This is a genomic window from Thioclava sp. GXIMD2076 (assembly GCF_037949795.1).
Lineage (GTDB): Bacteria > Pseudomonadota > Alphaproteobacteria > Rhodobacterales > Rhodobacteraceae > Thioclava > Thioclava kandeliae.
Genome location: NZ_CP149932.1, coordinates 2,735,001 through 2,790,162, shown reverse-complemented (window position 1 = coordinate 2,790,162; position 55,162 = coordinate 2,735,001). Strand labels below are relative to the sequence as shown.

Annotated in this window: 56 protein-coding genes (1 of these 56 running past the window's edge); 34 read left to right on the top strand and 22 right to left on the bottom strand. The window is 62.0% G+C overall.

All coding sequences use genetic code 11. The features are described 5' to 3' along the window. Together WDB91_RS13800 and WDB91_RS13795 are read right to left on the bottom strand one after the other, a co-directional pair. Positions 1–440, bottom strand: the 5' portion of a protein-coding gene (locus WDB91_RS13800) for a quinone-dependent dihydroorotate dehydrogenase (protein WP_339113110.1). It extends 619 nt beyond the left edge of the window; only the first 440 of its 1,059 coding nucleotides appear in the window; the start codon lies at positions 438–440; its stop codon lies beyond the left edge, outside the window. Beyond that, complete coding sequence (locus WDB91_RS13795; RefSeq protein WP_339113109.1) at positions 441–776, bottom strand: DUF952 domain-containing protein; 336 nt, start codon at positions 774–776, stop codon at positions 441–443. It abuts the gene before it with no gap. Positions 777–923: 147 nt separating this feature from the next. Between WDB91_RS13795 and WDB91_RS13790 the strand changes: the two genes are divergently transcribed. From WDB91_RS13790 to WDB91_RS13780, 3 genes are all read left to right on the top strand, one after another. Further along, positions 924–2,516: a bifunctional metallophosphatase/5'-nucleotidase gene (locus WDB91_RS13790; RefSeq protein WP_339113108.1), complete on the top strand. Its 1,593-nt coding sequence runs from the start codon at positions 924–926 to the stop codon at positions 2,514–2,516. 67 nt (positions 2,517–2,583) lie between these two features. Further along, the gene (locus tag WDB91_RS13785) at positions 2,584–3,837 is read left to right on the top strand and encodes a glycerate kinase (protein WP_339114527.1); all 1,254 of its coding nucleotides are present in this window, start codon (positions 2,584–2,586) and stop codon (positions 3,835–3,837) included. Positions 3,838–3,908: 71 nt separating this feature from the next. Next, complete coding sequence (locus WDB91_RS13780; protein ID WP_339113107.1) at positions 3,909–4,331, top strand: OsmC family peroxiredoxin; 423 nt, start codon at positions 3,909–3,911, stop codon at positions 4,329–4,331. Between the two features lie 62 nt (positions 4,332–4,393). Here the strand turns inward: WDB91_RS13780 and WDB91_RS13775 are convergent, their stop codons facing one another. After that, positions 4,394–4,888: a DUF6869 domain-containing protein gene (locus tag WDB91_RS13775; protein WP_339113106.1), complete on the bottom strand. Its 495-nt coding sequence runs from the start codon at positions 4,886–4,888 to the stop codon at positions 4,394–4,396. 115 nt (positions 4,889–5,003) lie between these two features. Further along, positions 5,004–6,611: a peptide chain release factor 3 gene (locus WDB91_RS13770; RefSeq protein WP_339113105.1), complete on the bottom strand. Its 1,608-nt coding sequence runs from the start codon at positions 6,609–6,611 to the stop codon at positions 5,004–5,006. Positions 6,612–6,731: 120 nt separating this feature from the next. Here WDB91_RS13770 and WDB91_RS13765 point away from each other — a divergent pair, with 120 nt between their 5' ends. Then, positions 6,732–6,986: a Rho termination factor N-terminal domain-containing protein gene (locus tag WDB91_RS13765; protein WP_339113104.1), complete on the top strand. Its 255-nt coding sequence runs from the start codon at positions 6,732–6,734 to the stop codon at positions 6,984–6,986. Positions 6,987–6,998: 12 nt separating this feature from the next. Here the strand turns inward: WDB91_RS13765 and WDB91_RS13760 are convergent, their stop codons facing one another. Next, positions 6,999–7,994, bottom strand: a complete 996-nt coding sequence (locus WDB91_RS13760; RefSeq protein WP_339113103.1) for a Hint domain-containing protein — start codon at positions 7,992–7,994, stop codon at positions 6,999–7,001. Positions 7,995–8,140: 146 nt separating this feature from the next. On the opposite strand from WDB91_RS13760, the gene WDB91_RS13755 reads away from it, so the two are divergent. Continuing rightward, positions 8,141–8,920 carry an SDR family oxidoreductase gene (locus WDB91_RS13755; RefSeq protein WP_339113102.1) on the top strand — a complete coding sequence of 260 codons (780 nt, stop codon included), beginning with the start codon at positions 8,141–8,143 and terminating at the stop codon, positions 8,918–8,920. Between the two features lie 103 nt (positions 8,921–9,023). Continuing rightward, a complete protein-coding gene (locus WDB91_RS13750; protein WP_339113101.1) occupies positions 9,024–10,130 on the top strand; it encodes an ABC transporter ATP-binding protein in 1,107 nt (368 codons plus the stop codon). A 10-nt stretch (positions 10,131–10,140) separates the two neighbouring features. On the opposite strand, the gene WDB91_RS13745 is transcribed toward WDB91_RS13750, so the two are convergent. Genes WDB91_RS13745 through ccmI form a run of 3 tightly spaced genes read right to left on the bottom strand, consistent with a single transcriptional unit; the run spans position 10,141 to position 12,312 of the window. Next, entirely contained in the window at positions 10,141–10,320 is a 180-nt protein-coding gene (locus WDB91_RS13745; protein WP_339113100.1) for a DUF1289 domain-containing protein, read from the bottom strand. A gap of 1 nt (position 10,321) precedes the next feature. Next, positions 10,322–10,792: a Holliday junction resolvase RuvX gene (gene ruvX, locus WDB91_RS13740; protein ID WP_339113099.1), complete on the bottom strand. Its 471-nt coding sequence runs from the start codon at positions 10,790–10,792 to the stop codon at positions 10,322–10,324. After that, on the bottom strand, positions 10,789–12,312 hold the full coding sequence (gene ccmI / locus WDB91_RS13735; RefSeq protein WP_339113098.1) for a c-type cytochrome biogenesis protein CcmI: 1,524 nt from the start codon (positions 12,310–12,312) through the stop codon (positions 10,789–10,791). The genes ruvX and ccmI overlap by 4 nt, the downstream gene beginning before the upstream one ends. 300 nt (positions 12,313–12,612) lie before the next feature. Between ccmI and WDB91_RS13730 the strand changes: the two genes are divergently transcribed. The 6 genes from WDB91_RS13730 (at position 12,613) to WDB91_RS13705 (ending at position 18,658) form a co-directional block, all read left to right on the top strand. Then, a complete protein-coding gene (locus WDB91_RS13730; protein ID WP_339113097.1) occupies positions 12,613–13,860 on the top strand; it encodes a sarcosine oxidase subunit beta family protein in 1,248 nt (415 codons plus the stop codon). A gap of 124 nt (positions 13,861–13,984) precedes the next feature. Beyond that, positions 13,985–14,146 (top strand): DUF1071 domain-containing protein, encoded by a 162-nt coding sequence (locus WDB91_RS13725; protein WP_339106941.1) that lies wholly within the window; start codon positions 13,985–13,987, stop codon positions 14,144–14,146. Between the two features lie 45 nt (positions 14,147–14,191). Continuing rightward, positions 14,192–14,518 carry a sarcosine oxidase subunit delta gene (locus tag WDB91_RS13720; RefSeq protein ID WP_339113096.1) on the top strand — a complete coding sequence of 109 codons (327 nt, stop codon included), beginning with the start codon at positions 14,192–14,194 and terminating at the stop codon, positions 14,516–14,518. Continuing rightward, the gene (locus WDB91_RS13715) at positions 14,515–17,466 is read left to right on the top strand and encodes a sarcosine oxidase subunit alpha family protein (RefSeq protein ID WP_339113095.1); all 2,952 of its coding nucleotides are present in this window, start codon (positions 14,515–14,517) and stop codon (positions 17,464–17,466) included. The genes WDB91_RS13720 and WDB91_RS13715 overlap by 4 nt, the downstream gene beginning before the upstream one ends. Before the next feature lie 4 nt (positions 17,467–17,470). Then, positions 17,471–18,019, top strand: coding sequence for a sarcosine oxidase subunit gamma family protein (locus WDB91_RS13710; RefSeq protein WP_339113094.1), 549 nt, complete (start codon positions 17,471–17,473; stop codon positions 18,017–18,019). Between the two features lie 153 nt (positions 18,020–18,172). Then, complete coding sequence (locus WDB91_RS13705) at positions 18,173–18,658, top strand: cytochrome b/b6 domain-containing protein (RefSeq protein ID WP_339113093.1); 486 nt, start codon at positions 18,173–18,175, stop codon at positions 18,656–18,658. Positions 18,659–18,735: 77 nt separating this feature from the next. Here the strand turns inward: WDB91_RS13705 and WDB91_RS13700 are convergent, their stop codons facing one another. Next, positions 18,736–19,287 (bottom strand): NAD(P)H-dependent oxidoreductase, encoded by a 552-nt coding sequence (locus tag WDB91_RS13700; protein WP_339113092.1) that lies wholly within the window; start codon positions 19,285–19,287, stop codon positions 18,736–18,738. 269 nt (positions 19,288–19,556) lie between these two features. Here WDB91_RS13700 and WDB91_RS13695 point away from each other — a divergent pair, with 269 nt between their 5' ends. From WDB91_RS13695 to rarD, 3 genes are all read left to right on the top strand, one after another. Beyond that, positions 19,557–20,156, top strand: a complete 600-nt coding sequence (locus WDB91_RS13695) for a superoxide dismutase (RefSeq protein WP_339113091.1) — start codon at positions 19,557–19,559, stop codon at positions 20,154–20,156. Between the two features lie 151 nt (positions 20,157–20,307). After that, entirely contained in the window at positions 20,308–20,775 is a 468-nt protein-coding gene (locus tag WDB91_RS13690; RefSeq protein WP_339113090.1) for a host attachment family protein, read from the top strand. A 157-nt stretch (positions 20,776–20,932) separates the two neighbouring features. Then, complete coding sequence (gene rarD, locus WDB91_RS13685) at positions 20,933–21,838, top strand: EamA family transporter RarD (RefSeq protein ID WP_339113089.1); 906 nt, start codon at positions 20,933–20,935, stop codon at positions 21,836–21,838. A 9-nt stretch (positions 21,839–21,847) separates the two neighbouring features. Here the strand turns inward: rarD and WDB91_RS13680 are convergent, their stop codons facing one another. Then, positions 21,848–22,408: a TIGR00730 family Rossman fold protein gene (locus WDB91_RS13680; protein ID WP_339113088.1), complete on the bottom strand. Its 561-nt coding sequence runs from the start codon at positions 22,406–22,408 to the stop codon at positions 21,848–21,850. Positions 22,409–22,550: 142 nt separating this feature from the next. Here WDB91_RS13680 and WDB91_RS13675 point away from each other — a divergent pair, with 142 nt between their 5' ends. The 6 genes from WDB91_RS13675 (at position 22,551) to WDB91_RS13650 (ending at position 31,206) form a co-directional block, all read left to right on the top strand. Then, positions 22,551–23,693 carry a LysM peptidoglycan-binding domain-containing protein gene (locus tag WDB91_RS13675; RefSeq protein WP_339113087.1) on the top strand — a complete coding sequence of 381 codons (1,143 nt, stop codon included), beginning with the start codon at positions 22,551–22,553 and terminating at the stop codon, positions 23,691–23,693. Positions 23,694–23,804: 111 nt separating this feature from the next. Further along, positions 23,805–25,646 carry an ABC transporter ATP-binding protein/permease gene (locus tag WDB91_RS13670; protein WP_339113086.1) on the top strand — a complete coding sequence of 614 codons (1,842 nt, stop codon included), beginning with the start codon at positions 23,805–23,807 and terminating at the stop codon, positions 25,644–25,646. A gap of 128 nt (positions 25,647–25,774) precedes the next feature. Then, positions 25,775–26,419: a tetratricopeptide repeat protein gene (locus tag WDB91_RS13665; protein WP_339113085.1), complete on the top strand. Its 645-nt coding sequence runs from the start codon at positions 25,775–25,777 to the stop codon at positions 26,417–26,419. Positions 26,420–26,482: 63 nt separating this feature from the next. Continuing rightward, positions 26,483–27,793, top strand: coding sequence for a PQQ-binding-like beta-propeller repeat protein (locus WDB91_RS13660; RefSeq protein ID WP_339113084.1), 1,311 nt, complete (start codon positions 26,483–26,485; stop codon positions 27,791–27,793). A 149-nt stretch (positions 27,794–27,942) separates the two neighbouring features. Beyond that, a complete protein-coding gene (gene der / locus WDB91_RS13655; protein ID WP_339113083.1) occupies positions 27,943–29,457 on the top strand; it encodes a ribosome biogenesis GTPase Der in 1,515 nt (504 codons plus the stop codon). A 177-nt stretch (positions 29,458–29,634) separates the two neighbouring features. Next, positions 29,635–31,206 carry a VPLPA-CTERM sorting domain-containing protein gene (locus tag WDB91_RS13650; protein WP_339113082.1) on the top strand — a complete coding sequence of 524 codons (1,572 nt, stop codon included), beginning with the start codon at positions 29,635–29,637 and terminating at the stop codon, positions 31,204–31,206. 44 nt (positions 31,207–31,250) lie between these two features. On the opposite strand, the gene WDB91_RS13645 is transcribed toward WDB91_RS13650, so the two are convergent. From WDB91_RS13645 to WDB91_RS13620, 6 genes are all read right to left on the bottom strand, one after another. After that, a complete protein-coding gene (locus tag WDB91_RS13645) occupies positions 31,251–31,997 on the bottom strand; it encodes a hypothetical protein (RefSeq protein WP_339113081.1) in 747 nt (248 codons plus the stop codon). A 66-nt stretch (positions 31,998–32,063) separates the two neighbouring features. Continuing rightward, on the bottom strand, positions 32,064–32,258 hold the full coding sequence (locus WDB91_RS13640; RefSeq protein WP_339113080.1) for a hypothetical protein: 195 nt from the start codon (positions 32,256–32,258) through the stop codon (positions 32,064–32,066). A 119-nt stretch (positions 32,259–32,377) separates the two neighbouring features. Further along, positions 32,378–33,667 (bottom strand): serine--tRNA ligase, encoded by a 1,290-nt coding sequence (gene serS / locus WDB91_RS13635; protein ID WP_339113079.1) that lies wholly within the window; start codon positions 33,665–33,667, stop codon positions 32,378–32,380. Between the two features lie 111 nt (positions 33,668–33,778). Next, positions 33,779–34,117, bottom strand: a complete 339-nt coding sequence (locus tag WDB91_RS13630; RefSeq protein WP_339113078.1) for a metalloregulator ArsR/SmtB family transcription factor — start codon at positions 34,115–34,117, stop codon at positions 33,779–33,781. 134 nt (positions 34,118–34,251) lie between these two features. After that, positions 34,252–34,830, bottom strand: coding sequence for a TIGR02281 family clan AA aspartic protease (locus WDB91_RS13625; RefSeq protein WP_339113077.1), 579 nt, complete (start codon positions 34,828–34,830; stop codon positions 34,252–34,254). 35 nt (positions 34,831–34,865) lie between these two features. Then, a complete protein-coding gene (locus tag WDB91_RS13620; RefSeq protein ID WP_339113076.1) occupies positions 34,866–35,504 on the bottom strand; it encodes a MarC family protein in 639 nt (212 codons plus the stop codon). A 244-nt stretch (positions 35,505–35,748) separates the two neighbouring features. Here WDB91_RS13620 and tatA point away from each other — a divergent pair, with 244 nt between their 5' ends. The 4 genes from tatA (at position 35,749) to WDB91_RS13600 (ending at position 38,459) form a co-directional block, all read left to right on the top strand. Then, on the top strand, positions 35,749–35,976 hold the full coding sequence (gene tatA / locus WDB91_RS13615; RefSeq protein WP_339113075.1) for a twin-arginine translocase TatA/TatE family subunit: 228 nt from the start codon (positions 35,749–35,751) through the stop codon (positions 35,974–35,976). 28 nt (positions 35,977–36,004) lie between these two features. Then, positions 36,005–36,502 (top strand): Sec-independent protein translocase protein TatB, encoded by a 498-nt coding sequence (tatB, locus tag WDB91_RS13610; RefSeq protein ID WP_339113074.1) that lies wholly within the window; start codon positions 36,005–36,007, stop codon positions 36,500–36,502. Further along, entirely contained in the window at positions 36,499–37,362 is an 864-nt protein-coding gene (tatC, locus tag WDB91_RS13605) for a twin-arginine translocase subunit TatC (protein ID WP_339113073.1), read from the top strand. Before tatB ends, tatC begins: the two co-directional genes overlap by 4 nt. 299 nt (positions 37,363–37,661) lie before the next feature. After that, complete coding sequence (locus WDB91_RS13600) at positions 37,662–38,459, top strand: ATP-binding protein (protein WP_339114526.1); 798 nt, start codon at positions 37,662–37,664, stop codon at positions 38,457–38,459. A gap of 53 nt (positions 38,460–38,512) precedes the next feature. Here the strand turns inward: WDB91_RS13600 and WDB91_RS13595 are convergent, their stop codons facing one another. Together WDB91_RS13595 and WDB91_RS13590 are read right to left on the bottom strand one after the other, a co-directional pair. Next, positions 38,513–38,671: a hypothetical protein gene (locus WDB91_RS13595; RefSeq protein WP_339113072.1), complete on the bottom strand. Its 159-nt coding sequence runs from the start codon at positions 38,669–38,671 to the stop codon at positions 38,513–38,515. Positions 38,672–38,872: 201 nt separating this feature from the next. Further along, complete coding sequence (locus WDB91_RS13590; RefSeq protein ID WP_339113071.1) at positions 38,873–41,014, bottom strand: phosphatidylglycerol lysyltransferase domain-containing protein; 2,142 nt, start codon at positions 41,012–41,014, stop codon at positions 38,873–38,875. 283 nt (positions 41,015–41,297) lie between these two features. Here WDB91_RS13590 and purC point away from each other — a divergent pair, with 283 nt between their 5' ends. From purC to WDB91_RS13565, 5 genes are all read left to right on the top strand, one after another. Beyond that, positions 41,298–42,059 carry a phosphoribosylaminoimidazolesuccinocarboxamide synthase gene (gene purC / locus WDB91_RS13585; protein WP_339113070.1) on the top strand — a complete coding sequence of 254 codons (762 nt, stop codon included), beginning with the start codon at positions 41,298–41,300 and terminating at the stop codon, positions 42,057–42,059. 121 nt (positions 42,060–42,180) lie between these two features. After that, complete coding sequence (gene purS, locus WDB91_RS13580) at positions 42,181–42,420, top strand: phosphoribosylformylglycinamidine synthase subunit PurS (RefSeq protein ID WP_339113069.1); 240 nt, start codon at positions 42,181–42,183, stop codon at positions 42,418–42,420. 70 nt (positions 42,421–42,490) lie between these two features. Continuing rightward, complete coding sequence (gene purQ, locus WDB91_RS13575; protein ID WP_339113068.1) at positions 42,491–43,159, top strand: phosphoribosylformylglycinamidine synthase subunit PurQ; 669 nt, start codon at positions 42,491–42,493, stop codon at positions 43,157–43,159. 46 nt (positions 43,160–43,205) lie between these two features. Beyond that, a complete protein-coding gene (locus tag WDB91_RS13570; protein WP_339113067.1) occupies positions 43,206–44,987 on the top strand; it encodes an ATP-binding protein in 1,782 nt (593 codons plus the stop codon). Between the two features lie 24 nt (positions 44,988–45,011). Beyond that, positions 45,012–46,340: a sigma-54 dependent transcriptional regulator gene (locus WDB91_RS13565; RefSeq protein WP_339113066.1), complete on the top strand. Its 1,329-nt coding sequence runs from the start codon at positions 45,012–45,014 to the stop codon at positions 46,338–46,340. A 144-nt stretch (positions 46,341–46,484) separates the two neighbouring features. Here WDB91_RS13565 and WDB91_RS13560 read toward each other — a convergent pair whose 3' ends face one another. From WDB91_RS13560 to WDB91_RS13545, 4 genes are all read right to left on the bottom strand, one after another. Further along, on the bottom strand, positions 46,485–49,112 hold the full coding sequence (locus WDB91_RS13560) for a ribonuclease E/G (RefSeq protein WP_339113065.1): 2,628 nt from the start codon (positions 49,110–49,112) through the stop codon (positions 46,485–46,487). Positions 49,113–49,668: 556 nt separating this feature from the next. Next, positions 49,669–50,163, bottom strand: coding sequence for a 30S ribosomal protein S9 (gene rpsI, locus WDB91_RS13555; RefSeq protein ID WP_339113064.1), 495 nt, complete (start codon positions 50,161–50,163; stop codon positions 49,669–49,671). A 2-nt stretch (positions 50,164–50,165) separates the two neighbouring features. After that, entirely contained in the window at positions 50,166–50,627 is a 462-nt protein-coding gene (gene rplM / locus WDB91_RS13550) for a 50S ribosomal protein L13 (protein ID WP_339113063.1), read from the bottom strand. Positions 50,628–50,815: 188 nt separating this feature from the next. After that, positions 50,816–51,574, bottom strand: coding sequence for a cytochrome c biogenesis protein CcdA (locus WDB91_RS13545; RefSeq protein ID WP_339113062.1), 759 nt, complete (start codon positions 51,572–51,574; stop codon positions 50,816–50,818). Positions 51,575–51,695: 121 nt separating this feature from the next. Between WDB91_RS13545 and WDB91_RS13540 the strand changes: the two genes are divergently transcribed. The 4 genes from WDB91_RS13540 (at position 51,696) to pssA (ending at position 54,545) form a co-directional block, all read left to right on the top strand. Next, entirely contained in the window at positions 51,696–51,926 is a 231-nt protein-coding gene (locus WDB91_RS13540) for a sulfurtransferase TusA family protein (RefSeq protein WP_339113061.1), read from the top strand. Between the two features lie 132 nt (positions 51,927–52,058). Continuing rightward, positions 52,059–52,964 (top strand): methyltransferase domain-containing protein, encoded by a 906-nt coding sequence (locus WDB91_RS13535; RefSeq protein ID WP_339113060.1) that lies wholly within the window; start codon positions 52,059–52,061, stop codon positions 52,962–52,964. Positions 52,965–53,113: 149 nt separating this feature from the next. Next, positions 53,114–53,812: a phosphatidylserine decarboxylase gene (locus WDB91_RS13530; protein WP_339113059.1), complete on the top strand. Its 699-nt coding sequence runs from the start codon at positions 53,114–53,116 to the stop codon at positions 53,810–53,812. Positions 53,813–53,822: 10 nt separating this feature from the next. Beyond that, on the top strand, positions 53,823–54,545 hold the full coding sequence (gene pssA, locus WDB91_RS13525; protein ID WP_339113058.1) for a CDP-diacylglycerol--serine O-phosphatidyltransferase: 723 nt from the start codon (positions 53,823–53,825) through the stop codon (positions 54,543–54,545). The last annotated feature ends 617 nt before the right edge of the window (positions 54,546–55,162 follow it).

The following is a 55,162-nucleotide window of genomic DNA, read 5'->3' as shown; positions in this document are numbered from 1 at the left end:
TCCTCGCTATCCTTGTTGGCGCCCAGATTGAGGCCCACCGGAATGCCCGTGGGGCGGGCGGCAAGGCGGTGCGAGATGGGTTCCATGCCTTCGTTGTTGAAGCCGAAACGGTTGATGACCGCGCGGTCCTCGGTCAGGCGGAAGAGGCGGGGCTTGGGGTTTCCGGGCTGGGCGCGGGGCGTGGCAGCGCCCACCTCGATGAAGCCGAAGCCCGCCCGCATGAGGGGGGCCACGGCCTCGGCATTCTTGTCGAAACCTGCGGCAAGCCCCACCGGATTGGGAAGATCGAGACCCGCCACCTGCGTGGCAACGCGCGGACTGGTCCAGACGCCTTTCATCGGCACGAGGCCGGCGGCGAGGGCCTTGATCGAGAGGCCATGGGCGGTTTCGGGGTTCAACTGGTGCAGCGCGCGCAGGCCGAGGCTCTCGATCAAGGGCATTTACAGGGTCTCCGGAAAGATATGGCCCTCGGGGCCTTGGGGCAGGGGCATATGGGCGATCACATCCGCCATGGTCATATCGCGGTAAAGATGCGGGAAGAGCGCCCCGCCACGCGAGACCTCCCATCGGAGGGCGTGACCGAGAGTGTCGGCCTCAAGGCTGACCAGCACCAGATCACCGGCTTGGGCGAAATGCTTGGCAGCGGTCTCGCGTACCTGCTCGGCGGTCGAGATATGGATATAGCCATCGGCGAGATCGATGGGCGCGCCCGAGGTCGATCCCTGCGATTGGAGGGCCTGCCATTCGGCGGGGCGGAAGATCTTGTATATAAGCATGGGTTTCACATGCCCAATGGCGCGGAAATAATCAATCTCTTTCACGAAAGCGGCGAAAATCGGCTTCACCTCGGGGCAATGTCACACAGAGTTTTGACAGTCCGGTCAAATTTGCGAGACTGGCGATGACCTGAGTGGAGGATTTTGATGTCTACAGGATTTCTGAAAACGCGCGTGGCGGGAATTGCGCTGATGGCGGGGCTTACGGCCGCAGGTGCTGCCCATGCCGATTATACGCTGACCATTCTGCACACGAATGATTTCCATGCACGCTTCGAACCGATCAACAAATATGATTCGACCTGTTCCACCGAGGATAATGACGCGGGGGAGTGCTTTGGCGGCACCGCGCGTCAGGTGACGGCGATCAGGGAGGCGCGTGCCAAGGCCGAGAACTCGATCCTCGTGGATGCGGGCGACCAGTTCCAGGGCACGCTGTTCTATACCTATTACAAGGGCAAGGCGTCGGCCGAGTTCATGGATATGATGGGCTATCAGGCGATGGTCGTGGGCAATCACGAGTTCGATGACGGGCCGGAGGTGCTGGGCAAATATATCGACGCGCTCGATTTTCCGATGCTGATGGCCAATGGCGATGTGTCGAAAGAGCCCGCGCTCGATGGCAAGATCAAGAAATCGGTGGTGCTTGAGGTGGGCGGGCAGAAGATCGGCCTGATCGGGACTACCGCGCAGGATAACGCGATCCTGTCGAGCCCAGGCAAGAACATCACCTTCTCGGAGCCGGTGCCTGTCATCAAGGAAGAGGTGGAAAAGCTCAAGGCCGAAGGCGTGGACAAGATCATCCTGCTGTCGCATTCGGGCTATTATGTGGATCAGGAAACCGCCAAGGCGGTGCCGGATTTGGATGTGATCGTGGGCGGCCATACCCATACGCTTCTGGGCGATATGGAGGGGGCAGAGGGGCCCTATCCGACCATGGTTGGCAAGACGGCGATTGTCACGGCCTCGGCGCATAGCAAATATCTGGGCGATCTTACGGTCACCTTCGATGATGCCGGTGTGGTCAAATCGACCGAAGGTCAGCCGATCCTGCTCGATGCCTCGGTCGCCGAAGACCCTGAGGCCAAGGCGCGTCTGACCGAGCTTGCCAAACCGCTCGAGGAGATCCGCCAGAAGGTGGTGGCGCAATCCACCGATGCCATTGACGGCTCGCGCGATGTCTGCCGCCTGAAGGAATGCCCGATGGGCGATCTGATGACCGATGCGATGATTGACCGTGTGAAGGATCAGGGCATCACCATCGCGATCACCAATGGGGGGGGGCTCCGGGCCTCGTTGCCGGCGGGGGATGTAACGATGGGCGATGTGCTGACGGTATTGCCGTTCCAGAATACGCTTGCCACATTTGACGCGAAAGGCTCGGTCATCGTGGCCGCGCTGGAAAATGGCGCGAGCCAGATGGAGGAGGTCGCAGGGCGCTTCTCGCAGGTGGGCGGGCTGAAATATACCGTGACGCCGTCGGCCGAGGCCGGATCGCGTATCTCGGATGTGATGGTCATGAAGGATGGAGACTGGGCGCCGATCGACCCCGAGGCCACCTATGGCGTAGTGACCAACAACTATGTCCGCGCGGGCGGTGATGGCTATGCCATGTTCGGGACCGATGCGACCAATGTCTACGACTATGGCCCCGATCTGGCAGATGTGCTGGCCGAATACATGGCTGCAAACGGGCCGGTGAAACCCTATACCGATGGCCGTATCACGGTTGCCGAGTGACATAACGGGGGGCAGGTGACTGCCCCCTTTTATATTGCAGGAGGTTTCCTTGGTTCCGAAAATACCGATGCCCGAACCCGTCGCCCTGTTGCACAGACTGTTCAACGCCGCCGTCGCCGCCGCCGATCCGATGATCTGCGTGCCCGAAGCGCTGGGCCCCAAACCCGACGGCCGCGTGGTGATCGTGGGGGCGGGGAAGGCCTCGGCGCGGATGGCCGAAGCGGTGGAATCGGTCTGGGGGCCCTGTGAGGGGCTGGTGATCACCCGTTACGGCTATGGCCGCCCGACCAAGGGGATCGAGATCGTCGAGGCTGCGCATCCGGTTCCCGATCAGGCGGGCGTCGAGGCCACGCGCCGGATGCTGGATCTGCTGGAGGGGCTGGGCGAGGATGATACGGTCATCGCGCTCATCTCGGGCGGTGGGTCGGCGCTTTTATGTGCGCCTGCGGGGGAGATTACTCTGGCCGAGAAACAGGCCGTGAACCGGGCCTTGCTGGAATCGGGTGCCACGATCGACCGGATGAATGTGCTGCGCAAACACCTGAGCCGCGTGAAGGGCGGGCAGCTGGCGGCTGCGGCCTATCCGGCCCGGATGCGCACGCTGATGATCTCGGATGTGCCCGGAGATGATCCGGCCTTCATCGCCTCGGGGCCGACCGTGGGCGATGCCACGACCTCCGCCGATGCACGCGCGATTGCCGATATGTTCAAGCTGGATCTGCCCGCATCTGTGCGGGCGGTGCTGGACGGGCCCACCGGTGTGGTGGCTCCGGACGATCCGCGCCTTGCGCGCGCCACGACCGAGATTATCGCCGCACCTAGCGTTTCGCTCGAGGCCGCGGCCGAGCTTGCGCAAGCCGAAGGGATCGGTGTCGAGATCCTGGGCGATGCGCTCGAAGGCGAGGCCCGCGATCTGGCCGCGAAACAGGCCCGTCTGGCGATGGATCTCTCGGCCAAGGGCACCAAGCCGCTTCTGTTACTGTCTGGCGGCGAATGCACCGTGACCCAGAGAGGCAAATCGGCCACGGCCAGTGGCGGGCCGAATGCCGAATATATGCTGGGGCTGGCGCTGACGCTTGCGGGCGCACCGCGGATCTGGGCGATGGCCTGCGATACCGATGGGGTGGATGGCTCGGCGGAGGTGGCGGGCGCATGGGTGGGCCCCGGCACGCTGACCCTTGCCCATAGGCTGGGTGTGAGCGCCCCGGAGGCGATGGCCGTGCATGACAGCCACGGGTTCTTCGCCGCTCTTGGGCAGCAGGTCGTGCCGGGCCCGACGCTGACCAATGTAAATGACTTCAGGGCAATCCTTATCCTTTAGCCGGGGATGGAACAGGAGGGCAGGCGGCGGCGTTATCCATGCAAGTTACACAAGTTCTGAAGGAGACAGATATGATCGTCAAACGCGGCTCCGCCCATTGGGAAGGCACCATCAAAGAGGGCAAAGGCACCGTTTCGACGCAGTCGAAAGCCCTCGATGCCCAGCCCTACGGCTTCAACACCCGTTTCGAGGACAAGCCCGGCACCAATCCCGAAGAGCTGATCGGTGCGGCCCATGCGGCCTGTTTCTCGATGGCGCTTTCCGGCCAGCTGACCGGTGCGGAGATCACCGATGCGGTCATCGAGACCACCTCGAAAATCTCGATGGATAAGGAAGGTGACAGCTTTGCCGTGAAATCCTCGGAGCTGACCTGCAAGGTCACCTCGGCGGGCGATGCCGAGAAGATCCGCGCGGCGGCAGAGGCGGCCAAGGCCGGTTGCCCGATCTCGAAGCTTCTCAATTGCGAGATCTCGCTGGATCTGACGGTTAACTGATCCGCGTCAGGCATGTCCTGCAAAACGCCCGCTATCTTGGCGGGCGTTTTATTATGCGGGGATCAAACGGGGCGCGGATCCGGCGGCGGCAACGGCCCGCCCTTTGTCAGCCCCTGCGCCATCGCCTCTGCCCGTAGGCTGGCGATCCGCTCGATCACATGGCTCTGGGCGGCATCTGCCGTTTCGGCAAACTCGACCCCCGTGAGAACGAAGCATAGACGAGGGGACTGCACGGCCAGCGCCTCAAGCCGCTCGATCACCAAAAGGCCATGGGCGTTGATCACATCCTCCAACGGCCCTGCAGCCAGCATCACTGCCTCGGCAGGGGCCGACAGGCGGGGCAGGGCCAGCTCGATGAACTGCAGGATATGCTCGGGGTAATCGGTCAGCTCGAAGACACACAGTTCGGCCCAGCTGGCCTCCTCGGTCTCCGCCAGAGGCTTGCGCAGATCCTCGAGCCAGCAGGCCAGCAGCGCCTCGAGTGTCACGATATCGTCCGGCGCGGTTGCGGCCTCGCAGAGGCGAGTGACCAGATCGGGGGGGAGAGGCGTCGTCATTCGCGGTTCTTTCTTTCGGGAACGGCCATTGGCGCGGTGGAGCGCCATATTCGGGCCGACCGTCGGGGGAGGGGCAAGATAACGCAAACGCCCCCGCTGAACGGGGGCGGGCGCGTTATTGCATCAGCTCTTTGGTCGCCGAAAGCGTGACATCGGGATAGTCGCGCACAACGCGGTCGATGTCCCATTGCAGGCGGGTCAGGAAGACCGGATCGCCGTCATTATCGGTGGCCATATGCTGCTTGTTGGCATTCACCAGCTTCTCTGTCGCCTCTTCCTTGCCCAAGACCCAGCGGGCCGAGGTGAATTGCGAGGGCTCGAACCGCACCGGAATGCCGTATTCCAGCTCGATCCGGCTTGCCAGAACCTCGAATTGCAGCGCGCCCACGACGCCCACGATAAAGCCCGAGCCGATCATCGGCTTGAAGACCTTGGCGGCGCCTTCCTCGGCAAACTGCATCAGTGCTTTTTCCAGATGCTTGCCCTTCATCGGGTCGGTCGCCCGCACCGATTGCAGAAGTTCCGGCGCAAAGGAGGGGATGCCGGTGATATGCAGCATCTCGCCCTCGGTCAACGCATCGCCGATGCGCAGCTGGCCGTGGTTGGGGATGCCGATGATATCGCCACCCCAGGCCTCCTCGGCCAGTTCGCGGTCGGCGGCGAGGAAGAGCACGGGGTTCGAGATCGCCATCGGCTTTTTCGAGCGTACATGGGTCAGTTTCATGCCGCGTTCGAAATGCCCCGAGATCAGCCGCACGAAGGCCACGCGGTCGCGGTGCTTGGGGTCCATATTGGCCTGCACCTTGAACACGAAGCCCTGCACCTTCTTCTCGTCGGGCGCGATCTGGCGTTCGGCGGCATTGGCGAATTGCGGCTCGGGGCCGTAATTGCCGATCCCGTCCATCAGTTCCTTCACGCCGAAGCTGTTGATGGCCGAGCCGAACCAGATCGGGGTCATATGGCCCTCGAGAAAGGACTGGCGGTCGAAGGCCGGCAGCAGCTCGCGCGCCATCTCGATCTCCTCACGCAGCTTGGCCAGCAGATCTGTGGGAATATGGTCGGCCAGTTTCGGGTCGTCGAGCCCGTCCAGCTTGATGGATTCCGCCACCTTGTTCCGGTCGGCGCGGTCCATCAGCTCGAGACGGTCATTGAGCATATCGTAGGCGCCGAGGAAATCGCGGCCAACACCGATCGGCCAGGAGGCCGGTGCCACATCGATGGCGAGGTTTTCCTGGATCTCGTCGATGATCTCGAAGACCTCGCGGGATTCGCGGTCCATCTTGTTACAGAAGGTCAGAATGGGCAGGTCGCGCAGGCGGCAGACCTCGAAGAGCTTCTGGGTCTGGCTCTCCACGCCTTTGGCCCCGTCGATCACCATGATCGCCGCATCCACCGCCGTCAGGGTCCGGTAGGTATCTTCCGAGAAATCCGAGTGGCCGGGAGTATCGACCAGATTATAACGGAAGTTCTTGTAATCGAAGGACATTGCCGATGCCGAGACCGAGATGCCGCGGTCTTTTTCCATCTGCATGAAGTCCGAGCGCGTCCGGCGTGCCTCGCCCTTGGCGCGGACCTGTCCGGCCATCTGGATGGCGCCGCCGAAAAGCAGGAACTTTTCGGTGAGTGTGGTCTTGCCAGCGTCGGGGTGCGAGATGATCGCGAAGGTCCGGCGGCGGGCGATTTCGGGCGGGAGTGCGGGACGGTTGCTCATGATGCGCCTCATACAATGGCGCGGCACCTATGGCAATTGTGAAGCGCAGGGTCGGGGCAGGGTATGAGGGCCCTCATCCGCAGCGGGAACCGGAGGGGCCCTATGACGGTTTTGTCCCCAAAGGAGGACATCATGGCCAATCCCAGTCTGAAGGACGAAGATCTCTACAAGACCCTGCGCGAGGAGGGAATGTCGAAGGAAAAGGCGGCGCGTATCTCGAATGCGAAGGCCAACCCGGACATGCACCCGTCGCAAAAAGGTGGCAAAGCCCCGCCCTATGAGGACTGGACCAAAGCCGACCTCTACGCCCGTGCGCAGGAGATCGGCATCGATGGTCGCTCGAAAATGTCGAAACCGGAGCTGATCGACGCGCTGCGCACCCATTAGGGGCGCCACATCTCAGCTCTTCTTGCGGCTGAACAGCTTGTCGCGCCCGACCTTCTCAAGGAGATCGCGCCCCGCCTCCGTGCCGAAATGCGGCTTATGCGCCAGATCGGGCAGGCGCGCGCGGATATCGGCGGTCAGCTGGTCGGGCATCTGCGAGAGGCTTGCCTTGGTCACCATCAGGCTCTCGATCGGAATTCCTTCGGCATAAATGATCTCGTGCCGGTCGAAAATCAGCGCGTAGTAATCGACATAACCGCCCTCGCGCCGCCAGACATGCTCGTCATCGACGAGGTGTTTGGCCTGCACCAGTAGTTCGGCGGTCGTGCCGATGCGGGCCTGGCCACGGCGATAGAGAAACAGCCGGTGATGCGGACTGACCACCAGATCGCCCTCGTTGCCCAGCGTCCCGCGCGAGATCACGACGGGGGCGAAGCTGCCAAAGGCACGCATGGTGGATTTGGTCACAAGGCGCAGGGGCTGCGGGCCGTTGTCGCGGGTCAGGATGCGGTCACCGGTTTTCAGCGCCTCGATCGGACGCTGCGCGCCGCCCGCGATGGTAATCATGGTGCCTGCGGTAAAGGCCACGCAGATCAGATCGGTCAGCCGCGCCGAGCCGGCATCCTCATGTGCCTCCAGCAGCGTATAATCGACCCGCGCGGCAATGGGCGACATCGGCAGGGCGTAAAGCGCATCATCCGCGCGGTTGGCCAGAAGCAGGATATCCACGCTATCCCCCTCGGGGGCCATCATCACATGGCGCGAGACCAGTTCGAGCGCGTCGCCTTCTTGCCCGACCTCGGAGCCCGAGGCGATCAGTTGCGCGTCACCCTCGATCTCGACCATCAGTTTCATCGGCACGGCCTCGCGGTCGAGCTGGTAGATATCGCCCGGCACACAATATTCGGCCAGATCCAGCCCGTCGCCCTGATTGGCACCGGCTGTCACCCAGAAAAGGCTGGCATCGAAGACGTGAACGGTTTGGGTCGTTTGCAATGTCGCTTGGCTCATGGAATGGCAGTATCTTGGCTTTGGGCCTTGATGTTAACCTATATTCCCTGACGATGACTTAAGAAAGGCGTGACTGTGTCAATCCTGGGCTTGCGGCGGGGACTGCAGGTGATAGCTGTTGGAGGATTTGATGACAGGAGGGGCCGATGGATCTGGGAATTCGGGATAAAAAGGCAATCGTATGTGCAGGCTCCAAGGGGCTCGGGCGCGGCTGTGCCGAGGCGCTGGCGGAGGCGGGCGTCGAGATCGTGCTGAATGCGCGATCAGCGGATGTGCTCGAGGCGACGGCGCGCGAGATCGCCGGAAAATATGGCGTGAAGGTCACGCCGGTTGCGGCCGATATCACGACCGAAGATGGCCGCAAGGCGGTTCTGGCGGCCGGCGAGGGGGCCGATATCCTTGTCAATAACGCGGGCGGCCCGCCCCCCGGCCTCTGGTCGGACTGGAACCGCGACGATTTCATCAAGGCGCTCGATGCCAATATGCTGGCGCCGATCGCGATGATGCAGGCGGTTCTGCCGACCATGATCGATCGCGGCTGGGGCCGGATCGTGAACATCACCTCGCAATCGGTTAAGGCGCCCATCGCGCAGCTGGGCCTGTCGAATTCGGCGCGTTCGGGGCTGACGGGTTTTGTGGCGGGAACCTCGCGGCAGGTGGCAGGCTATGGCGTCACGATCAACAACATGCTGCCCGGTATCCACGCGACCGACCGCGCGATCTCGCTCGATAGCGGCGTGATGAAGGCCGAGGGCATTAGCATGGAGGAGGCACAGGCGCGCCGTGCCAAGACCATTCCGGCAGGGCGCTACGGCACCTCGACCGAGTTTGGTTCGATGTGCGCGTTCCTGTGCTCGCAGCATGCGGGCTTCATCGTGGGCCAGAATATCTCGCTCGATGGCGGGGCGGCCAATATCTCGGTGTGATCGCGTCGGGGCGGGGCGGTCGCCTTGCCCCGATCGCAATATTGGCAAAGCTTGAGCTTTTCTCTATGGATTGCCTCACGATGTGCCACGCGACAGGACCGAGATGACTGCAACCGCCCCGACCCCGCGCCTCGACGTGACCCCGCGCCTCGAAGTGCAGGGGCTTTTCCGTTCGTTCGAAGGGCGGGAGGTGGTGCGCGATGTGTCCTTCTCCATTCAGGCCGGGCAGGTGACCTGCCTGCTGGGTCCGTCAGGCTGTGGCAAATCCACGACGCTGCGGATGATCGCGGGCGTTGATATGCAAGATCGCGGCAAGATCTTTGTCGATGGCCAGCTGATCTGCGATACCGTGTTCCGCGTGCCGCCGGAGCGCCGCGCCATCGGGTTGATGTTTCAGGATTTCGCGCTGTTCCCGCATCTGTCGGTGGCCGATAACGTGGCCTTCGGGCTCTCCGACCCTGCGCGCGAGAAACGGGCACGGGTCGAGGATCTTTTGGCGCGCGTCCATCTGGCCCATCATATCGACCATTTCCCGCACGAGCTGTCGGGGGGCGAGCAGCAGCGTGTGGCACTGGCCCGTGCGCTGGCGCCGCGTCCGCGTATCCTGTTGATGGACGAGCCTTTCTCGGGGCTCGACGAACGGCTGCGCGACGATATCCGCGACGAGACGCTCTCGCTTCTGAAGGAGGAAGGCACCGCCGTTCTGCTGGTCACCCACGAGCCGCAGGAGGCCATGCGCATGGCCGACGAGATCCTTCTGATGCGCGGCGGGCGGATCGTGCAGGGCGGGGCGCCCTATAACCTTTATAATGCGCCGGTGGATCGGGCGGCGGCGGCGTTCTTCTCGGATATCAATGTGATCCGCGCCCGTGTGCAGGGCGCGCTGACCCGCACCGCCTTTGGCGAGTTTCTGGCCCCCGGTCGGGCCGACGGGTCCGAGGTGGACATCGTGATCCGCCCGCAGCATCTGAAGATCGATTTCGACCGTGCCGGTCAGGGGCCACTGCCCACGCCGCAGGACGGCACCGCCGCGCGCGGCGTGGTGGAGCGCGCCCGTTTCATGGGGCGCGAGAGCCTTGTGGAATTCCGGATGGACTATGACGGCTCGGTGCTCAAGGCCACCGTGCCCAATGTCTTCCTGCCCAAAGCGGGCACGCCGATGTGGCTGATGATCCGCCGCGACCGCTGTTTCGTCTATCCGGTCGGTTGATCGCGGAGCCCTAGTTACGGGCCGCTTCCTTGCGGCGGCGCGGCAGGTCCTTGAGGATCTTCTGGCGTTCCATATGCGACATGGTTCCCCAGCGCGCGATCTCGTCGATCTTGCGGTGACAGTCGAGGCAGGTCTGGCTCGGCTGGTCGAAGCTGCAGATATTGCGGCAGGGGCTCTTGATGCGCGCCATATCAGCCCCGCAGATTGGCCAGCCGGTCGAGCGCGCCCTGCAGGATGAAACTCGCCGCCACATTGTCGATCCGCTCGGCGCGTTTGGCGCGCGAGAGATCTGCCTCCAGCATGGCGCGTTCGGCGGCCACGGTAGACAGGCGTTCGTCCCAATAGCCGATGGGCAGTTCGCACATGCGGGCGATATTGCGGGCAAAGGCGCGCGTCGATTGCGCGCGCGGGCCTTCGGAGCCGTCCATATTGCGCGGCAGGCCGAGGATGATGGCGCAGGTCTCGCGCTCGGCCACGATCTTGAACAGCGCCTCGGCATCGGCGGTGAACTTGGTGCGCTTGATCGTCAGGATCGGGCTTGCGACCGAGCGCAGCATATCGGAGCCCGCAACCCCGATGGTCTTGGTGCCCAGATCGAGCCCGAGGATCGACCCCATACGGGGGAGGGCTGCTGCGAATTCGGCGATATCTTCGTGGATCATTGGTCGAGCCCGAGCTCCTTGGCGGTGGCGGTCACCTCCTCTAGCGCGGATTGATCCGCGGCCAAAGCGGTTTGTGCCTTGGCCAGAAGATCGTGCGCACGGTCTTTCTGCTTGAGGGTCATCAGGGCGCGCAGGGCGCGGGTCCATTCGGCGGCCGAGCCGCCATCGGTTTCCAGCCGCGAGACCAGCCCGTCGACCATGCCCTGAATCATCTGCTGGCGATCCTGCGCCGACAGGCTCTCGGCATTTTTCATATCCTCTGCTGATGGACCGGGCAGATCGGCGGTGACATCGGCAGGCCATGTGCCCTTGGCCGCCTGATCCAGGAGCTTTAGCGCCTCGGGGGCCTTGGCGAAGGTGCCACGCGCCTCCGAGAGGATCGCGGTGACCTGATCATCGCGCCCCAGAAGCCGCAGCCCCGCCAGCAGCGTCGCCCAATCCTCGGCGCTACCGCCCTGATTGGCCATGCGGGCCTGAAGCGCATCCACCTTGTCGCCAATCGCGCCGGCGCGTTGGGCCTGCGGCAGTTTCTGGGCGGCGACCAGATCGCTCAGGCTCGGGCCGTCGCGGCCTAATTCGGGCGGCTGGTAATCGGGCTGGCCTGCGAGCCACGCGATGGTAGGCATATTGGCGAGCATCGGTTTCACCCAGTCATCCGAGGCCTTGCTATCGGTCAGAAGCGCATCCCAGATGCGGAAGGTCCGGTCGGGGCGGCCGTTCTGGGCCATCATCAGCCCGATATAATATCGCGCCCGCCCGTTGGTCTTATCTAGCTGCACGGCCTGACCGAAGGCGGCCTCGGCCTCGGGGGTCACCAGACCACCCGCCGCAATCACCATATACTCTCCGAGGTCGGCCTGATCATCGGCTGTGGCCTTGTCGCCCAGCACCTTGATCAGCTGTTGTTGCGCCGCGACACCATCGGCGAAATTGCCCATCGTGATCTCGTTGCGCGCCAGAAGACGCAGACCCTGCGGGTCATCGGGGCGGTCCTTCACGGCCTGACGCAGCTTGTCCATAAGGGCTGCGAATTGTGCATCGACCTTGGGCTTTTGGAAGGTTTTGGCAAAATCGGCCTCGGCCTGATCCTGATGGGGGCGGCCCAGATAGCTCTCATCGGCCAGAGCCAGGCGGGTGCCGATGGGCTGGTCGGCATAACCGTCATCGCCCAGATAGGCATAAAGCGCGACGGCCCCGCCCAGACAGGCCAGAATCACCACGCTCGCCGCGATCCGCGCCGTTTTCGGGGAGCGCGGCGGACGGGCGGCAGCGCGGGCTGCGCGATCGGCCTCGAGGAGCTTGCGCGAGATTTCGATCCGCGCGCGCCCGGCATCATCTTCGGAGAGGGTGCCACGGGCGCGGTCGCGATCGACCTCGCTCAGCTGATCGCGATAGACGCGCATATCCGCGCTCTCGGTGATGTCGTTTTCATCCCCTTCCATGCGCAGGCGCCAGAGCGCCGACAGAAAGACCAACGCCACGAGCAGCAAGACAATCGCGACTACAATCCAGAACAGCATAACCCAATCCCCTTCATTCCTGTCTCCCTTAGGGAAATTCGTGGAGGGACGGAAGCCTTATAGAGCGCGTGGCGGGAACGAGACCGTGATCCGCGGCCCTTCCGGAGCGGGTCTGCGGCACCGGTATTCGCATGGCGAATGCCTGTTATGTGTCGCGAAATCGCGTCATTTTAAACGCGTGTCGCATTTAGACGAAAAATGCCGCGACTGGCGGGGTTTCCTCGGGCGCTCGGGTCCATCAAAAAGGAGAAGACGGGCGGTGACCCGTGTTGGATGATTTCAGGACAGGAGAGCCGGGGCATGCGGAAATATTCCATCTTTGCCGTTGCGCGCGAGGCGATGCGCTATCACGCCGGATGGGAAAAAGCCTGGCGCAGCCCAGAGCCCAAGCGCAAATACAAGGTCATCGTGATCGGCGCGGGCGGACATGGTCTGGCGACCGCCTATTACCTGGGCAAGGTCCATGGCATCAAGGATGTCGCGATCATCGAGAAAGGCTGGCTCGGCGGCGGCAATACGGGCCGTAACACCACGATCATCCGCTCGAACTACCTGCAGGACCCTTCGGCCGGCATCTTCGACAAGGCGCTCCAGCTCTACGAGGGCCTGAGCCAGGACCTCAACTACAATATCATGTTCTCGCCGCGCGGCCTTCTGATGCTGGCGCAATCCGAGCACGAGATGCGCGGCTACAAGCGCACCGTCTATGCCAACCAGCTGCAGGGCATCGAGACCAAGTGGATCGGGCGCGAAGAGGTCAAGAGCCTCGTGCCGATTCTCAATATCGACGGGCCGCGCTATCCGGTGCTGGGCGCGCTCTATCAGGAGCGCGGCGGCACCGCGCGCCACGATGCGGTCGCATGGGGTCTGGCACGGGCCTGCTCGAATATGGGCATGGATATCATCCAGAAATGCGAAGTCACCGGCATCCGCACCGAAAATGGCGAGGTGCGCGGCGTCGACACCACCAAGGGCGCGATTGACTGCGAGAAGCTGTCGATTGTGACCGCAGGGCATGCGGGCACCGTGGCCAATATGGCGGGCTTCCGTCTGCCGCTCGAATCGGTGGCGCTGCAGGCTTGGGTGTCTGAACCGATCAAACCCTGTATCGACGTTGTCGTGATGGCGAACCTCGTGCATTGCTATATCAGCCAATCCGACAAGGGCGAGTTGGTTCTGGGCGGTGGCATCGATCACCCCAACAACTATTCGCAGCGCGGCTCGTGGTATACCATCGAGGAAACCGTGCGCTCGCTCGTCGAGACCTATCCGATTGTCTCGCGGCTAAAAATGCTGCGCCAATGGGGCGGGATCGTGGATATTACGGGTGACCACTCGCCGATCCTGTCGAAAACGCCGGTCAAGAACATCTTCGTCAATTGCGGCTGGGGCACGGGTGGCTTCAAGGCCATTCCGGGGTCGGGCTGGGCGATGGCCGAGCTGATCGCCAAGGGTGAGCCGGGACCGCTGGCCAAGGGCTTTGGCCTCGACCGCTTCACCGAAGGCCGTTTCGTGGACGAATCCGTGGCCGCAGGGGTGGCACACTGATGGGCACGGTGTCGGTCTGGGCAGGGCATCTGCCTGCCACGGCAGAAAAAGATATTTGCGGGCGGAACCATTCCGCTCACGGCTCTGTTACGCCTCTGAACATGCTTCAGAAGGAATACGACACATGTCCGAAGGTAACGGTAGCGGCAACACCAAGAGCTTCCTCATCGGGGCGCTCATCGTCATCGTCGCGGGCCTTGGCTGGTATATCTGGTCGGGCGGCGATGTCCCGCAAAAGGATGAGCCCGAGATCCAGATCGATCTGCCGGGTGACAACAACAACTAACGGGCGCAGCACCCAGGCGCGCCCCCGTCTTCAGGGAGCGCGCATATGCTGATCCTTCAATGCCCCTGCTGTGGCATCAAAGCCGAGGAAACCGAACTGCATTATGGCGGCGAGGCGCATCTGACGCGCTTCGGGCCGGGCTCCAGCGATGCCGAGTTCGAGAACTATCTCTTCACGCGCAAGAACCCCAAGGGCGTCCATTTCGAACGCTGGCGCCATTCCGCAGGCTGCGGCAAGTGGTTTTTGGCGGCGCGCTGCACCGTGACGCTGGAAGTCTTTGCGACCTATTCGGCCCAGACCAAAGAGCCGCCGCAAGACGTCATCGACGCCATCCGCGCCAAACGCCCCGACTTCGAAGGTTACAGCAAATGAGCACCCGTCTGTCCAAAGGCGGTCGCCTGATCGACCGCGCGAAATCCCTGACCTTCACCTTCAACGGCCGTCCGATGCGCGGCTATGCGGGCGATACGCTGGCCTCGGCCATTCTCGGTAATGGCCAGACGCTGCTCGGCCGCTCGTTCAAATATCACCGTCCCCGCGGCCTCGTGGGCTCCGGTGCCGAGGAGCCCAACGCACTCGTGGGTCTGGGCCGCAATGCCCGTTTCGAGCCCGACCAGCGCACCACCACGACGCTCCTCTTCGATCAGGCGGAGGTGAAGACCCAGAACCACTGGCCGAGCCTCGAGACGGATGTGGGCATCATCAACGACAAGCTCTACAAATTCTTCCCCGCAGGCTTCTACTACAAGACCTTCATGGGTCCGAAAGCCGCATGGAAGCATCTCTACGAGCCGATCATCCGCCGTGCGGCGGGTCTGGGCGATGCGCCCAAAGAGGCCGATGTCGACCGCTACGAACAGATCTATGCCTATTGCGACGTGCTGGTTGCGGGCGGTGGCGTGGCCGGTATCGCGGCGGCGCTGAAGGCTGCGGGCGAGGGCAAGCGCGTCTGGCTGGTCGAACAGACCGCCGCCTGGGGCGGTCGTGCGCCGGTCGATGGCGGCCTGATCGAGGGCATGGAGCCGCAGGCCTGGATCGATGCCTCCATCGCCAAGCTGGAAGCGATGGACAATGTCACCCTGCGCACCCGCTTCATGATTTCGGGGCTCTATAACCACGGTTACGCTCTGGGCTATGATACCGCGGGCGATAGCGAGCCGGGCTCCGGCAAGCCGCGTCACCGGTTGTGGCGGATGCGCGTGGGCAAGGTCGTGACCGCGACCGGCGCGATCGAGCGCCCGCTGTCCTTTGCCTGCAACGATGTGCCGGGCGTGATGCTGGCCTCCGCGGTGCGCGACTATGTCGTGAACTGGGCCGTAAGCCCGGGCGACCGCACCGTTGTGGTCACTAATAACGACGATGCCTACCGCACCGCCAAGGTGCTTCTGGATGCGGGCCTTTCGGTGCCTGCGATCGTGGATGCCCGCCCTGCGGCAACCGGCGCATTGGCGGCGGAGCTGAAGGCGCGCGGCGTGCGTATCCTCGAGGGCCGTGGCATCACCAAGGTGCTGGGCTCGAAAGCCGTGACCGGCGTCGAGATCTGCGCCCAGAACGGCGAGGGTGGCGTTATCGAGACCATCGCCTGTGACTGTGTCGCCATGTCGGGCGGCTGGTCGCCGGTTGTGCACCTGTGGTCGCATGTGGGGGGCAAGCTGAACTGGGACGAGGCGCAGGCCATGTTCGTGCCGAACCTCGCGGCGCCGCCGCTCACCCATGATGGCGCGGCGCTCTGCGAGCCGGTCGGTGCGGCCAATGGCAAGCTGTCGCTGGCGGAGATCGGCACCGAGGCGGGCGTTGATATGCAATGCGAACCCGAGGCACCGATGATGGCGGTCTGGCAGATGCCTGCGGGCGCGCCCGAGGCACTCAAGTTCAAGTCCTTCCTCGATTTCCAGAACGATGTGAAGGTCTCGGACGTGCAGCTGGCCGCGCGTGAGGGCTATGAATCGGTCGAACATACCAAGCGCTATACCACGCTCGGCATGGCCACCGATCAGGGCAAACTCTCCAATATCAACGGTCTGGCAGTTCTGTCGGATGCGCTGGGTCAGGCGATCCCCGCCACCGGCACCACCACCTTCCGTCCGCCCTATACGCCGATCTCCTTCGGTGTGGTCACGGCAGAGGCCCGCGGCGATCTGTTCCAGCCGCTGCGCCGCACGCCCATTCAGGACTGGCACGAGAAGATGGGGGCGCATTGGGAACCCGTAGGCCAGTGGCGCCGCCCCTATACCTATGCCAAAGCGGGCGAGACTCACCGCCAGTCGGTCAACCGCGAGATCCTGAATACCCGCGAGAATGTGGGGATGCTCGATGCCTCGACGCTGGGCAAGATCTTGGTCAAAGGGCCGGATGCGGGGAAATTCCTCGATATGCTCTACACCAACATGATGTCCACGCTGAAGGTCGGCAAATGCCGCTATGGCCTGATGTGTAACGAGAACGGCTTCCTGATGGATGACGGTGTGGTGGCGCGCCTGTCGGAGGACACCTTCCTCGTGCACACTACCTCGGGCGGTGTGGCGCATATCCACGACTGGATGGAAGACTGGCTGCAATGCGAGTGGTGGGACTGGAAGGTCTATACCGCCAACGTGACCGAGAACTACGCCCAGATCGCCGTGGTCGGGCCCAAAGCCCGCAAGCTTCTGGAGAAACTCGGCGGCATGGATGTGTCCAAAGAGACGCTGCCCTTCATGGAATGGAAAGAGGGCGAGCTGGGCGGTATTCCGGTGCGCATCTTCCGTATCTCCTTCTCGGGCGAGTTGTCCTACGAGATCGCGGCCCCTGCCAATATGGGTCTGGCGCTTTGGGAGAAGCTCTATGAAGCCGGTCAGGAATTCGGCGTGATGCCCTATGGCACCGAGGCGCTGCACGTCATGCGCGCCGAGAAGGGCTTCATCATGATCGGCGACGAGACCGATGGCACCGTGATCCCGCAGGATCTGGGTCTGCATTGGGCGATCTCCAAGAAGAAGGACGACTTCCTCGGCAAACGCGCCCATGCCCGTAAGGCCATGGCCAGCCCCGATCGCTGGCGTCTGGTGGGGCTCGAGACGCTGGACGGCTCGGTACTGCCTGATGGCGTCTATGCACCCGCGCCCGGCAATAACGATATGGGCCAGCGCAATACCCAAGGCCGCGTGACCTCGACCTATTACTCGCCGACCCTCAAGAAGGGCATCGCGATGGCGCTTGTCCATCGTGGTCCCGAGCGGATGGGCGAGGAGATCGAGTTCCAGAACGAAACCGGTCTCGTGAAATGTCGGATCGTCGATCCGGTATTCTTCGACAAAGAAGGAGCAAAACAGGATGTCTGAGGCAATGACCGCTGTAAGTGCGCTGAATGGCAAGACGGTGTCCGGTTTCTGCACCGTGGCGGAAGGGGGCCTGCAGGGGATGATCACCCTGCGCGCCGATTTCGGGTCAAAAGCACTTGCCGATGCGCTGGAATGGCTGGGGCTGTCGCTGCCCGAGCCGCGCAAGGTGATCTCGAAGGGCGCGAAATCGGTGCTGTGGATGAGCCCCGACGAGCTTCTGATCCTCGTGCCCTACGCCGATGCCGTCTCTGTGGCGCAGGCGATGGAGACCGCGCTCAAGGGCGAGCATTTCCTCGTGGCCAATGTCTCCGAGGCGCGCTCGATCTTTACCGTCACGGGGCCGCTGGCCGCTCAGGTGGTGATGAAGATCTCGCCCATCGATTTCGCGATGATGGCAAAGGACGAGGTGCGCCGCACCCGCACTGCCCAGACGGCGGCGGCGGTCTGGTGGTCGGGCGAGGAGCAGCTCTCGCTCGTCTGCTTCCGCTCCTACGCCACCTATCTGATGGGCTTGCTGGAAGTCAGCGCGCGCAAGGGTGGCGAACTTTTCTGAAATCCGTTCCGATGACGGAAGAAAACGCGCCGGGGGGCCTTCCCGGCGCGTTTTGCGTTTCCGGTTCTACCGTAAGCCTCCTGTAAGCCTCGGGTTGCAGTCTGCGGTGGTTGCGGAAGATCGCTCCGCGTCTGTCGAAGGGAAAAGGCTGTGATGGCACGAAGAACGGGATATTCAGGGATCCAGATCCTGCTGCATTGGGCTGTGGCGGTGTTGGTGGTGTTCAACTGGTTCTATAGCGAGGGTATGGGACGTGCGGTCGATAACCGCCTCGACGGCAGCACGGGCCCGCTCGAGCTCAACCCGCAGATCCATGTCTGGGTGGGCGTCGCCGTTCTGGTGCTGGTCGTGGTGCGTTTTGGTCTGCGCAAGGCCCGCGGGGTTCCTGACGTTCCGGGTCAGGGGCTTTTGCATGTGGCAGGCGTCTGGGGGCATCGCCTTCTGTATGTCCTGCTCTTTGCCGTGCCGCTTCTGGGGATGGCCATGTGGTTTGCGGGGATCGATGCGGCGGGCGATATCCACAAGCTCTGCGCCGACGGTCTGCTGATCCTTGCGGGGGCGCATGCCGCGATGGGGCTTTTCCATCACTATGTCCTGAAGGACGGTCTCATGGCGCGGATGATGCGGCCCGAGAGCTGAGCCACCACACGCAAACAGGAAGGGCGCCCCGCGGGGCGCCCTTTTTCTGTCTTGCCAACGCGATCAGGCCAGCGCGATCAGGCCAGCTTTTTGATCCAGGCATCGAAGGCTTTCATGATCGTCCCCATGAAGTCTTTCGTGCCGTCATTGGTCATGTTCCCCGTCTCGTCGAACAGCGTATGGATGCCGCCGATATAGGCTTCGGGCTGTTGCAGCACCGGCATATCGAGGAAGACGAGCGACTGGCGCAGATGGTGGTTGGCGCCGAATCCCGCGATGCCGCCCATCGAGCCCGAGACCACAAGCGCCGGTTTGCCGGCCCAGACGCTCTCGCCATAGGGGCGCGAGCCCACATCGAGCGCGTTCTTGATCGAGGCCGGAACCGAGCGGTTATATTCGGGCGTCACGAACATCACGGCATCGGCGGATTTGATGTCGCCGCGCAGGCGGGTCCATGCGGCGGGCACATCGCCCTCGTCCAGATCGGGGTTATAGAGCGGCAGATCGCCCAGTTCGACAAAGGCGAACTCGTAGCCCTCGGGGGCCTGCTCCACCAGCGTCTGCGCGATCATCCGGTTGAAAGAGCCTTTGCGCAAAGACCCGACAAGAATAGCAATTTTCTTAGACATCTCGATCTCCAGTTGTCGGGCATCAGGCCCGTTTGATCCAAAGCTAGGCCTGTGCCCATCTTCCGGCAATCTTCCATTTCGGGACAGAAACTGTGCAGGGTTGCACCACGGCAGGCAAACCTTTCAAACTGATGCGCAATGCCCTGAAATAGTTGAGGGAAACACTGCAATAAGCCCCTGATCGCCGGATGACCCCCCTTGACCTCCTCGGTTAGCGGGCTTCTATTGAGCGCGAAGACATTCACTATCTGTCAAGAAGGGGTTTACCCATGGCTTTCGAACTTCCCGCACTTCCCTATGCTCATGACGCACTTGCCGATCTGGGTATGTCGAAGGAGACGATGGAATATCATCATGATATCCACCACAAAGCTTATGTCGATAACGGCAACAAGCTAATCGCTGGCACCGAATGGGAAGGCAAATCGGTCGAAGAGATCATCAAGGGCACCTATAACGCGTCGGCTGTCGCGCAGAACGGTATCTTCAACAACGCCTCGCAGCACTGGAACCACACCCAGTTCTGGGAAATGATGGGCCCGACCGGCAAATCCATGCCTTCCGAGCTGGAAAAAGCGATCACCGAGTCTTTCGGGTCGGTCGACAAGTTCAAGGAAGAGTTCGCAGCCGCTGGCGCAGGCCAGTTCGGTTCGGGCTGGGCGTGGCTCGTGAAAGACACCGATGGCGCGCTGAAGGTGACCAAGACCGAGAATGGCGTCAACCCGCTCTGCTTCGGCCAGACCGCACTTCTAGGCTGCGACGTGTGGGAACATTCCTACTACATCGATTTCCGCAACAAGCGTCCGGCCTATCTGTCGAACTTCCTCGACAAGCTGGTCAACTGGGAAAACGTTGCCTCGCGCCTGTAATCGCGAGCGGCAGGTTTTCGGGAAAGGCGGCCTTCGGGGCGCCTTTTCTTTTGCGGCACGGGTTCCCACTCAGCCGTGAACGCGCGTGTCGGAACGGCCCGCCACTGCGCGCGTTTTCCTCTCACCGAATATGGAGAGAAGGAGGCCCCTCATGGCCAAGTTTGACACCAAGAAACTCGAGACCGGAACATGGGTGGTGATCGCCGATGGCGAGAAGGCGCTGTTTCTGGAGAACATCACCGATTCCAAAGACCCCAATCTCGAGGTCCGAGAGGTAAAGACGCAGGACAACCCGCCCGACAGTGTACAAGGCACCGACCGACCGGGGCGGATGGCCGATAACGGGCCGGGCCAGAAATCCGCCTTTGACGAGACCGACTGGCACCAGCTTGCCAAGGACCGTTTCGCCGAGGATCTGGCCGAGCAACTCTACAAGCTCGCCCATAAAGGCGCCTTCAAGCGCCTCGTGATCGCCGCCAGCCCCAAGGTGCTGGGTGTATTGAGGCCTGCGCTGCATAAGGAGGTCACCGACAAGCTGGTGGCCGAGATCCCCAAAACCTATACCAACGCTCCGCGCGACCAGATCGAACGCTGGCTTTGCGCCGATCTTGCGGCCTGAGCGCGGCCTATCCACTGGTTGACCTAACGCCGTCCCTTGAGGGGCGGCGTTGTTCATTGGCGTCCGGTATCAAGCAGGCTTATCATCATGGGTTGTCAATGACGGGCGAAAAGCGCAAGAGCCGGTCCTAGGAACGCGAGTGATAGTGGAGCGGGAAATGATGAGCGAGGCAGGAAAAGGTGTGATCGCGATGGTCGTCTGCTGCACGATGTGGGGCCTGTCGGGGCTCTTTTTTGCCGTGCTGCGCGAGGTGCCGGTGATCGAGGTTCTGGCGCATCGCACGCTCTGGTCGGCGATCCTGTTCCTGATTATCCTCGCCCTGACGGGACGGCTGGCGGCGCTGCGCGAGGCGCTGCGTCCGCGCTCTTTGATGATTATCGCCCTGGCCGCGATCTTTATCAGCGGCAACTGGTTCACCTATGTCTGGGCGATCCAGCATAATCACGCGGTAGAGGCCAGCTTCGGCTATTATATCTTTCCGCTCCTGTCCGTGCTTCTGGGGGTGCTCGTGTTGCGCGAGAGGCTAGGGCGGTTGCAGCTGGCCGCGATCGCGCTGGTCACGCTGGCGGTGCTCTATATGGGCATTGCCGAGGGTCATGCGCCGGTGATCCCGCTGGTGATCGCGGTGACATTCGGGCTTTACGGGCTGATAAAGAAGCAACTTCGCACCGAGCCTCTGGTTACGGTGACGGTCGAGGTGCTGGTGCTGGCACCCATTTCAGCAGTCTATCTGCTGGGGCTGGAACTGGGCTGGTTCGGACCCGCCCATTCGGGCCATTTCGGGCGCGATGCGACCGAGACGGCGTTTTTGCTCCTGTCTGCGGGCATGACCGCCGTGCCGCTGATGCTGTTTTCCTACGCCGCCCAACGCCTGCGGCTGGCGACGGTCGGGCTGATGCAATATCTCAACCCCAGTCTGCAGCTTTTCGTTGCGGTGCTGGTGCTACAGGACCCGCTCTCGCAGGTGCAGATGGTGGTGCTGCCTCTGATCTGGGTGGCGCTGGCGCTCTATTCGGTGGCAGGGTTCAGGGCAGGGGCACGCAAAGCCGCGCCCGCGCCCTGAGATCCGCGATCAGGCGTCGAATGTTCCGGCCAATGCCGTTTCCAGCTCGGGCACGGTATCGGCCCAGATCAGGAACTCGCCGATGCTCGGATCGGCAAACCCCTCGTTGATGAACTGATCAATCAGGGCGCGCAGGGGCTCCCAGTAGCCGTCGGTATTGAGGATCAGGATCGGCTTACCATGCAGCCCGATCTGGCGCCATGTGAGCACCTCGAAGATCTCGTCGAGCGACCCCGCCCCCCCCGGCAGGAGCACGATCGCATCCGAGTTCATGAACATCACCTTTTTGCGCTCGTGCATGGTCTCGGTGACGATATAGGTGGTCAGATCCCGCTTTCCGACCTCGCGCGAGAAGAGATGCTCGGGGATCACGCCGAAGGTGGCACCGCCAGCCTCTTGGGCCGCGCGCGCCACCGTGCCCATCAACCCCACATCACCCGCGCCATAGACCAGTCGCCAGCCGCGCTTGGCCAGCATCTCGCCTGTCTTGGTGGCCGCCTCCGCATAGCTTTCCTTCGCGCCAAGACGCGATCCACAGAAGACGCAGACGGAGATTTGGGGCTGGGTCATGGGGTCTCTTTCCTTTTTTCACGGAATATCAGCGTCTTTGAGCGTAAATTGCCCGTAATAACGTGTTGTATGGTCATACGCGCGCCGCTAGGCTCTCGCAAGGGAAGAGCGCGGGGTGCGGGTCCCGAGGAGTTCGCATGCCATGAGTAACATTTCCACGACACGGACCGTTATCGGCGCAGGCGTTGCCGCTGTGGCCGTTCTTCTGGTGCTGCTGGGGACGCAGCGTTCCGTCGTTCCGGTGCAGGAGAGCGGAGCGAGCCCCGAGCCCGCCAAAGAGGTCCGGGCGGCGGATGGGGTGACACAGGCCGCCTCTTCGCAGGATATGCCCGCACCGCAGACCCCCGAAATGTCGGAGGACCCCGATATGGGCCGGTTCGACAATCTCCATGTCGCCTCTGACGGTGCAGTGACGCTGGCCGGTCGGGCCGCCCCCGATGCGAGGGTCGAGATTCTGGTCGATGGCGAGGTCATGGCCGAAGCCCAGAGCGATGCCGATGGAGCCTTTGCCACCCAGTTCGATGTGGTGCCCTCCGGCGAGCCACAATCGGTGGGCCTGCGGATAACGCCGGCAGGACAGGCGCCGGTGGAGAGCCCCGAGAGTCTGCAGATCGCGCCCTTGGAACCGCAGGCGCTTGCGTCAGCGACATCCGATGCCACGATGCCTGCGAACATCGCCCAGCCCGCATCCTCCGTGGCATCCGCTCCGGAGGCGGATATGGCCGCCGCGCCGGTAAGCGCGGTCACCGAGCCGCCGCGCTCCATCGTGACCGACGCGACCAGTGCCCGCGTGCTTGGTCCGGCGCTCGACCATCTGGCAATCGATACGCTCTCCTATGATCCACAGGGCGAGGTGGTGATCGCGGGGCGCGGTCTGGCCGAGGATGCCCAGCTCGTCATCTATCTCGATAACAAACAGGTGGCGCTCTCGACCCCTGCTGCGCGCAACAATGCGGGCTGGCAGCTGAGCCTGCCCGATATCGCGCCCGGCACCTATCGGCTGCGCGTCGATGCGGTGGATGCGGATGGCAAGGTCGTCTCGCGCGCCGAGACCCCCTTCCTGCGCGAGACGCCCGAAAGCCTTGCCAATGCGGTGGCCGATACGGCGGTCGATGGCGAGGGGGCCAAGATCCTGACCGTGCAGCCCGGTAATACGCTCTGGGCCATCGCGCGCGAGACCTATGGTGACGGCTTTCTCTATGTGCGGGTGTTCGACGCCAATCGTGACCAGATCCGCAATCCCGATCTGATCTATCCCGGACAGGTCTTCAATCTTCCGCGCTGATATCGGCAACAAGGCATGCTTGGCATTGCGCATGGCTTTCATTAGGGTCGCGCCTCGCAATCCAGCTGCCTGTAATCCAGCCGCCCGCAATCCAGCCGAAAGACGCCAGATATGCCGCCCGATACCTCCCTGCCTTCCGATGCCGCCAGAGCCGACCGCAAGCGTGGGATGAAGCTGATCCGCTTCATCCTGCCCTATCTCTGGCCCTCGGATGCGGCATGGGTGAAGCGCACTGTGGTCTGGGCGATGCTTTTGCTGGTGGCGGCCAAGGCGGTGACGCTGGGCACGCCCTATCTTTACAAGCTGGCGGTTGATGCGCTGTCCGGCGATGCCCGCGATCCGGCGCTTCTGCTGCCTCTGGGAGCGGTATCGCTGACCGTGGCCTATGGCGTGGCGCGGTTTCTCTCCTCGGGGGTGAACGAGCTGCGCAATGCCATCTTCGCGCCGGTCAGGATGCGCGCGCTGCAGGGGATGGCGATCCAGACCTTCCGCCATATGCATGCGATGTCGCTGCGCTTCCATATCGGGCGGCGCACAGGGGCGCTCTCGCGCATTATCGAGCGCGGGGTGAAGGCCATCGAGTTCGTGCTCTCGTTCCTTTTGTTCAACATCGTGCCGCTGATTATCGAGCTGGTTTTTGTTCTGGTAATCTTCGCGCTGGCCTTCGACTGGCGCTATGCGCTGGTGCTGTTGGTTACGATCGCCGCCTATGTGAGCTTCACGCTGAAAATCACCGAATGGCGGGTGCAGGTGCGCCGCGAGATGAATGCCGCCGATCAGGAGGCCAACCAGAAGGCCATCGACAGCCTGCTGAATTTCGAGACGGTGAAATATTTCAATGCCGACCGTTGGGAAACCGACCGCTATGACGTCTCGATGGATCAGTATGCGAGGGCCGCGATCCGCACTGACCGCTCGCTGGCCTTTCTCAATGCCGGTCAGGCGCTGATCATCTCGGCGGGGCTCTGTGCAGTGATGGTGATGGCGGCGATTGAAACCATGCGCGGCACCCTCAGCGTGGGGGATTTCGTGATGGTGCAGGCCTACATGATCCAGATCACCACACCGCTGAACTTCCTGGGCTCGGTATATCGCAATATCCGGCAGGGCCTGACCGATATGGGCGAGATGCATGATCTTCTGGAACAGCAGCCCGAGGTGCAGGACAAGGCAGGGGCCACCGCCTTGCAGGTGCAGGGCGGGCGGATCTCCTTCCACGATGTGCACTTCCACTATAGCCCCGAACGCCCCATTCTGAAGGGGATTAGCCTTGATATCGCCGCAGGGCAGACTGTGGCGCTGGTCGGGCCGTCGGGGTCTGGAAAATCCACCATCGGGCGGTTGATGTTCCGGTTCTACGATGTGACGGGCGGGGCGATCACCATCGACGGGCAGGATCTGCGCGATGTGACGCAGGGATCGGTCCATGATGCGATCGGGGTCGTTCCGCAGGATACGGTGCTGTTCAACGACACGGTGGGTTACAACATTGCCTATGCGCGCCCGCAGGCCACGCGCGAGGAGGTCATTGCCGCCGCCAAGGCCGCCCGCATCCATGACTTCATCGAGAGCCTGCCCGAAGGCTATGACACGCAGGTGGGCGAGCGCGGGCTCAAACTCTCGGGCGGCGAGAAGCAGCGCGTGGGGATTGCCCGCACCATCCTGAAGAACCCGCCGATCCTGCTTCTGGACGAGGCGACCTCGGCGCTCGACACCCAGACCGAGCGCGATATTCAGGCCTCGCTGGCAGAGGCGGGGCAGGGGCGCACGGTGATCACCATCGCCCACCGCCTGTCGACTATCGTCGATGCGGATCAGATTGTCGTGATGGAGGCGGGACGCATCGTCGAGCAGGGCCGCCACGAGGCGCTTCTGGCGCAGGGCGGGCGCTATGCCCAGATGTGGGCGCGCCAATCGGCGGAAATCGATCACGAAGAGGGGCCGCAGGCCTGAGCGCGTGAGCAGCTGCCCTTGCCGCGACCTCCGGCTTGCGTATAAGTAGTGCCGGACAGATGCGGGCAGCGATGCCCGAGCGGCGGGAATCTTGCATTTCCGCAGACAAAGACGAAGGAGGCCCGCCTGTGAGCGAGACCGACAGCTTTATCGACGAAGTCACCGAAGAGGTGCGTCGCGACCGTCTTTACCGCGTGCTCAAGCGCTGGGGCTGGCTGGGCGTGGTTGCCGTGATCGCCATCGTGGGCGGGGCGGCATGGAACGAGATCCAGACCAGCAAGCATGATGCCGCAGCCGAGAGCTTTGGCGATAGCGTGATGGCCGCCGTGCAGGGCAAGGAGCCGCTGGCGGCGCTCAAGGGGATCGAAGCCGATGGCGCGCGCGCCGGCGTGCTGGATCTGATGGCAGGCTCGCAGGCTATCGATGACGGCAAGCGCGACGCGGCCGTGACCCATTTTCAGGCAGCCGCCGACAATCAGGCATTGCCTGCAAGCCTGCGCGATATGGCGCGGCTCAAGCTGATCCTTGCGCAGGGGGCAGACATGCCCGCTTCCGAGCGCGATGCGATGCTGGCCGATCTGGCCAAGCCCGGCGCGCCCTATTCGGAACTGGCACAGGAACAGCAGGTTCTGGTGCTGGTCGAGGCCGGCAAGACCGACGAGGCGATCAAGCGCGCGCAGGAGATGCTGCAGGAGGCCGGTCTGACCTCTGGCGTGCAACAGCGCCTGACACAGCTGATTACCGCCCTAGGTGGTGAGACGAAGCAGGGGTAAACCCCTCGCGCGGGCAGGTTGCCCGCGCCATTGCGATGTAACATTGACGGCAGGAGTAGCGCGGTGAAGCTTATTCACAAAATGGCGGCCCTTGGCATGATGCTGGCGGTATCCGCCTGCGAAAAGGAAGTGATCCTGCAGGGTGACAGGCTCGATCCGCGGGATGTGCTTTCCGATAGCGCGTCGGGCCCCGCGCCCGTAACCTCGACCGCGCTCAACCTGCCTGCCGTGACCTCCAATGCCGACTGGGCCCAGCGGGCGGGCAATGCTTCGCATCATGCACCCAATGCGGCGATCGGGCAGGGCACCACGCTTCTGTGGCAGGCCGGTATCGGTCAGGGCGATGCGAAACGCTACCGCATCACCGCCGATCCGGTGGTCTCGGGCGGACGGATCTTTACTCTCGACAGCCATACCGATGTAACAGCGACCTCGACCTCCGGCCAGACCCTCTGGCGCGCCAATCTGCTCCCCGCCAACGAGACCGCAGGCTCGGCCTCGGGCGGCGGTCTGGCGGCTGATGGCAATACGCTGTTTGTCACCACGGGCTATGGCGAACTGGTGGCCGTGGATGCGGCCTCGGGCACTATCCGCTGGCGGCAGGATTTCGGCGTCTCCCTTGGCGGCGCACCGACCGTTTCGGGCGGTCTCGTCTATGTCGTGGCGCGTGACGGCTCCGCCTGGGCCATTCGCGAGAGCGACGGCAAGGTCGAATGGCAGATGCAGGGGGGCGCCTCGCCCTCGGCGATGACCGGAGTCTCGGCCCCCGCAGTGGGCGGTAACACGGTCGTCTTCCCGTTCCCCTCGGGCGATCTGATGGCCACGCTGCCCAAAGGTGGCTTCGATATGTGGCAGGCGCGTGTGCCGGGCCGTCGTTTGGGCCGCGCTTTCGGATCGGTCGTCGACCTGACGGGCGATCCGGTCATCGCGGGCGATGTGGTTTATGCCGGCACCTCGGCTGGCCGGTCCGCAGCCTTCGATCTGGCGTCGGGCAAGCAGAAATGGGTCGCCAAGACGGGGGCGAACTCGCCGCTGGTCGTGGCCGGCGGTTCGGTCTTCCTCGTGTCCGACGAGGCCAAGCTCACGCGGCTCGATGCTGCCACGGGCGCCGAGATCTATTCGGTGCCGATGCCCTATTACATCAAGGAAAAAGCCAAGAAGCAGCAGGCGATCTATGTCCATTACGGGCCGGTTCTGGCGGGCAACAAGTTGTTCGTGGCGTCCTCGGACGAGCGTCTGCGGGTTTTCGATCCGGCAACGGGCAAGCTGATCTCGGAAGCGCCGCTTCCGGGGGGCGCGGCCTCGGCGCCGGTGGTGGCGGGCGGCACGCTCTATGTCGTCTCCCGCGACGGCAAGCTTCTGGCCTATCGCTAAGTCAAAAGGAAAGCCGGGCAAATGCCCGGTTTTCTTTTCCCCGCCGCGGTTTTCCTGTATGAGGATTTGACCCGCGCCCGCGTCCCGTGTAGGAGACGCGTTCGAATCTGCGTATCCCGCCCGGGGCTGCGCCGCCCAAGGAGGGCCTTATGAGCTTTACCCTCGCGATCGTCGGTCGCCCCAATGTCGGCAAGTCGACCCTGTTCAACCGTCTGGTCGGCAAGCGTCTGGCGCTTGTCGATGACACACCCGGCGTGACCCGTGACCTGCGCGAGGGCGATGCGCGCCTTGGCGACCTGCGGTTCATCGTGATCGACAGCGCCGGTCTGGAACTGGCCGAGGATGATAGCCTCCAGGGACGTATGCGCCGCCTGACCGAACGCGCCGTCGAGGAGGCCGATATCTGCCTCTTCGTCGTGGATGCGCGTGTAGGGGTGACCCCTGCCGACGAGATCTTTGCCGATATCCTGCGCCGCAAGAATGCTAATGTGATTCTGGCGGCCAACAAGGCCGAAGGCTCGGCGGGTGAGGCCGGTGCGCTTGAGGCATGGAGCCTCGGTCTGGGCGAGCCCATGCAGATTTCCGCAGAACATGGTCTGGGCATGGACGAGCTCTATCACGTCCTGCGTCCGATGGCCGACGAGTTCGCCGCGCGCAACGTGGCCGCGATCCCCGAAACCGATGTGGTGATCGACGAGGAACTCGGTGAGGATGATATTCCCGCCTATATCCCGCCCTCTGCCGCCAAGCCCCTGCAGCTGGCCGTTATCGGCCGTCCGAATGCCGGTAAATCGACGCTGATCAACAAGATCCTCAACGAGGACCGCCTGCTGACCGGCCCCGAGGCGGGCATTACCCGCGATGCGATCTCGGTGAAGACCGACTATATGGGCACGCCCATGCGCATCTGGGACACGGCAGGTATGCGCAAGAAGGCGCGTGTGAACGAGAAGCTCGAGAAGCTCTCGGTTGCCGATGGCCTGCGCGCCGTGCGCTTTGCCGAGGTCGTGGTTGTTCTTCTGGATGTGAATATCCCCTTCGAGACGCAGGATCTGCGCATCGCAGATTTCGCGGAAACCGAAGGCCGTGCTGTTGTGGTCGCCGCGAACAAGTGGGACCTCGAGGATGACAAGCCCGCGAAGCTTCTGGAGCTGCGCGAGGCCTTCGAGCGCCTGCTGCCGCAGCTGAAAGGCGCGCCGCTGGTGACCGTCTCGGCCAAGACCGGCAAAGGGCTCGACCGCCTGCATGCGGCGATCCTGAAGGCGCATGAGGTCTGGAACCGTCGTGTGCCGACCGCCAAGCTGAACAACTGGCTCTCGGCCATGACCGAGGCGCACCCGCCACCCGCTCCGGGCGGTCGCCGTATCAAGCTGCGCTACATGACCCAGGCCAAGACCCGTCCGCCGGGATTTGTGGTAAAGGCAACCCATACCGACAAGATCCCCGAAGCCTATGGCCGGTATCTGGTCAACGGCCTGCGCGAGACCTTTGATATGGGCGGCACGCCGATCCGGATCTATTTCCGCGATCAGGGCAAGGAAAACCCCTATAAGGACAGAAAGAAGTCCATTCCCTCGCGGCTTAAGAAGCACGTGGACGCCAAGAAAAAGGCTACCCACAAAGCCAATGCCGCTGCAAAGCGCGCCAGCAAATCGGAAGACTGATAGCAAACCCCGCGAAAGCGGGGTTTTGTTTATGCCTAACGCAGCGTCAATCATGCTTAATCTATAGTCACGCGTGACGTTGCGTCAATTCTTTACACGAATTTGGCACAACCTGCGCGCGACATATGAGGATCAGAGATACACCCAAGGAAGTAGATTTTCTTTTTGGGGGACCCCATGATCAGACTATTTCTACCTGTCGGCGCCGCACTTCTGGTTGCGCCGAGTTTCGCCCAAGCGGCAACATGCAGTTTCATTTACGGCACGAACACCTCCGCCTATTGCGGGAGCGGTGTCTTTTCGGGTTTCGATCTGAGCGGCTATAGCGACACGTCGGTGCTGGTATCCGCAGCCGCGACGACGGGGGCGATTGACGCGGGCGAGGACGCCATCGTGGTCGTGAATGGCACGGTGGATGGCGGCCTGACGACAGAGGGGTATAGCTACGTCTTCACGCGCGACGGAAGCGAGATTGCGGGCGATACCGCCGTGACAATGGCGCGCGGCATCATGCACAGCTACGGCACGATTTCCGGCGGCATCTACGCATTCGATCTTGGCGGCGGAAATAGCTATGGCGGGGAAGTGTATAGCTATGGCGATGTCTCTGCGGATGTTGCAGTAACCGGTTCCGGCTATGCCGACTTTTACGGTCCGGTAACCGTCTCCGATCATCTCGCCGTAGCAGAGGAGGGAGACAGCCTTTCCGCCGTGTTTACCGATTTCACGGCATCTTCAAACCAGTCGCTCGGTGTTGTCGAGACAGGGGGGTATCTTTCGCTTTACCTCGCAAATATGGGTGGATCGAGCTATTCGGCGCCGCTGCTCACGGGGGGAGGAAACGGTAGTCTTACGATTAGCCGGAGCACGGATGTCTCCGTAACCTCGGGAGATGTCATCGACACCAATAGTTACGCAACTCTGACGCTTTATAACTCCGGTGTGAGTGCCACCAATGGCGGGATCGTCGACACGGATGGCACAGCCTATGTCTATGGCTATGATTCAAGCATGGAGAGTTCCGGCGATGCGGTCGTCGGTAATGCGGTCGCTGTGCGTGGCGACAATCTGGATATTTCCAGCGCCAATGGCACAGCGATTAAGGCGACATCTACCAGCACCGGCGCGGTCACGGTTGATGACAGTTACTATAATTCCGCAGGTTTCTCGGGAAGTATCACTGGTCAGGTTGCGATTTCGGGCGGGGCCTCCGGCATGGACAGCCTCAACTTCACGAGCGATGTGTCTATTACTGGCCTGTCCGGCACGGCTGTCGAACTGTTCGGTGGTGATGATGAGGTGACGATTGGGGCGGGCGCGACGCTTGTCGGGGATTTTTACCTCGGTGACGGGGCCGATACGCTAACGATCACCGGCACCAGTGCGACAGGGTGGCTCGATAGCATCTTCTACGGTGGCGATAGCGCCGATGATACCGATACACTCTGGTTCGAAGGCTATGCCGATGACGCCTTCACTTCGACATTCGATACCGTGAGCCTCATCATGACCTATGTCTTCGAGGACGGGTTCTCGATCATGTTCTCGGGTTTCGAGAGTATCTTGTTCGGCGTTACGACCACCGAGACCGCGGCGGGCGACAGCTATGCCATGGACCCGCTGACAGGCGCGACGACCAACCTCTCGGCCGTGCCGGTTCCTGCCGCGATGTGGCTCTTCGGCTCGGCTCTGGCGCTTCTGGGGCTTGCGCGACGCCGGCGCAGTGGTCCCGCGATGGCCGCCGCCTGACGCAGACATGGAAGGGGCTGCCTCGCGTCGGGTCGCGGCCCCCTCTACCGCCCGACCGCTTGGGCTTTGGGCAGCAGGTCGCGCCAAGCCACCGCGGCGAGTGCCAGCGCGAAGATCGATGCCGGCAGCATGACCACGCCATCGCCCCAGTTTGCCGCGATCACACCAATCAAGGCCCAGATTACGGCGACCGCGAATGTGCGCGGAGGGCGGGCAAGCAGCACGATGGCAAGGCTGATTGCGGCAATAACGCAAAGCATCAGCAGCGTCACCGTAATCTCGGAGCCGATATTATAGCCGATCAGCACAACGCCGGTGCCCACGGCGGAGGCGGCGGTGAGCCAGCCCGTATAGAGACCGATGGGTCCAGCACAGAGGGCGGGTTGGCCGGCATCGCGTGCGCGCATCATCGCCCAGAGCGCGAGCGCCCACATAAGCCAGATCTGCAGAGTTGCCAGCCACGGCATGGATGTCGCAACGACCAGCCAGCTGGCACCTAATCCGGTGGAGAGCAGGAGCGGAAGCCGCGTGCGGTCCCACCCCGCATCATCGTTATGGCGCAAAAGCCCCCAAAGGGCATGGGCCACGAGCCAGAGATAGATCAGCGACCAGATGGAGAAAGCCCATCCGGCGGGCTGGATCGCGGGAGCGTCGACCGGATTGGGGAATTGTGTCGGGTCATACCCTTTGAACGAGGGCGACCAGATCGGAGAGACGACAAAGGCCACAACCGCCACGAGAACCAGAACGGCTTTCAGACGGAATGACGGCGGGGAGGAGGGGCGGACCATGTGCGGTTGTCCTAAACGGCTTCTAACAGGGCTTAACGCGCCCGATCCGCGACGGGTTCCCGCTCCTCAGACGAAACCGAGATGATCGAGCGCCGCGCGGGCGTCTGGGCGGCTTTCGGAAGCGGCCTCGTTCAGCGCATGCACCAGTTTCGTCAGCTTGCGGTCCTGCCGCAGCTGCCAGATGAATTCGGCCACCGCCTGATTGTCGAGCGCGCAAATCTTGCGCGCGGTGGCTTGGATGTCGAGAAACGTCCGGTCCATCAGGGCACTCCCTTGGCTTTGCCTGGCCCCGAGATTAACACAAAATGCAGAACGCTCCCATGATCCATGTCATGGGAGCGCAGAGATTTCATATAACTGTCATGCGGATGTCGTGACGCTTAAACGAGACGCCCGTCGACAAGCATCGTTTTGCCACCCAGATAGGGATGCAAGACCTCGGGGAGAACCACCGAGCCATCCTCGCGCTGGCCGTTTTCCAGCACGGCAATCAGGCACCGGCCCACCGCCAGACCCGATCCGTTCAGCGTGGCCATGAATTCCGGCTTGCCGCCATCTGCGGGCTTGAAGCGGCCATTCATCCGGCGGGCCTGGAACTGGCCGCAGGTGGAAACAGAGGAGATCTCTCGATAGGTGTCCTGACCGGGCAGCCAGACCTCGAGGTCATAGGTCTTCTGCGCACCAAAGCCGATATCGCCGGTGCACAGGATGATGCGGCGGTAGGGCAGGTTCAGCCCTTCGAGCACGGCCTCGGCACATTTCACCATACGCTCGTGTTCTTCGATGGCTTTTTCGGGATGGCATATGGTCACCATCTCGACCTTCTCGAACTGGTGCTGGCGCAGCATGCCCGAGGTGTCCTTACCAGCCGAGCCTGCCTCGGAACGGAAGCAGTTGGTATGGGCCACATAGCGGCGCGGCAGGGTGGATTCGTCCCAGACCTCACCGCTGGCGAAATTGGTCAGCGTGACCTCGGCGGTGGGGATCAGCCACCAGCCATTGGTCGTCTGGTAGCTGTCTTCCGAGAATTTCGGTAGCTGGCCGGTGCCCAGCATCGCCTCATCACGCACCAGAACGGGGGTGATGTTTTCGACAAGATCATGGCTGTCGACATGCAGGTCGAGCATATATTGCGCCAAGGCGCGGTGCACACGGGCCACACCGCCACGCAGCGCCACAAAGCGCGAGCCGGAGAGTTTGGCCGCGGTTTCAAAGTCCATATTGGTGCCAACGCCCGCCAGCTCGAAATGCTCTTTCGGCTTGAAGCTGAAGCTCGGAACCTCGCCCCACTTATGGATCTCGACGTTATCATCCTCATCCGCGCCTTCAGGCACCTCGTCAAGCACGAGATTGGGGATGGTCAGCAGCAGATCGCGCAGCTCGGCATCTTTTGCACCGGCTTCGGTCTGCATGGCGGCCACTTCGGCCTTTTTCTCGGCCACAAGCCCGCGCAGACGCTCGAATTCTGCGTCATCACCAGCGGCTTTGGCGGCGCCGACCTTCTTGGAGGCGGCGTTCTGCTCGGCTTTGGCTTCCTCGGCGGTCTGGATTGCACGGCGGCGGGCTTCATCGATCGAGAGGATCGTGGCCGACATCGGCTCCAGCCCGCGGCGTGCCAGAGCGGCATCGAAGGTTTCGGGGTTTTCACGGATCGCGCGAATATCGTGCATGACGGTCCTCTAAATCGCTGTGATTGCGTCACAGGCTTTATCCCTATTTGGTCATAGGGAAAAGATCACGATCGTGCTCAATGCAGGTGCGTGACCGGAAAACACGCCCCGTCAGACGCAGAACAACTCGTACATGGTGGTCAGAAGACGTTTTACCCGTTCGTCGCGGATCGAATAATAGACGGTCTTGCCATCGCGGCGGGTCGAGACCAGCCCGTCCTGACGCAGACGCGCCAGTTGCTGGCTAACGGCGGCCTGACGGGCATTCAATAGCACCTCCAAGTCGCTGACCGAGCGTTCGCCTGCGGTCAGGTGGCACAGGATCATCAGGCGCCCCTCATGGGACAGCGCCTTGAGAAGACATGCAGCCTCGCGCGCGCGATGGGTCATCTCCTCGGGCGACAGTGTTGTCACTTCATCATTTTGCGCCACATCCGAGGCCGGAACCATTGTAGCGATCCTTTCGTGTTTGGTGGCTGGCATCCTGCCAGATCGGGCCGCTGCACAAATACATGGCCGGAAGAAGATTCATCAGATAATATGTTTTAATATAATGTTTATTTCGTTTGATCGCAAATAAAGCCTTAGCGCTCAAGGATAAGCTTATCACGATTGAACTCGATGCGCGCGAATTTGCTCAAATAGGTCATTCCGAGCAATGATCCGTCCATTTCGCCCCCATTAATGCTGGCTGGGACGTCGGTGTCATGGATCGGCCCCACTTCGATGCTGTCGAGCCGGACGGAAGCGGTTCGAATCACTCCATTGGCAGTGCTGGCACGGCCGATGAAGGCAAGCCGGTCGGGGTCGATGCCGACCTTGCGGGCATCCGCGAGCGACAGCACGATATTGGTGGCCCCCGTATCCACGACGAAGCGCACCGGCGTGCCGTTGATTTTGGCGACGAGGTAGAAATGGCCGTCAGCGGATTTGGGGACCTCGATCCGGTTCTCGCCCACGATCTCCTGTGCGGGAAGTACCGTTTTGCGGATGTCGCTCCACAGTCCCATCGCGGCAAGAAGCCCCAGCAGGAGCAGGGCCCAGACCGCCAGTTGCTGGAGCCTGCGCGAGAGGTTGCGGCGGAAATCGAACATGACATAGCCGCCAACCACCGTCAGCAGAAGGATCAGATAGACAAATTGACCGATATCGTCGCCTGTCATCGTATGTCCGCTATCCAGAAATCGGAAACAATGCGCTAGAGCACGCCGGTGACGCCTGCACGGTGCAGGCCGTCGAGGATGAACTGGATGGCAAGCGCGGCAAGCAGCATGCCCAGAAGCCGCGTGACCACCATCACGCCCGTCCGGCCAAGAAGCCGCTCCACCGGCGCGGCGATGGCGAAAAGCGCCATTACACAGGCCAGCACGGCCAGCATCACGCCCAGAATGGCGAGGATGTGCAACGTGCTACCATCGCCTTGCCCCATCAGCAGGATCATCGACGCCATAGCGCCGGGTCCGGCGATTAGCGGTGTGGCAAGCGGGAAGACCGAGGGGTCATCATGATCGGGGTCCTGCACATGCTCCTCGCCCTGTCCCTCGCGGCGTTTGGTGCGGCGTTCAAACAGCATGTCGAGCGCGGTCAGGAACAGCAAGACACCGCCCGCAATGCGAAAAGCGGGCATGGAAATGCCGATTCCATCGAGAATATTCCGTCCGAACAGGCCGAATAGGGTCAGCAACCCCGCGCCGATGGTTACGGCCCGAAACCCGATGCTCCGGCGCTTGGCCGCGGGCACGCCGCTGGTCAATGCGATGAAGACGGGCGCCAGACCGATCGGGTCGATCACGACGAAAAGCGTCACGAAAGCGGTAAGATAGTCGGTGGCTGGCATCTGATCCCCGAAAATTCAACTTACACTGTTTGTGCCATAGCCGGTCTTTTGGGGCCAGTGTCGATTCCGTCGGAGCGAAAAATGGTTGCCTAGATATTGGGCGAATCCGGAGCTGTTGCTTAAAATTCATGTCAACTGGCACGATTGGGGGTTTGATTGCGGGGCCCGAGGCCATAAACGTTGTCTCCGATTTGGTCTGAGCCGCAAAGCCTTGTGTGCTCCGGCCGCGCGTGTGGAGTAGACTATGCTGAACAATATCGGCCTTCCGGGCCTTCTTCTGATCGCTGTTGTGGTTCTCGTCCTGTTCGGACGCGGCAAGATCTCGTCGCTGATGGGCGAAGTCGGCAAGGGGATCACGGCCTTCAAGAAAGGCGTGAAGGACAGCTCGAACGAGATCGAGGATGCCAGCAACGAGCCCTCGAAAACTGACGCTCGTGACGTGACCCCCGAGGACAAGAAAGACAAGGTCTGAGCTGCGAGCCAGCGGCTGGAGGCCCTGAATGTTTGATATCGGTTGGAGCGAACTTCTGGTCATCGGCGTGGTCGCATTGATCGTCGTCGGGCCGAAGGATTTGCCTGTAATGTTTCGGACCCTTGGCCGTTTGACGGGTAAGGCCAAAGCCATGGCGCGCGAATTTTCGCGGGCGATGGAGGATGCGGCCGATCAGGCCGGCATCGCCGAGACAACAAAAGAGCTCAAGGGGATGACCTCGAAAAAGGCGCTTGGCCTTGATGCTCTGGAACGTGCCACGGACAAGTTCGAAAAGTGGCAGCCTTCGATGCCCAAAAAGGCCGAGAAGGTCGAAAAGACCAGCGCCCCTGTTGCCCAGCCCGATCCCAATCTCGAGAGCCCCGATCCCGCAAGCACGGCAAGTGATGTCGCGCCCCACGAGATCGAGGACGAGCCGGATCTGCCGGTCACCGTCTCCGAGGCCGAGGCTCCGGAGCCCGTCACCAGGGCGGCAAGCGCTGACGAGAAAAGAAAAGAGACGCCATGAGCGCCGAGGATGATATTGAAGATAGCGCCGCGCCGCTGATCGAGCATCTTGCCGAGCTGCGCACCCGTATCCTGTATTCACTGGCCGCTTTCATCGTTGCGATGGTGGCCTGCTACACGGTCTGGAACCCGATTTTCAACTTCCTGACCCACCCGATCTGCGGCGCGCTTGCCGATCGCGGGCAGGAATGCGGGCTGTATCTCATCAAGCTGCAGGAAGGTTTCTTTGTTGCGGTGACGATCTCCTTCATGGGCGGTTTCGCACTGTCTTTCCCGGTGATCGCCTATCAGATGTGGCGGTTTGTTGCGCCTGGCCTCTACAAGACCGAAAAGAACGCCTTTTTGCCCTTCCTGATCGCTTCGCCGGTGATGTTCTTCCTCGGTGCGGCCTTTGCCTATTACGTCATTCTTCCGCTGGCCTTCCAGTTCTTCCTGGGGTTCCAGCAGGGCAACTTCACGCCGGAGGGCAAGGCGGCCAATGACATGGCGGCTATCGGTTTCCAGGGTTCGGTGCAGGAATATCTCTCGCTGACCGTGAAATTCGTCATGGCCTTCGGAATCTGTTTCCAGCTGCCTGTGCTTTTGTCGCTGATGGGAAAGGCGGGGCTGGTTTCGGCTGCAGGGCTTGCCAGTGTGCGCAAATATGCGGTGGTCGCGATCCTGATCGTTGCTGCCATTGCCACACCGCCGGATGTGATCTCGCAGGTGATCCTTTTCGTGGTAGTCTATGGGCTCTATGAGGTGTCGATCTTCCTAGTGCGGCGGATCGAACGGAACCGCGAAGCGCGGATGCGGGCCGATGGCACATGGGTCGATGAAGACGAGGAAGACGATGGGGACGACGAGACCAGATCGTCCTGACCGTCCGGCACGATGAATGACAAGGCCCCGGAGATGCTCTGCATGTCCGGGGTCGATTTCGAAGGAGGAGCCCGATGCATCGCCAAGATCTGAAACACGAGCTGGCACGGCGCAATCTGACCAATCAGGATCTGGGGACGGCCACGGGGCTGCGCGAGGATGTTCTTGTGCAGTTTCTTGATGGTCAGCGGCCACTCGGCGACGCGGAGGAGGGCCGGATTCTCGACTATCTTGCCACTGTCTCGCCCCGCGTCAGTCGCGCTGACGCACTGGGGCGGATCGCCGATGCGCTGGAGCGGATGTCGCCCGCGCCGATGCCCGCGCCCGATTTTACCGCGGCCACCGCTTTTGCATGGCGCACGGCGCCGGACCGGCTGGATCCGGTGGCCCAGGTGAATGGCGTGGCCTTCGAGCTGTTGCAGGGGATCGAACGCTCGCGCGACACGCTTCTGGCCAATACGCTGCAATTTGCCCGCGGTGGGGCCGCCAATAACGCGCTGCTCTGGGGCGCGCGGGGGATGGGGAAATCCTCGCTCGTGAAGGCGGCGCATGCGCAGGCTGTGGCGCAGGGACTGCCGCTGAAGCTGGTGGAACTGTCGCGCGATGATCTGCCATCGGTCGGGCGGCTGCTGGCGCATCTCCGCGCGGCGCCGGATGTCCGCTTCATCCTGTTCTGCGATGATCTGTCCTTCGATCACGATGACCGCCATTACAAATCGCTGAAAGCCATTCTCGATGGCGGGATCGAAGGGCGGCCTGCCAATGTCATCCTCTACGCCACATCGAACCGTCGCCATCTGATGCCGCGCGATATGATCGAGAACGAGCGCTCGACAGCGATCAATCCGGGTGAGGCGGTGGAGGAAAAGGTTTCGCTTTCTGACCGGTTCGGCCTCTGGCTGGGCTTCCATCCCTGTTCGCAGGATGATTATCTCAAGATGATCCGTGCTTATTGCGATACCTACGGGATCGAGATTTCCGACGAGATGCTCCGTGCCGAAGCGATCGAATGGCAGGCCACGCGCGGGTCGCGCTCGGGGCGCGTGGCATGGCAGTTCGTCACCGATCTTGCCGGTCGTCAGGGTCTAGCGATCTGAGGATTACGCGGGGTCCGGTCCTTGCGGCCCCGCGGAAGCCGATATGCCGATGTCTACTCGACCCGCTCCATCATGCGCGCAACGCCCACACAGCATAAAAGCGCGAGCGCAAGGGCGGGCGCCGGCACCCCGAGCGAGACTGCCAGACAAAGCGTGACCCCTGCTGCAGTAATGACAGCGACGAGGAGTAAGAGAAAGGTCGGCAACGGCATGATAATCTCCTTACTTTCCTATTATGGGGCGGCGAAGAATTAAGAAAAGATCTTCCCTCTTCCGGAAACCGTGAAAACCATCACATCCTTGCGACATCTGCCTGTTGATTATGCAGGCCTGTGAAAGCGCGGGCAGTTTGGCGGTTGCGATACGTCCGGCCCTGTCAGAGCCGAAGACTCAAAGTAGGCCCTACCGCGAGTCTAATGTTCTCCGCCGCGATCGGTGATCTCATGTGTCCAGACGCCCGATCCATCCGGATCGCGCGCCGGTCGGAGGGCGGGCGGTTTGCGGATGATACGGGCGATATCCGCACAGGCCAGCGCAAGTGCCGAAGCCGAGGGGGCTGCGACATAGAGCGTGGTGAGATGCGGAGCAAAACCCATCTTGAACTGGCGTAGCCCCGCCGCGCCATGACCCCTCTCGGCGCGCCGCCAGATCATGGCGGCGGGTCCCTCGATCTGGTCGGGACGGGGAGGAAGAGCCGCAAGCGAGAGCCGTGGACAACCCATCTCACGGGCGGCCGCGATGGCGGTGACGATGAGCTGGTGCATCGTGCCGTCGGGGGCGTCATCACTGGTGCGCATCAGATCCAGCGCCCATTCATGATCATTGGCATGGAAACTGGCAAATCCTACGAGCCGTCCATCGAACCATGCCAGAACAACCTCGTGTTCGCTGACATAATCGGGGGTGAAACGGCCCATGGAAAAGCCTCTCTCGCCGCCGCGTGCGGTGGTCCATTCGGTGGCGACCTCGGACATCTGCGCCATCGGCATCTGAGTCATGCAATGCTCGCAGGTAAGGCCCGCCTTGGCTGCCTTGCGCAGCTTGCGCCGCAGTCCCGACATGGCGGGGGCGTCAAGCGTGAACCGGTCGGGCCGGAGCCAGCATTCCTGTGCCACCGGCACCACCGACCAGCCAAGCCTGCGCGCCTCGAGTGCGGTGCGTGCATGGACCTTGTAGAGGCAGGCCAGACGGCCCTGCGCGCGTGCCTCGATCCGCAGCGCGCGAAGCATCTCGCGCAGGTCCGTCTCTCCCACCGGGTCGCGCATTCCCACAAGCGCCTGCTGCGTCTGTCCGACCATCCAGCCCGAGCGCATATTCTCGCCCAGTAGCACGAAATGCTCACCCTGGCGCAAGATACCGAATTCGGCATGGGGGCTCAGGCGGGCGAGCTCCGCGATTCGGGGAGTATATTCAGGCGCGGCAGGCACGAGACGGCCACGCGGCGGAATGTGCCGCACAGGCGCCCCCAGTGCCAGTACCGCCAGCGCCAGCGCGGCAGGCGCGCCGTAATAGACGGCCCGCCATGCAACGATCGCGGCCAGAAGCGGAGCCTGTTCGGCGCCCGGCAGAAGCATGAGCAGCGTGACCTCGAACGGCCCGACGCCGCCCGGTGTGCCGGAAATGAACCCTGCACCCAGCGCCAGCAGGAAGGCCGGATAGAGCGCGATCAGCGGGTGGACGGTATCGGGAGGCATCAGCACCCAAAGCGCCAGCGCAGCGAAGGCGGTATCGGCGATGGTAAGCCACAGGATGCGTCCCATGACCGGCAAGCTCGGCAGGCGTGGCTGCCATTTGCCGATTTTGACCACCGGATTCCATAGAGCGAGGGCCGCGACCGCGCCGCCCAAGAGAAGTCCCAAAAGGGCGAAACCCTGAAGTGCGAAGATCGGCAGGCCCGGCAGCTGCACGGGGGTGACGATCACCACCATCGCCGTGACGACGGCCCACCCCGCCAGAAAGGTAGCGGCCACCATGGCGGTCAGTTTGGAGGCCTCGATCATCGAGAAACCGGGTAACATGCGCCAGCGCACGAGCGCGCCCGAAATCAGGCCGAAGCCTACGGTCTGCGAGATGGCGATGGACACCCAGCCTGCGCGTTTGCTCTGGCCCTCGTTCTGCCCCGTATCCATGATCTTGTGGATCAGGGCATCGTAATTGGCCAGGGCGGCGAACGAGGCCAGCGTCGCCAGTGCGGCGCCCAGCCATTGCCATGCCGAAACCTGCCCGAGAGAGGCGAGAATCGCGGCATAATCGAGCCCCGTGACACGGTCGCGCAGGATCCACGCAAAGCAGGCCAGCATGACGATAGCCGCAATCTGGCGCCGGATCGCCTTGCCCCATGCCAACGACTGGGTTCTGGGCGCGATCTGTTGCGGGTCATCGGCAAGGTGCTCCGCCCCTTCGTAATCCAGAAGGCGCGCCGTTTCGGCTATGATCTCGGCTTTCGGGGGGCTCTGTGCAGGCAGAACCGCCTCGCGCGCCGTGGTCGCGGGCCGCTCCGGCCAGGCCTTTGCTCGGGCTGCATCGTCTCCGGTAACCTTGCCGTAATGCCGCATCACATTCTCCGTCCATGTCTTGCCGGCAAGATTAGGCACAATGCCCTTACACGAGCTTAATAATCCTGAGCAGAGCATTCGACAGGCAGGCGGAGGTTGTGCCGGTTTGCCGTGCGACAGACCGCAAACCCTGCGAAATGCCTTGTCGGGAACCTTTGGACTGCGTTGCAGGCTTGCGGGGAAAGAGGGCTTGGCCTATAGGGGCGGGAAAGGGCATGATTGGCCCGACTGTCCGATCGGCGCGCATGGGGCGTGCCCGGGTCATCATCCGAGTGGAGAGCACATGGCACCCCGGCGCAAGAAGATTTACGAAGGTAAAGCGAAGATCCTGTTCGAAGGCCCGGAGCCGGGTACCTTGGTGCAGTATTTCAAGGACGATGCCACGGCATTCAACGCGCAGAAGAAGGACGTGATCGACGGTAAGGGCGTGCTCAACAACCGCCTGTCCGAATTCTTCATGAACGGTCTGACCAATGTCGGTATCCCGAACCACTTCATTCGCCGTCTGAACATGCGCGAGCAGCTGATCCGTCAGGTCGAGGTTGTGCCGCTTGAAGTCATCGTGCGCAACTTCGCCGCAGGCTCCATCGCGAAGCGTCTGGGTCTGGAAGAGGGCACGCCGCTGCCGCGTCCGATCGTGGAATACAGCTACAAGAACGACGCGCTCGGCGATCCGCTGGTTCCGGAAGAATACATCGTGGCCTTCGGCTGGGCGAGTCAGCAGGATCTCGACGACATCGTGGCGCTGGCGCTGCGCGTGAACGACTTCCTGTCGGGCATTTTCTTTGGCGTGGGCATCAAGCTGGTCGACTTCAAGATCGAGATCGGCCGCATCTGGGAAGGCGATTTCATGCGCCTTATCGTGGCTGACGAGATCAGCCCCGACAGCTGCCGCCTTTGGGATGTGAAAACCGGCCAGAAGCTCGACAAGGACGTGTTCCGCCGCGATCTGGGCAGCCTGACAGACGCCTATAGCGAAGTGGCCAAACGTCTTGGCGTGCTGCCCGAGCAGGGCAATGGCGCAGCGCCGACGCTGATCAATTGACCAAACCGCGGTCTTGTCCTTGTGGGCGGGACCGACACAAATTGAACAGGGACCGGCAGGCCCGGTCCCGACAGACCAAAAGGCAGCGCGCTGCCCTCAAGACTTGCAGAGGATGACACCGATGAAAGCCCGCGTTCACGTGATGCTCAAGGATGGGGTTCTGGACCCGCAAGGTGAAGCTGTTCGCCACGCGCTTGGCGCGCTCGGTTTTGCGGGCGTCGAAGGCGTCCGTCAGGGCAAGGTGATCGAGCTTGATCTGAACGCCGCCGACAAGGCCGCTGCCGAAGCCGAAGTGCAGGCCATGTGCGAGAAGCTTCTGGCCAATACCGTGATCGAGCAATACACGGTCGAAATCGTCTGAGACGAGATCGGGGAGAGCGCAGCGCTCTCCTCCGCAATGTTTAGCGCAGCTGGAAGACAGGAGCCCCGCCATGAAGGCAGCCGTCATCACCTTTCCCGGGTCGAATTGCGACCGTGATCTGATCGTCGGTTTCGAGAAAGCCGGTGCCGAGGTCATTCGTGTCTGGCACAAAGAAACCGAATTGCCGGCAGGGGTGGACGTCGTGGGCGTCCCCGGCGGGTTCTCCTATGGCGATTATCTGCGCTGTGGCGCGATCGCCGCTCAATCGCCGATCGGGCGTGCGCTGGTGGAGTATGCGGGCAAGGGCGGCTATGTCATCGGCATCTGCAACGGTTTCCAGGTCTTGACCGAGATGCGCCTTCTGCCGGGTGCTTTGATGCGCAATGGCGGGCTGAAATACATCTCGAAGCCGGTGCCGCTGGTGGTCTCCACCCAGGAGAGCGCCTTTACGGCGGGCTATTCCAAAGGTCAGGAGATCCTGATTCCGATCGCCCACCATGACGGCAATTACCAGATCGACGCCGAAGGGCTGAAGGCGCTGCAGGGCGAGGACCGTGTGGCCTTCCGCTATGGCGCCAACCCCAATGGTTCGGTTGATGATATTGCCGGTGTGCTGTCCGAAAACCGCCGCGTGCTGGGCATGATGCCCCACCCCGAGCGGGCGGTGGATGCCAATCATGGTGGCACCGACGGGGCGGCGCTTTTCCGCTCCCTGCTGGACGGTCTCGTCACCGCGTGAAGCTTTGACACTTGTTGCGCCTTGGGCCATCGCCTAAATTTGGCCCATGGCGAGCACCTTGACCCTCGAGACAAGACCTGCGCCCCGCGATCGGACACGACGCGGGCGTATTCTTGTGCGCTTGGCAGTTCTGGGCATTCTGTGCCTTGCTGCCGGGGCCATGTGGTTCACCAATGCGTGGCTTACCCAGCGTTTTACCGAGACGACCCGCGTGCGCACAGAGCTGCGCCTGGCGCTCTATTCAGGGAACCTGATCTCGGAATTGCAGCGTATGTCGATCGTGCCGCTGCTGCTGGCGCGCGATCCGGCGCTGACGCGCTCGCTCTCGAGCGGCGATTTCTCGGAGACCTCGGCGGCCCTGATCTCCGCTCGCGATGACGTCTCGGCCGCCTCGGTGCGGCTTCTGGATCTGTCGGGGCGGGTGGTCGCGGCCACCAACCGCAACCTGATCGGCACGAGCTATGCCTCGGCGCCCTTCTTCGTGGAGGCGCAACGCTCGCGCGATACGGTCTTCACCACCGATTCCATGGAGAGCACCGGCACCGAGTTCAACTATTCGCGGCTCCTTACTGCCAATGGCACCCCCTTGGGCGTGATCGTGGTCGAGGCTGATCTCGCGAAATTCGAGCGGGCCTGGGCCGGGATTTCGGATGCGGTGGCCGTCACCAATAATGATAACAAGATTATCCTGACGACCGAACCCCGTTGGCGCGGATTGACGATGGCCGAGGCGCTGGAGGCGCGGGATGCGCCCACCGCCATCCAGCGCGCGCTGCAGGCCACCGCCGATTTTGCCAATGAACCGCCAGATGCCTATCTGGGCGGTGCGGGGGTGATGCAGACCGATACCCGCATCCCGTTCCGCGGCTGGAAGATGATCGCTTTCACCTCTTATGATTCGGTCCGCGAGCGGGTGAATGCTGTGCTGGCGCTCGAGATCATGGGCTTTGCCATTTTCCTCGCGCTGGCTTTTTACTGGCTCTCGCGCAGGGCGCGGATGCAGTCTCTGGCGCTGCGACAGGAATCGAAGGAACTGCGCGCGCTCAATGCTCGCCTGACCCGCGAGATCGCCGAACGCGAGAAGGCGCAGAAGGAACTCGCCGTGGCCGAGCAGACGCTGGCACAGAGTTCCAAACTGGCGGCTCTGGGCGAGATGTCGGCCTCGGTCAGTCACGAGTTGAACCAGCCGCTGGCCGCGATGAAGACCTATCTGGCGGGCGCGCGGCTCCTGCTGCAGCGCAAGCGTGGCGAGGAGGCGATGACCAGCTTCCAGCGGATCGACGATCTGATCGACCGGATGGGCGCGATCACCCGCCAGCTGAAATCCTATGCCCGCAAGGGCGGGACGGCCTTCGAGCCGGTGGATCTGCGCGACGCGGTCTCGTCGGCGCTTTCGATGATGGAGCCGCAGCTGAAATCGCGCACGGTGCAGATTACGCGCACGTTACCGCGCAATGCAGTCATGGTCACCGCCGACCGGATCCGGCTGGAGCAGGTGATCATCAACCTCCTGCGCAACGCATTGGATGCCACGAAGTCAACTCCCGAACCGCAGATCGAGATCCTGCTCTCCGACGGGGCGCAGGCGGTTCTCACGGTGCGTGATAACGGGCCGGGGATCGCGGATCTCGAGAAACTCTTCGAGCCTTTCTGGACGACGAAGAAGCCCGGAGAGGGAACCGGATTGGGGCTGGCGATTTCGTCTTCGATCGCCAGCGACCTTGGCGGCCGTCTAACGGCTCGGAATGCCGAAGCGGGGGGCGCCGTATTCGAATTGCGCCTGCCTTTGCTTTCGGATGAAACAATAACAGATGAAGAGCGTGCTTGACCTGAACGCGCCACGGAGAACGATATGTCACGAATGATGAAGATTGCGATTGTCGATGATGAAGAAGACATGCGCCAATCCGTCAGCCAATGGCTCGCGCTGTCCGGCTTTGACACGGTCACCTATGACTGCGCCGAGGCCGCGCTGAAGGAAATCGGGGCAGATTGGCCCGGTGTGGTGATCTCCGATATCCGGATGCCGGGAATGGACGGCATGGAATTCCTCAAGCGTCTGATGGGCGTGGATAGCGGTCTGCCGGTGATCATGATTACCGGCCACGGCGATGTGCCGATGGCCGTGGAGGCGATGCGCTTGGGCGCGATGGACTTCCTCGAGAAACCCTTCGATCCGGACCGGATGAACGAACTGGCCAAGCGCGCGACCCAAGCACGCCGCCAGACGCTCGAGAACCGTGCGATCCGCAAGGATCTGGCCAATGGCGAGCAGATGATCGGCAAGCTGATCGGCACGTCCGAGCCGATGGAGCGTCTGCGCGAGGATATTCTGGATCTGAGCCAGGCCGATGGCCATGTGCTGATCGATGGCGAGACGGGCACCGGCAAGACGCTGGTGGCGCATGCGCTCCATGCCACGGGCTCGCGCGCGGGCAAGGCGATGGTGACGGTCTCCTGCGCGGCCTATTCCGAAGAAGATCTTGCGTCGATGCTATTCGGCCCCGTCGAAAGCGGCCTGCCGCTGGTGGAGAAGGCCCGTGGTGGCACGCTCTGCCTCGAGGATATCGAGGCGCTGTCACAATCACTGCAAGCGCGCCTTCTGACCTTCATCTCCGATCAGGGGGTGCCTGCCGAGACACGGATCGTGGCGATCTGTAACCAGCATGGCGAGGGGATGACGCTTGAGGATGTGCTGCGTCCCGATCTCTATTTCCGTCTGGCCGCGCTGAAGATCACGTTGCCGCCGCTGCGCAACCGTGGCGAGGATGTGCTGACCATCTTCGCGCGTCTGGCCGAGCAGTTTGCCGATGAATATGGCTGCGACACGCCCGAGCTGACGGCACAGGAAGCTGCCCAGCTTCTGCAGGCGCCGTGGCCGGGCAATGTGCGCCAGCTGATCAATGTGGCCGAGCGTGCCGTGCTGCAGTCTCGTAGGGGGTCGGGCTCGATCGCCTCGCTTCTGATGACCGATGACAATGACAGCTCGATTCCGGCCATCACCACCGAGGGCAAGCCGCTCAAGGAATATGTCGAGAATTTCGAGAAGATGCTCATCGATAATACGATGCGCCGCCATAAGGGCTCGATTGCCAGCGTGATGGACGAGCTGTGCCTACCGCGCCGGACGCTGAACGAGAAGATGGCCAAATACGGGTTGGCCCGTCAGGACTACCTCTGACCCCGTTCGGGCAAGGACTTTTCGACTGGCAAAAAGGCGGGGGCTACCCCGCCTTTTTTAATATCGGGTGGTTGCAGGCGGGGGACCCGAATGATGCACGCACCGGATAGGAAAGAGGCCGGGACTGAGCCCGGCCTCCGTAAGTTAATTTCCTGCGTTCCACCAGCCGCGACGCTTGGGAGCGGTGGGCGCGTCGGGCTGATCTTCCGCCATTGCCGGTTCGGGTGCAGGCTCCGGCGTGGTCTCGGCTTGCGCGACCGGCGCGGCAGGCGCGGCGATCTCGGCCAGCCCCTCATCCGCTGAAGCCTCGGCAACGGGCTCGGCGGCAGGTTGCTCGGCGGGCGCGGGCGCGGCCTCTGCGACGGGCGCCTCTTCTGCCTGAACAGGCGCGTTCTCCACCGTATTCGCCGATGCCTCTGATGCGGCCTCGGTCTCGTCTTTGCGCGAGCGGCTCCGGCTCCGCGAGCGAGTGCGCTTCGGCTTGGGTGAATCTTCCGGTGCAGTCTCTTCAGCCGGTTGCTCCGCTGCCTCTTCCGCCTTTTGAGGCTCGGCATCCGCTTCGGCATCGGTGTCCGCATCCGATTTCGAGCGGCGGCGCGAGCGGGAACGCGAACGTTTCGGTTTGGAGGCCTCTTCGGTGTCTACCGTCTCGTCTTCCGCGCTCTCTTCGGAGAGGTCGTCCGCATCCTCGGCGCTCTCGTCATCCGACTCACCCTCGATACCGTTCTGCTCACCGTTGGACTTCCGGCGGCGACGACGGCGGCGTTTCTTTTTCTTCGGGCCTTCTTCGCTGGTCGTATCGCTCGGAGTGTCTGTCAGGGTCTCCGGTGCGTCCTCGTCTTCCGCATCCGCCGTTTCCGCGTCGATGGCGGCGTCGAACTCCTCGAGCTCGGTCATGAATTCGGCACTGGCATGGACCACATTCGAGGTCACTTCCGCCACCACACGCGTGGCCGTCTTGAACTTCTCGAGCGTGTAATCGGGCGAGACAAGCGCCGGATCCGCCTCGATACGCACAGACAGACCATAGCGGCTCTCGATCAGCGCGATATGCTCTCGCTTCTGGTTGATCAGGAAGTTGGCCACGGCGACCGGCACACGCACCAGCACCTCGCGGGCGCGTTTGCGGGTAGCTTCTTCCTCGATTGCGCGCAGGACCTGCAGCGCCATACTGTCATCCGAGCGGATGAGGCCCGTGCCGTGGCAATGCGAGCAGGGCTGCGTCGTGGATTCGATCATCCCCGGGCGCAGACGCTGGCGCGACATTTCCATCAGGCCAAAGCCCGAGATACGGCCCACCTGGATGCGGGCGCGGTCGGTCTTGAGCTTGTCTTTCATCCGCTTTTCGACGGCGGTGTTGTTCTTGCGCTCGTCCATATCGATGAAGTCGATGACGATCAGACCGGCAAGGTCGCGCAGGCGCACCTGACGGGCGACCTCTTCCGCGGCCTCGAGATTGGTCTTGAGCGCAGTCTCCTCGATCGAGCCTTCTTTGGTGGCACGGCCAGAGTTGACGTCGATGGCCACGAGGGCCTCGGTCACGCCGATCACCAGATAACCGCCGGATTTCAGCTGCACTACGGGGTTGAACATCGAGGCCAGATAGCCCTCGACCTGATAGCGCGCGAAAAGCGGCAGCGCCTCGGCATAGTGCTTCACGTTCTTCGCATGCGAGGGCATGATCATCCGCATGAAGTCTTTGGCCGCACGGTAGCCGCGCTCGCCCTCGACCAGAACCTCGTCGATATCCTTGGAGTAGAGATCGCGGATCGAGCGTTTGATCAGATCGCCTTCCTCATAGATGGGGGCAGGGGCGACCGATTTCATCGTCAGTTCGCGGATCTGCTGCCACATGCGGATAAGGTATTCGTAATCGCGGCGGATCTCGGTCTTGGTGCGCTGAGCGCCGGCCGTGCGGATGATGAGGCCCGCGCCCTGCGGAACTGACAGTTCCGAGGCGATTTCCTTGAGTTTCTTGCGGTCGGGTGCATTAGTGATCTTGCGCGAGATGCCGCCACCACGCGCGGTGTTGGGCATCAGAACGCAGTAACGGCCTGCAAGCGAGAGATAGGTGGTCAGGGCCGCGCCTTTGTTTCCGCGCTCTTCCTTGACGACCTGGACCAGCATGATCTGGCGGACCTTGATGACTTCCTGAATCTTGAAGCGGCGTGCGCGGGGCTTGCGCGGACGGCGGATCTCTTCGGTTACATCTTCTTCGGCAACCGACTCGATATCGTCATCGCTCTCGGAGGCGTTATCGTCATCCTGATCATCCGAGAGATCGTCAAGCGAGCCCTGATCCTCGTGCTGGTCGTCCTCGTCGGTCGGATCGGCAACACCCATGCCCGGAATGTCTTCCGAACGCAGAGTTTCATCTGCGGCAGCGGCTTCGGCCTGAGCTGCGGGGCTGTCATCCTTGCGGGAAGAGCGGCGACGGCGGCGCGAACGCTGTGGTTTGTCCTCTTCCTCGTCATCGGATTGCGCCATGGCCTGTTCTTCGGCCAGGAGCGCCTCGCGGTCAGCGGAGGGAATCTGGTAGTAATCGGGGTGGATCTCGGCGAATGCGAGGAATCCGTGGCGGTTTCCGCCGTAATCAACGAACGCTGCCTGAAGCGAGGGCTCGACCCGCGTCACTTTCGCGAGGTAGATATTTCCCGCGAGTTGGCGCTTGTTTATCGTCTCGAAATCGAATTCCTCGACTTTATTCCCGTCCACAACCACCACGCGGGTTTCTTCCGCGTGCGTGGCATCGATCAGCATCTTCTTTGCCATTTATCCTGCTTTCCCACAGAGGCACCCGCACGCGGCATAAGCCGGGCGGGCGGGGTCTGTGGTCTGTTTTTGGGGCGTGAGCGCGAGGTGCCAGAGGGAAGGCGGCGGCGTTTGGCCTGCCCGACATCTTCCTTGGTCTATCCACTCGCGTCATCGCGTTTCATCCTAAAAGCGGGGTAGGACCCTAAGATCTGCCCCCAAACTGTTGCCGTTCTTCCCATGAGCGGGTTGCCCGGCGTGGCTACGGCCTTGCGGCCAATCGGTTGATCCTGGACGGGGCCGCGCGAGTGCCGCGCAGACCTTCCGACCGGAAGTCAGCGAAATCCGTGGGTGTGGGTCACATCGCGTGACGATACACCAACATAATTACGACAATAGACGTTGCCTTGTGGAAAACACAATCTGTTTTTCGTCAACGAATGGTTAACAAAGGTTTATCGGAAGGTCAGGCGGCCTAAAATTACGCTCTTTGTGAGAAATATGACCGTGTGGGTCCGGACATAAGAAAAGGGCCTGCGCGGCGGCAGGCCCTTTTCGGAAAGTATTGTCGCGAAGATTAGCGCTTCGAGAACTGGAACGAACGGCGTGCTTTGCGCTTACCGAACTTCTTACGTTCAACAACGCGCGAGTCGCGGGTCAGGAAGCCTGCGGCTTTCAGCGCCGGGCGTAGAGCGGGTTCGTATACCTGAAGGGCTTTCGAGATACCGTGCTTCACGGCACCTGCTTGACCCGACAGACCGCCGCCAACAACAGTCGCGTAGACGTCGAATTCGCCTTCCACGCCTGCGATGCCGAAGGGCTGGTTCACGATCAGCTGCAGAACGGGGCGAGCGAAGTATTCCTTCATCTCTTTGCCGTTCACGGTGACCTTGCCGGTGCCCGGCTTGACCCACACGCGTGCAACTGCGTCTTTACGCTTGCCGGTCGCGTAGGAGCGGCCTTGCGCATCACGGACGGGCTCGCGGTGGATCGAAACAGTGGTTTCGCCAGCAGTTTCAACGCCCGATACGGCCGACTTCAGATCGTCGAGGGATTTGAGTTCTTCAGCCATGATCAGCTCCGGGTGTTCTTTTTGTTCAGCGACTTGACGTCGAGAACTTCGGGCGACTGTGCTTCATGCGGGTGCGCGGCACCGGCATAGACGCGCAGGTTCGACATCTGGGCGCGGCCCAGACGGTTACGCGAGATCATACGCTCGACGGCTTTGATCACGACGCGCTCGGGGTGGTTGCCCTCGAGGATCTGGCGCGCGGTGCGCGACTTGATCCCGCCCGGGTGGTTGGTGTGCCAGTAGTAGGTCTTGTCTTCGCGCTTCTTGCCAGTCATCTGCACCTTGTCGGCGTTGATGATGATGACATTGTCGCCCATGTCCATGTGCGGCGTGAAGGTGGCTTTGTGCTTGCCACGCAGACGCATTGCGACGATCGACGCGAGGCGGCCCAGAACGACGCCTTCAGCGTCGATCAGGATCCACTTCTTTTCGATCTCCGCCGGTTTTGCGGTATAGGTGTTCATAAGATCGTCCCTTGACGGGTTGTGAATTCAGATTGGGGGCTTTTCCACGATCTTCAGATTAAAAGCAAGCCCATTGATTGCTATAAAATTGATATAAAACAAAGTCTTACAATTTAGGTATTAAAATACCCCAATATTTGACGAGTTATTCGGGGGGCAGGCCGTAGAATCCATATGATCGGGGGAGGTCAGCCGATCACCGCGAGGAAGGGGAAGGTGTCGAGCAGCCAGAAGCTGAAATCGGTGAACTGGCCGGTCAGCATCATCAGACCGACGGTCCATAGAAGTAGCCCCGAGATCTTCTCGATCCGGCCCATATGCCGTTTCATCCAGCGCATCACTCCCTGAAGCTTGGGAAAGAAGGCGGCGACCAGCAGGAAGGGAATGCCCAGACCCACCGCATAGGCAGCCAGCAACCCGGCCCCGCGTGTTACATCGCTGCCGGAGGCTGCCACGCTGAGGATCGCCCCGAGGATCGGGCCGAGGCAGGGGGTCCACCCGAACGCAAAGGCAAGCCCCAGCACATAGGCCCCCAGTGCCGAGCCACCCGTATCGCCGGTGTTGAAACGTGCCTCGCGATCCATGAACCCGATGCGGAATACGCCGATAAAATGCGCGCCAAAGACCATCACGACGATGGCTGCGCCTTTCGTGAGCCATTCCTGGTAGGGACCAAGCGCGCGACCGAGCGCAGAGGCCGAAATGCCCATGAGCAGGAATACCGTCGACAATCCCAGAACAAAGAACACCGCCGCCAGCAGCGCCTTGCCGCGCGCGCTCGATTGGCCGCCCTGCATATCCGAGACCGATACCCCGCCCATGAAGGCAAGATAAGGTGGGACGATCGGCAGCACGCAGGGGCTGAGGAAGGACAAAACTCCTGCCAGCACCGCAATAAGCAGGGCAGGGAGGAAGGCGGCATCAAGGACAAGCTGTGCATCTAACATGCAAGATCGCATACATTAGATTTCTGTGTCGGTCACTTCCCTTATCGGCGACGGTCACGAAGATGTTCACGCGGATAAAAGAGCGGTAGACAACACTCGCCTACATCCCCATCTTCGAGGCATGGATGATGATACGACATGGATCGATGCCAAGGGGCTTTTGTGCCCGCTGCCGGTGCTGCGGTTGCGTAAGGTTCTCGAGGGGCTACCCTCGGGGGCCGTGGCGCTTCTGGAAGCAACCGATGGCGCCTCATGGGTGGATGTTCCACATTTCTGCGCGCAAACGGGCCATGAGATGATCCGCGCAGAGGAGAGGGGCGAGGTGCTCACCTATCTCGTGCGGCGCAAGTAAGCGCGTCTCTCTGGTGGTGCATATTTTCTTGACTTGTCCTACGGGTCGAATAAAGCGCGCTGACGGAGAATTGGCTCCGTCTCAAGGCGTTTTACCGACATGATTCCCTTTGCGATGACGTCAGGCGATCTCTTGGCAGATCGCCGTGCCGATTATGCCGAATCCTATCTTCCCGATGATCCTCAAGCGGCAGCCGAGCTTTACGAGCAGGCGCTTGAGCGAGCGCCCGGCTGGGTGGCGGGATGGTTCCGGTTGGGCGAGATCCGTGCCGATGCGGGGCTGCCACAGGCGCAGCAGGCATTCGAGCAGGTTCTGGAACTCGATCCGGCGGATACGCTTGGCGCCAGTCTGAAGCTCGACCTGCTGATGCCACGCTCGCTCTCCAACGCGATGCCGGTCGCTTTTGTCGAGGCACTGTTCGACCAATATGCGGCGGGTTTCGAGGAATCGCTTGTCGAGAAGCTCGAATACCGCGCGCCGGAGCTGATCGCGGCAGGTCTTGCGGGTACTTACAGCCGTGGGCTCGATCTGGGCTGCGGCACGGGGCTTATGGGGCTGGCGCTTGCGGATCGTGTCGAGTGGCTGGAAGGCTGGGATATCTCGTCAGAGATGCTGCGCGAGGCCGAGGCCAAAGGGTGCTATCAGGTGCTTGAAAAGCGCGATCTGGGGACACTCGCGCCGGTGCGGGATGCGTGGGATCTGGTCACGGCAGCCGATGTCTTTGCCTATCTTGGCGCGCTCGAGCAGATCATCGGTTGGTGTTCGGGGGCGATTCGCGAGGATGGGCGGCTGGCGTTTACCGTCGAGTGCCATGATGGCGCCGAAGCCTATCTGCTGCGCCCATCGCGCCGCTATGCTCATTCCGAGGCGCATCTGGCAGAGCTGTTGGAACTTGCGGGATTTGATGCGGTGATCGAAAAGGACTGGCTGCGTCTTGATCGCGGCATGCCGATCGAGGGGCTGGTGGTGCAGGCGCGGCGCCGTGCCAAGGCCGCCGAACGCTACGTGACCGAGGAAGACCGGCCCGCGCTCGCCTGATATCCGGCCACAAGGGCCGCTCCCGCGCCCGGCCGAAGCGGCGGGCAGAGCAACGGGTAGAGCTCTGGGCGCGGCGACAAAGGCATGATACGGTTTGCATATCCGCCCGGATTTTCCTAGCTGTCGGAAAAACACCAGAAAGGGCCATTATGTCCGTCTCAATGCTTTCTACCTTCATTAAGCCGATGCACCGCGAGGGGCGCAAGTTCGTCGCGATCTTCGCCGCTGTGACGGTGGTCTTGTTCCTGATCTGCGAGCCTCTGGGCTGGATCGGTGTCGGCCTCACCGTGTGGTGCTACTATTTCTTCCGCGACCCCGAGCGGGTCACGCCGCTGCGTGACGGCCTGATGGTTTCGCCCGCCGACGGGATCGTCTCTCTGCTGGAGCCCGCAGTGCCGCCGGTCGAACTGGGGCTGGGGGATCAGCCGCTGACCCGCATCTCGGTTTTCATGAGCGTGTTCAACTGCCATGTGAACCGTCTTCCCTATGAGGGCAAGATCACCCGCGTCGCCTACCATCCGGGCAAGTTCCTGAATGCGTCGCTCGACAAGGCAAGCTCCGAGAACGAGCGCAACGGTCTGGCGGTGCAGATGCAGGACGGACGGTCCTATGGTGTGGTGCAGATCGCGGGTCTCGTGGCGCGCCGCATCCTGTGCGAGGCCAAGGAGGGGCAGAGCCTGCTGACCGGCGAGCGTTTCGGTCTGATCCGCTTCGGCTCGCGCCTCGATATCTATCTGCCCGAAGGCGTCTCGCCGCAGGTTGTGATCGGTCAGACGATGATTGCGGGGGAAACCGTGCTAGCTGATCTCACATCGACAGAAGAGCCGCGACTGGGCGGCCAGCGTTAAGGAGGGCAAGATGGCCGAGCGCGAAGACAGGCTACCATTCCTGCAGTTGATCCCCAATCTGGTCACAATCTCGGGCATGTGCCTTGGGCTGACCTCGATCCGGTTCACAATGACGGGCAAATTCGAGACGGCGGTAGTCCTGATCGTGCTGGCGGCGGTGATCGATGGCATGGACGGGCTGCTGGCCCGCCGTTTACGGGCAACCTCCGAATTCGGGGCCGAGCTGGACAGCCTGTCCGATTTTCTCTGCTTCGGGGTCGCGCCGGCGCTGCTGGTCTATCAGTTTGCGCTAGGCGAGACCAATTCTCTCGGTTGGGTCTTTGTGCTGGCCTTCGCGGGGGCAGGGTGCCTGCGCCTCGCGCGCTTCAACGTGATGCGCTCCGAGCCGGAATCGATGCGCCATTTCACCGGAGTTCCCGCTCCGGCTGGTGCGGGGCTCTGCCTCATGCCGGTTTTCCTGACACTTTCGGGGATCGCCGATGCGCGCCAGATGCCGGTGGCGGTCGCGATCTGGGTCGGGATCGTGGGGCTTCTGATGATCTCGCGGATCAAGACGATCTCGCCCAAGGCCATCCGTATCCCGAAAGGGCTCACCATCTTCCTCTTTATGGCGATGGTCGTGATGATGGGGATGATTTTCACCCGTTTCTGGCTACTGACGGTTATCTGTGGCTGTATCTATATAGTGCTGCTTGTGCCGCCGATATTCCGGGCAAAGGGGCGTCTCTTCTGACTTGCCGCCAGAACGGGAGAATTCGAAAAGCCTGCCGGATAGTGGCAGGCTTTTTCCATATCCGGCCTTATGCCGGAGGGTGCAAAAGGTGTGAATGAATGCGATTCTGCCGCCTTATGAGGGAAAAGCACGCCCTGAACTCCTCTTTCTGGAGCGGTGGTTAAAATATGGGCAGTATTGGTCTGAAAAACAAATATATATATTTCAGTATGTTATTTGAATTTTTGTATGAATTTATGATTTTCGTTGAAAAAGGGGTTGCGGTGTTTGGGTGTTGTCCGTAAATACCGCTTCACCGCAGCGGCAGACGACGCAGCGGGGCGCGGAGGCCGCGGCAGACGGGATCGAGAGAGACGGTTTGGGGTGGTTAAAGCGATAGACATTCGGAAGATGAGGTTTGCGGTTCGCACCTGAGGGATTGGGTGCTGCTGTTGATTTTTGTCTTCGGCTCTTTGACATTGATGGTTTTACTGAAGAGATATGCGGGCGGTTTGGTCTATGATCGACTAAATGAACGTCTGTATATCGGCTCACTAGGGTTTCGGCTCGATGATGTGAGTGTCAGCTTCACTGTTTGTCGGTATCACGCAAGTGGAACGATAAGCAGAAGCGTTTAT

Excerpts from the sequence above, each read along its gene's own strand:
- WDB91_RS13725 (WP_339106941.1), top strand. The coding sequence starts at position 13,985 with ATGTCCGAAGGTAACGGTAGCGGCAACACCAAGAGCTTCCTCATCGGG.
- WDB91_RS13625 (WP_339113077.1), bottom strand. The coding sequence starts at position 34,830 with ATGACAGGCGACGATATCGGTCAATTTGTCTATCTGATCCTTCTGCTG.
- WDB91_RS13600 (WP_339114526.1), top strand. The coding sequence starts at position 37,662 with ATGTCGCCCGCGCCGATGCCCGCGCCCGATTTTACCGCGGCCACCGCT.
- WDB91_RS13745 (WP_339113100.1), bottom strand. The coding sequence starts at position 10,320 with ATGGCGCGCATCAAGAGCCCCTGCCGCAATATCTGCAGCTTCGACCAG.
- WDB91_RS13645 (WP_339113081.1), bottom strand. The coding sequence starts at position 31,997 with ATGGTCCGCCCCTCCTCCCCGCCGTCATTCCGTCTGAAAGCCGTTCTG.
- WDB91_RS13700 (WP_339113092.1), bottom strand. The coding sequence starts at position 19,287 with ATGTCTAAGAAAATTGCTATTCTTGTCGGGTCTTTGCGCAAAGGCTCT.
- WDB91_RS13770 (WP_339113105.1), bottom strand. The coding sequence starts at position 6,611 with ATGAGGCGCATCATGAGCAACCGTCCCGCACTCCCGCCCGAAATCGCC.
- pssA (WP_339113058.1), top strand. The coding sequence starts at position 53,823 with ATGGCCGAGCGCGAAGACAGGCTACCATTCCTGCAGTTGATCCCCAAT.
- WDB91_RS13790 (WP_339113108.1), top strand. The coding sequence starts at position 924 with ATGTCTACAGGATTTCTGAAAACGCGCGTGGCGGGAATTGCGCTGATG.
- tatC (WP_339113073.1), top strand. The coding sequence starts at position 36,499 with ATGAGCGCCGAGGATGATATTGAAGATAGCGCCGCGCCGCTGATCGAG.
- WDB91_RS13750 (WP_339113101.1), top strand. The coding sequence starts at position 9,024 with ATGACTGCAACCGCCCCGACCCCGCGCCTCGACGTGACCCCGCGCCTC.
- WDB91_RS13710 (WP_339113094.1), top strand. The coding sequence starts at position 17,471 with ATGACCGCTGTAAGTGCGCTGAATGGCAAGACGGTGTCCGGTTTCTGC.
- WDB91_RS13540 (WP_339113061.1), top strand. The coding sequence starts at position 51,696 with ATGGATGATGATACGACATGGATCGATGCCAAGGGGCTTTTGTGCCCG.
- WDB91_RS13715 (WP_339113095.1), top strand. The coding sequence starts at position 14,515 with ATGAGCACCCGTCTGTCCAAAGGCGGTCGCCTGATCGACCGCGCGAAA.
- WDB91_RS13775 (WP_339113106.1), bottom strand. The coding sequence starts at position 4,888 with ATGACGACGCCTCTCCCCCCCGATCTGGTCACTCGCCTCTGCGAGGCC.
- WDB91_RS13760 (WP_339113103.1), bottom strand. The coding sequence starts at position 7,994 with ATGAGCCAAGCGACATTGCAAACGACCCAAACCGTTCACGTCTTCGAT.
- WDB91_RS13650 (WP_339113082.1), top strand. The coding sequence starts at position 29,635 with ATGATCAGACTATTTCTACCTGTCGGCGCCGCACTTCTGGTTGCGCCG.
- WDB91_RS13765 (WP_339113104.1), top strand. The coding sequence starts at position 6,732 with ATGGCCAATCCCAGTCTGAAGGACGAAGATCTCTACAAGACCCTGCGC.
- WDB91_RS13675 (WP_339113087.1), top strand. The coding sequence starts at position 22,551 with ATGAGTAACATTTCCACGACACGGACCGTTATCGGCGCAGGCGTTGCC.
- WDB91_RS13705 (WP_339113093.1), top strand. The coding sequence starts at position 18,173 with ATGGCACGAAGAACGGGATATTCAGGGATCCAGATCCTGCTGCATTGG.
- WDB91_RS13565 (WP_339113066.1), top strand. The coding sequence starts at position 45,012 with ATGTCACGAATGATGAAGATTGCGATTGTCGATGATGAAGAAGACATG.
- tatA (WP_339113075.1), top strand. The coding sequence starts at position 35,749 with ATGCTGAACAATATCGGCCTTCCGGGCCTTCTTCTGATCGCTGTTGTG.
- WDB91_RS13720 (WP_339113096.1), top strand. The coding sequence starts at position 14,192 with ATGCTGATCCTTCAATGCCCCTGCTGTGGCATCAAAGCCGAGGAAACC.
- WDB91_RS13560 (WP_339113065.1), bottom strand. The coding sequence starts at position 49,112 with ATGGCAAAGAAGATGCTGATCGATGCCACGCACGCGGAAGAAACCCGC.
- WDB91_RS13730 (WP_339113097.1), top strand. The coding sequence starts at position 12,613 with ATGCGGAAATATTCCATCTTTGCCGTTGCGCGCGAGGCGATGCGCTAT.
- WDB91_RS13785 (WP_339114527.1), top strand. The coding sequence starts at position 2,584 with ATGCCCGAACCCGTCGCCCTGTTGCACAGACTGTTCAACGCCGCCGTC.
- der (WP_339113083.1), top strand. The coding sequence starts at position 27,943 with ATGAGCTTTACCCTCGCGATCGTCGGTCGCCCCAATGTCGGCAAGTCG.
- ccmI (WP_339113098.1), bottom strand. The coding sequence starts at position 12,312 with ATGCTGTTCTGGATTGTAGTCGCGATTGTCTTGCTGCTCGTGGCGTTG.
- serS (WP_339113079.1), bottom strand. The coding sequence starts at position 33,667 with ATGCACGATATTCGCGCGATCCGTGAAAACCCCGAAACCTTCGATGCC.
- WDB91_RS13570 (WP_339113067.1), top strand. The coding sequence starts at position 43,206 with ATGGCGAGCACCTTGACCCTCGAGACAAGACCTGCGCCCCGCGATCGG.
- ruvX (WP_339113099.1), bottom strand. The coding sequence starts at position 10,792 with ATGATCCACGAAGATATCGCCGAATTCGCAGCAGCCCTCCCCCGTATG.
- WDB91_RS13630 (WP_339113078.1), bottom strand. The coding sequence starts at position 34,117 with ATGGTTCCGGCCTCGGATGTGGCGCAAAATGATGAAGTGACAACACTG.
- WDB91_RS13795 (WP_339113109.1), bottom strand. The coding sequence starts at position 776 with ATGCTTATATACAAGATCTTCCGCCCCGCCGAATGGCAGGCCCTCCAA.
- WDB91_RS13695 (WP_339113091.1), top strand. The coding sequence starts at position 19,557 with ATGGCTTTCGAACTTCCCGCACTTCCCTATGCTCATGACGCACTTGCC.
- WDB91_RS13530 (WP_339113059.1), top strand. The coding sequence starts at position 53,114 with ATGTCCGTCTCAATGCTTTCTACCTTCATTAAGCCGATGCACCGCGAG.
- purS (WP_339113069.1), top strand. The coding sequence starts at position 42,181 with ATGAAAGCCCGCGTTCACGTGATGCTCAAGGATGGGGTTCTGGACCCG.
- WDB91_RS13670 (WP_339113086.1), top strand. The coding sequence starts at position 23,805 with ATGCCGCCCGATACCTCCCTGCCTTCCGATGCCGCCAGAGCCGACCGC.
- WDB91_RS13545 (WP_339113062.1), bottom strand. The coding sequence starts at position 51,574 with ATGTTAGATGCACAGCTTGTCCTTGATGCCGCCTTCCTCCCTGCCCTG.
- WDB91_RS13780 (WP_339113107.1), top strand. The coding sequence starts at position 3,909 with ATGATCGTCAAACGCGGCTCCGCCCATTGGGAAGGCACCATCAAAGAG.
- tatB (WP_339113074.1), top strand. The coding sequence starts at position 36,005 with ATGTTTGATATCGGTTGGAGCGAACTTCTGGTCATCGGCGTGGTCGCA.
- WDB91_RS13690 (WP_339113090.1), top strand. The coding sequence starts at position 20,308 with ATGGCCAAGTTTGACACCAAGAAACTCGAGACCGGAACATGGGTGGTG.
- WDB91_RS13590 (WP_339113071.1), bottom strand. The coding sequence starts at position 41,014 with ATGCGGCATTACGGCAAGGTTACCGGAGACGATGCAGCCCGAGCAAAG.
- WDB91_RS13595 (WP_339113072.1), bottom strand. The coding sequence starts at position 38,671 with ATGCCGTTGCCGACCTTTCTCTTACTCCTCGTCGCTGTCATTACTGCA.
- WDB91_RS13620 (WP_339113076.1), bottom strand. The coding sequence starts at position 35,504 with ATGCCAGCCACCGACTATCTTACCGCTTTCGTGACGCTTTTCGTCGTG.
- rarD (WP_339113089.1), top strand. The coding sequence starts at position 20,933 with ATGATGAGCGAGGCAGGAAAAGGTGTGATCGCGATGGTCGTCTGCTGC.
- WDB91_RS13680 (WP_339113088.1), bottom strand. The coding sequence starts at position 22,408 with ATGACCCAGCCCCAAATCTCCGTCTGCGTCTTCTGTGGATCGCGTCTT.
- purQ (WP_339113068.1), top strand. The coding sequence starts at position 42,491 with ATGAAGGCAGCCGTCATCACCTTTCCCGGGTCGAATTGCGACCGTGAT.
- purC (WP_339113070.1), top strand. The coding sequence starts at position 41,298 with ATGGCACCCCGGCGCAAGAAGATTTACGAAGGTAAAGCGAAGATCCTG.
- rplM (WP_339113063.1), bottom strand. The coding sequence starts at position 50,627 with ATGAACACCTATACCGCAAAACCGGCGGAGATCGAAAAGAAGTGGATC.
- WDB91_RS13755 (WP_339113102.1), top strand. The coding sequence starts at position 8,141 with ATGGATCTGGGAATTCGGGATAAAAAGGCAATCGTATGTGCAGGCTCC.
- WDB91_RS13640 (WP_339113080.1), bottom strand. The coding sequence starts at position 32,258 with ATGGACCGGACGTTTCTCGACATCCAAGCCACCGCGCGCAAGATTTGC.
- rpsI (WP_339113064.1), bottom strand. The coding sequence starts at position 50,163 with ATGGCTGAAGAACTCAAATCCCTCGACGATCTGAAGTCGGCCGTATCG.